The organism is Sphaerobacter sp., from assembly GCF_019683595.1.
Taxonomy (GTDB): Bacteria; Chloroflexota; Chloroflexia; order Thermomicrobiales; family Thermomicrobiaceae; genus Sphaerobacter.
This window is the reverse complement of sequence record NZ_JADGHZ010000006.1, coordinates 1-48,553: the sequence shown is the minus strand read 5'-3', so window position 1 is coordinate 48,553 and position 48,553 is coordinate 1. Positions and strand designations below refer to the sequence as shown.

Below are 48,553 nucleotides of genomic sequence, written 5' to 3'. Positions count from 1 at the left end.
GCTAGGTCCCTCTCCTCCTGAGCGGAGCCGGGGGCGGCGACCAGCCGCCCCCGGAGCGCCCGCACCTTCCGGCTGCACTCAGGATGGCGCGAAGGGAGGCGCGGGCGGCTGGCGGGTTTACCAGGCAGGTCCGCCCAACGCCATCCTCAGGGTGCGGCCGGTTACTTCACGATCTTGATGTACTTGAGCCAGGACCCTGCCGCTGCCGTCGGGAAATGGTAGACATCCTTCACGTACGGCTTGGTGACGAAGAAGCGCTGACCGTGGTAGATCGGCACGTGAGCTGCCTCTCGTATCAGGATCTCCTCCGCCTTGGCGTACTCCGCGGCCCGCGCATCCGGGTCGGTCATGGTCATCGCCTTGGCGACGATGCTGTCGAACTCGTCGTTCTTCCAGTGGGTCTTGTAGAAGTCCGCGTTCGACGCATAGAGCTGGTTGTGCCAGTTGCTCGGGTCGCTGTAGTCGGAGCCCCAGATCCCCATGTGCGCGTTGTATGGTTGGGTCTCCCGCGCGCTGCGCCACTCGACGTACGCACGCGGCTCCATCGGCTGGAGCTGGACGGTGATCCCAAGGTTCTGCTTCCACTCCTGCTGGAGGTACTGCGCGATGAGCGGCAGCGGCGACGTGTTGCGGTAGACCAGCGTGAAGTCCTCCGGCCAACCCTGTCCATTCGGGAAACCGGCCTCTGCCAGCAGGGACTTGGCCTTTTCGAGATCGCCTTCGAGCGCGGCGTCGGGGTTATGGCCGGGGATATCGTCGGGTAGGATCGTGGGCGCCGGCAGGTAGTAGTCCTTCAGGACGTCCTTGATCAGCGGTTCGCGCCGGAACCCGAGGGCCAGCGCCTGGCGCACCCGGATGTCGTTGGTCGGGGGATTCGAGCAGTCAAAGTGGATCTGCTCGGTGCTGGAGGTCGGGTACCCCTGCATCTCCTTGGAGAGGACCGGATCCTCACGCACCCGATCGTACTCGGAGCTCGGCACGAGCGCATGGTCGATCTCGTCGTTCTCGTAGGCCGGAAGGCCCTTCGCCGTCGCGTCGTCGTAGAGAATGAACTCTGCCCGGGTGAGCGTCGGCTTCTCTCCCCAGTAGTTGGGGTTCGGCTCGAAGACCATCAACTGGTCGTGCTTCCATTCAGTGAGGATGAATGGACCATTGACCACGATGTTCTCCGGCTCGAGCCACCGGTTGCCGACCTTTTCGATCACGTGCCGCGGAACGGGGTAGGCAGTCCAGGTTGCGGCGATGATTGGGAAGAACGGGGTGGGTTCCTTCAGGGTGACTTCAAAGGTGCTGTCATCGATCGCCTTGACGCCGAGCTCATCGGGAGGCAGCTCGCCCTTCGCGACCTCCTCGCCGTTCTGGATCGGATAGAAGATGGCCGCGTACTTCGAGGCGGTCTGCGGGTCCATCACACGCTTCCACGACCACTCGAAGTCCTTGGCTGTGATCGGGGTACCGTCGGACCAGACGACGCCCGGTCGCATGGTGAAGGTCCACTTCGAGCCGTCGCTGTTCGGCTCGTACTTCTCAGCCATGCTGGGGATGAATGATCCGTCTCGCGGGTCGATTACGACCAGCCCCTCAAACAGCTCGCTGAGACTCCAGGGGCTGCCCGTAATTCCCGGGTCGGCGTCCTCAGGCTCTTGCGAGGCATAGCGGAACACCTGCTCATCTGCGAGTTCGGCGTCGCCGCTGTCCCCCGATGCGGCAGGCGTGGTGCCCTGGCCGCCCGACCCTGCGCTCTCACCGCCGCCGGCTGATTGTGTCTCATCCGCTGATGGGGTCTCGTTCCCGCCTCCGCACGCGACCAGGAGCGCGGCCGCGCCCCCGACCACCGAGAGGGACAAGAGGCGGCGCCGTGAGATGACGCGTTCGCTGATGCGAGTCTCCTCACCCATCGACTGACTCCTCCTCTACGTGTGAACCGTCCTCAGCGGTTACCCGCCATTGCGGGACCTACTGCTTCATCCACGGGTCGAGTGCGTCGCGGAGGCCGTCGCCCACGAAGTTGAACGACAGGACCGTCAGCGACAAGGCGATAGCCGGTGACAACAGGATGTGCGGGTAGGACCGGAGTTGGCTTACGCCATCCGCGATCATCGATCCCCATGACGGGGTCGGGACGTTCACGCCCAATCCGAGGAAGCTGATACCGGCTTCACCCAGAATTGCTGCCGGGAGCCCGAGCGTCGTGGCTACGATGATGACCGCCAACGTGTTCGGGAGGAGGTGCCGCGTCATGATGCGCGCATCCGTCGCACCGATGGCCCGCGCTGCCTCCACAAACTCCTTGTTCCGGAGCGAGGTGATCTGACCACGGACCAGGCGAGACACCGTGAGCCAGGAGACAAGCCCGAGCCCGATGTAGACACCCAACAGGCCGCCGGTCGCGCGGTCGATCGACTTCAACGGCACCAGCAACCCGCTCGTCGCATGCTGAAACTGTGCCTTGAGGTAGGTCATGATGATGATGACGAACAGGAGGTTCGGAAAGGCGTAGAGCACATCGACGATGCGCATGAGCAGGGTGTCGATCTTACCGCCGAAGTAGCCAGCCACCAGGCCGACCGGCACGCCGATCGCCACGATCACCACCTGCACCACGACGCCCACCAGCAGCGACACGCGGGACCCGTAGATCAGGCGGCTCAGAATGTCGCGCCCCAACTGATCGGTTCCCAGCAAGTACGTGCTGTCTGGGCGCCTCGTGATCGCGGTCACATCCTGTACGTCGTAGGGATAGGGCGCGATTAGTGGCGCGGTGACGGCGACCACGACGAGCACGGCGATGTAGATCAGCCCCGCGAGTGCGACGCGATTGCGCCGGAAGCGGCGCCAGGCGTCGCGGTAGAGCGAGGCCGGCGGTGTCCGATCCAGCGCCGATACCAGCTTCACGCCGGCGTCTTCCGTTTCGCGTGCGCTCGGGCGCACGGCCATGATTCGCCACCCTTCCAGATCACTCCGTCAACCGCGTCAGTCGTACGAGATCCGCGGATCGAGCACGCCATAGAGGAGGTCGACCAGCAGGTTCATGACGCTGATCGCTACCGCGAATATCAGCGTGGTAGCCAGGATTACCGGATAGTCGCGGACGGCAATGCTGCGCACGAAGTAGCGACCGATGCCGGGGACGCCGCACACGGTTTCGACAAAGAACGAGCCGGTCGCCACGTTGGCAAACTGCAAACCCATGAGCGTGACCACGGGAATCAGGGCGTTACGGAGCCCGTGCCGGATGATCACCCGGCGCTCGTGCTGCCCCTTGGCTCGGGCGGTCCGAATGTAGTCGTGCCGCAAGACCTCAAGCAGGCTGGCCCGGGTGTACCGGGCGAGCGCCGCCGCGGGACCGAGGGCAAGCGCCAGCGCGGGGATGATGGCGTGCTTGCTGAACACCCCATCCCAGCCGCCGGTCGGCAGCCAATGCAGATACGAAGCAAAGACGAGGATCATGAGTGAGGCGATCACATAGGACGGCGACGAGACCCCCACGATCGCGCCGAAGGTGGCGAGGTAGTCCAGCGGCGTGTTCTGCTTTACGGCACCGATGGTGCCCGCGGTGATGCCGATCGCGGCTGCGATGAGCATTGCCACCACGCCCAGCTTGATCGAGACGGGCAGGAAGTCTTTGACGATGTCCGTCACATCCCGGCTTCGTTGTGAGTAGGATGGGCCGAAGTCCCCGCGGACTGCGTCAAGTAGGTAGTCCGTGTACTGACGCCACATCGGCTTGTCCAGCCCGTAGGCCCGGTTCAACGCGGCGATTGCCTCCTCGGATATGGGCTTGTCCCCGGTATCCCACGGCCCGCCCGGAGTGGCGTGGATGAGCAGGAACGTGATCGTGTAGACGCTGAGCAGGGTGGGAATCAGCAGGAGGAGCCGACGCACCACAAATCGTCCCACGAACGATCTCCCTCTCCCTTGCCGGAGGGCTGCGTGGCACACGCATGGCCGCAGCTACACCGAGCGATACCGCATGAGGAGACACCATCAGGGGAGCACGCGGTGCGCTCGCGAACGTGATGATCCGTTGGTCATGGGCATGGTAGCAGGATCGCTCATACCTGTAAAGGACCAGGATGAGGGGCGTGAAGATCAGACTGTAAGAACAGTGTTGGACACGTTTCATCGAGGACGCCTCTTGGGGTACGTCTGCGGGCGCCATTCCGCACAACGCTACGGTGCACCCCGCGACCTGATGCCGCACTGAATCCATCGCGAGCCCTGCTTCGCCTGTGGGCTCTGCTCGCGCAACGTAGGAGATGATCACAGTGTCTAGCGCGTCGCGCCGTTTCCCACCAGCAGGGAGACGGGGAGCGTCCGGAATGCGTGGGCGATGGGGATAGCCCAGCCTGCCGCGCTGGGCAGGGCGCGAAGTCGTTGCCCGGTCAGCGCATCACGCCACACGACTGGCGCGCCGGGCGGGAGCATGATGCACGTGTCTCCCCACGCTCTGCGGCCGATGGGTGGGGTCGCGCGCGGCCGAAGCGTCGCAACGAGTCGTGGCGCGATCGTGACGGCCCAGCGATCCTGGTGACGCCGCGCGAAGGCCACGAGGTGGGACGCCTGTTCCCCCTGGGGTTCGAGTGGCAGGTAGTCACGTGTCGCGAACAGGTCGGGGTCGGCGCGGCGGGTGGCCAGGGCACGTGCCAGCACCTTCAGCTTGATGCGCCCGTCAACCCCGTCGGCTAGACCGAGTGTTGACCGTCGTTCCGGTATTTCGCCGCGCCTTCCGCCGACCTCCTGCAGCATCTGGTTCAGGAGCCCGTAGTCAACGGGGCGTCGGTTGTCGGGGTCGGCCAGCGTCAGGTCCCAAACCTCGGTGCCGCGGTAGATGTCGGGAATTCCGGGCGCGGTCACGTGGAGCACGGCCTGGGCGAGCCCGGTGATGGCCCCGTAGGCCGCGATTCGGCGCGTGAAACGGACGAAGTCGGGGAGAAACCGGTTCTCCTCTCCGGGCGTGAGGATGGCGTCGACAAACCCCAGCACCGCTTCCTCGTGCTCGGGATTGGGCTGGAGCCAGCTCGTGGCGGCCTTCGCCTCTCGCATCGCCTTGCGCAGGTATGTGTCCAGCCGGTCGCGAAAGCTGGGAAGGTCGCCATCGGCGAGTGGCCAGGCGCCGACCAGCGTCTGATAGATAAACCACTCCTCGTTGGCATCGGGGACGGGACGGCCGCCGACGATCGGTTTCCACGGCTGGTTCCAGCGGCTCCAACGGCGTACCGCGCGTTCCCACTCGCGGGGCAACTCGGAGAGCGCGACGAGCCGGGCCCGCACCTCCGCGCCGCGCTTGGTGTCGTGCGTCGAGGTGGCGTTGAGACTGTGGGGCCACTCCGTGCGACGGTGGGCATTGAAGGCGTGGAAGGCGACAACTGGATCCCCGATTACGTCCGGGTTACCGCCGACCTCGTTGAGGGCGAGGAGCCGGTTGTAGACGTAAAAGGCGGTGTCCTCGACTCCTTTCGCTGTCACCGGTCCGGTCACCTGCTGCCAGTGGGCGACGAACTCGCGCCAGGCGTGGCGTTGCTCCTCGCTCAGTGTCGGCGGGTAGTCCAGCAGGAGCACCCGTCGGAGGAAGGCTAAGATCGGGGCGGGGATCGAGGGTTCGTCCCGTTCGGCGGCGGCGATCGCGGCGTCGACCCAGAGTGCGTGGTGTGGCGCCGTCCTGTCATGAGCGGAGTAGGTCCGGTAGACGGGCAGGCATGCCGTGACCGCGACCAGCGCCGCACGCAGTTCCTCGGGGCTCAGGTCTCGCGCGTGGCGGTCGTGCGCGGCGATCGATTCGAGTCGCCGCACGAGGCTCCGCATCTCCCCGGCGAAGAGGTCGTGGATGACACGGCGCTTCTCCCGCCGCGCGACATCATCGAACGACGCGTAGCCACCGGTGAACCGGCCGTAGCTGTTCCCGAGCTCGGCGAGCCCGTCGGGGTCAACGAAGACGGCCGTGAGGACATTGAGGAAGTCGTAGCCGGTCGTGCCCTCCACGGGCCAGTCCGGTGGCAGTTCTTCACCGGGTGCCAGGATCTTCTCAACGACGATATACGGCGAGGGAGCGCCGGCACGTTCGAGTCTCCGCCGCACGTAGCGCAGGTATCCGGCCGGGTCGCGGAGGCCGTCGACGTGGTCGACGCGCAACCCCTGGGCTTGTCCCTCCTGGATCAATCGGAAGATGAGCGTGTGGGTCGCCTCGACGACGGCCGGGTCTTCGGCCCGCACGGCGACAAGGTCGCTGATGTCGAAGAAACGCCGGTAGGTGGCTCGCTCGGCGGCGACCTTCCAGAAGGCAAGGCGGTACGGCTGCGCCTCGAGCAAGGCGTGGAGCCGATCGAACGACGCGGGATCACCCGGCGTGCCCTGTACCGTGGCGAGGCAGTCCTCGATCGTGGCGTGAGCGGTTCCTCCACCGGCGTAGAGGGACCAGAGGTTGTCGATGAGTGTCCGTGCCGCGGCCGTCCGCCGGGCATGGTCGGCGGCATCGAGCAAACCGATTGCCAGTGCGCGGGACGCGGTGGCGATCGCGGCGATCTGGTGGTATGCGTCGTCCGAGGCGGCCGAGCTGTCGAGATTAAGCACGAGGTGGTAGGTGCCAGGGTTCAGTGGGAAGCGGAGCCCATGGTAGTCGATGAAAAGACCGTCGGCATCCAGGCGGGGCTGCAAGGCGCCAGACTCAAGCGCCTGACCATACGGCTCACCGAGCATGGGCAGGAGGATCTTCTGCGGCTCGCCGGATGACGGATCCCGGCCGCGCCAGTCGATGGCAAAGTAGCCCGCGTACGGCGACGCTCGGCCCCATGTCAGCACGTCGGTCCACCACGGGTTCTCCGTGCTGGCGGCCATGTGGTTCGGCACGATGTCCAGGATCAGTCCCATCCCGCGGGCGTGTAGGGCGTCGACGAACGCCGCAAAGTCGGCTTCGGTTCCGAGTTCGGGGTTCAACCGGCTGGGGTCGACCACGTCGTACCCGTGGGTGCTGCCGCTCCGGGCGGCGAAGATGGGCGAGACGTAGACGTGGCTGATCCCGAGCCGGTCGAGGTAGGGGACCAGCGCGCGGGCCGCTGCAAAGCCGAAGTCACGGTTGAGTTGCAGCCGATAGGTCGCGGTCGGGACGGACGGCACCTCGCTCATGGCGCGTTCTCGGTGATCTCGCGCTGGTAGAGCACGGCAGCGCGCTGCGGTAGCGACACGGCCGTGGACTGGCCGGCGTCGACCATTTCGGGAGCAGGACTACCCGGCCCGCCCCACGTAGGTTCGGCGGTGTCGAGCCGCTTGTGCCAGGCGCCACCTGCAACCGGGAGCGGAACCGCTGCGGAGTGGTCGTCGAAGTTCAACGCCAGGATCGTCGCATCCGACCCGTGCCAGCGGTGCACGAAGAGCACCTGAGCCGGCCGGGCCACCGTCACCTCCATGGTGTCCCGGCTCAGGTGCGCCAGAGACGGCAGTTCACATCGAAGTGTGAGCAGTTCGCGGTAGAGCGACCTAAGCTGCCCGTGCGGTTCGCGCTCAGCCAGTTCACGGCGCAGGCGTGAGGTGACGAAGAGTGCGGGATCCTGGGGATCGGGCGCGTCGCGGTCCCAGTGCTCGGCGAACTCCCGCTGTCGTCCCTCCCGGACGGCAGCCACCAGGTCCGGGTCGGTGTGGCTGGTGAAGTAGTGGAACGGGGTCGTCTCCCCGTACTCCTCGCCCATGAAGAGCAGCGGCACGTAGGGCGACAGGATCGTCGCCGCGGCGGCGAGGCGGAGCCCGTCAAACGAGGTCAGGGTAGCCAACCGCTCGCCGTCCACGCGATTGCCGACCTGGTCGTGGTTCTGGACGAAGACCACCAGTTGCTGCGCCTCCACGCCCGTGAGCGGGGCGCCGAAGCGGCGCCGGCGGCGCTGCGAGTACTGGCCGGAGTAGACGAAGCCGTCACGGTAGGCGCGAGCCAGGTCATCGATGGTGCCGAAATCACGGCGATAGGGGCTCCGCGCACCGGTCAGGAGCGCGTCGACGGCATGGTGGAAGTCGTCGTTCCATTGGGCGCTCAAGCCGTATCCACCGAGTAACGGCGGCCGGACGAGCCTCGGATCGTTCAGGTCGCTCTCCGCGATCAGGTGGACGCGCCGGTTGCGTCGCTCGGCCAGTTCGTGCACCGTTTCCGCTAACTCCTGGAGGAACGGATGCGCCGAGCGGTCGAAGATCTCATGGACCGCGTCGAGCCGCAGCGCGTCGATGTGGAGGGAGTCAATCCAGTAGCACGCGCTCTCGATGAAGTAGCGGCGAACCTCGTCGCTGTGCGGGCCGTCGAAGTTCAGCGCCGCACCCCACGGTGTGTGGTAGCGTTCGGTGAAGTACGGGCCGAAGTCGCCGAGGTAGTTGCCCTCGGGACCGAGATGGTTGTTGACGACGTCGAGGACCACCGCGAGGCCGCGCTGGTGACAGGCGTCGACGAGCCGGACCAGCCCCTCCGCGCCGCCGTAGCTGTTCTGGGCGGCGAAGGGGTGGACGCCGTCGTAGCCCCAGTTGCGGTCCCCTGGGAACTGGGCAACCGGCATGATTTCGACGGCGGTGATCCCGAGGTCGCGCAGGCCGTCGAGGTAGGGGATGACGCCGTCGAATGTCCCCTCGTCGCTGAATGTGCCCACGTGGAGCTCGTAGATGACGTACTCGCGGAGCGACAGGCCGCACCAACCCTGGTCGGTCCAGGGGAACCGGGAGAGGTCGATCACCTCCGACGGCCGATGGACGCCCTCTGGTTGGGAACGGGAGGCCGGGTCGGGTCGCTCGACGGTGCCGTCGAGGACGAAGCTGTAGCGGGACCCGGGCCGGACATCGTCGACGGTGGCCGCGTGGTAACCGCGCGGCAGTGGCGAGAGGCGCACCTCACGTGGCGTCGGGCCGATCAGACGTACATCGACCGTGGTTGCGAACGGAGCCCAGACGAGGAAGTGGGTTCGGTTGTCGCCGAGATAGGTCGCTCCCAGCCCCGGCGCGGCGGGCCGGGTCATGACTGCGCCCCGTCGGGCGTGAAGAACACGGCGCCGAGCGGTGGGATGGTGATCGTGATCGATTGCGTGTAGCCGTGCGACGGGACCGGGTTGGCCGTGACGCCGCCGAGGTTCCCCTGGCCGCTGCCGCCGTACACAGTCGCGTCGCTGTTCAGGATCTCCCGCCAGCGGCCCAAGTGCGGCACGCCGATGATGTAGTTGTGGCGTGGCACGGGGGTGAAGTTGAAGGCGGCGACGATCTCGTTTCCCTCAGCCCGTCCCCTGCGGAGGAATGTCACCACGCTCTGCTCCGCGTCGTTGGCGTCGATCCAGGCAAAGCCCTCCGGGTCGAAGTCGCGCTCGTGCAAGGCCGGCAGCTCCCGGTACAGTCGGTTGAGATCCTCGACCAGCCGCTGGATGCCCTGGTGAGGTGCGTACTGGAGCAGATCCCACTGGACGCTGGCGTCGTGGTTCCACTCCTGCCACTGCCCGAACTCTCCACCCATGAAGAGGAGCTTCTTGCCCGGTTGGGCCCACATGTAGGCCAGGAGCAGGCGGAGGTTGGCGAACTTCTGCCAGTCGTCGCCCGGCATCTTCCCCAGCAGTGAGCCCTTCCCGTGGGTCACCTCGTCGTGCGACAGGGGGAGCACGAAGTTCTCGGTGAAGGCGTAGATCATCCGAAAGGTCAGCTCGTGGTGGTGGTAGCGCCGATGGATCGGGTCGCGGGCCATGTAGCTGAGGGTGTCGTGCATCCAGCCCATGTCCCACTTCATGCCGAAGCCGAGGCCGCCGACGTAGGTCGGGCGAGAAACCATGGGCCAGGCGGTTGACTCCTCGGCGATGGTCTGCACATCGGGATAGTGCCGGTAGACCTCTTCGTTCAGGCGACGCAGCAGGCTGATCGCCTCCAGGTTCTCCCGGCCGCCGTGCTCGTTGGGGATCCACTCGCCGGGTTTGCGGGAGTAGTCGAGGTAGAGCATGGAGGCGACGGCGTCCACGCGCAGGCCGTCGACGTGATAGCGATCGAGCCAGAACAGGGCGTTGCTCAGGAGAAAGCTGCGAACTTCGTTCCGACCGTAGTTGAAGATGTAGCTGTTCCAATCGGGGTGGAACCCCTTGCGCGGGTCCGCGTGCTCGTACAGGTGCGTGCCGTCGAAAAAGGCGAGCCCAAAATCGTCGGTGGGGAAGTGGGACGGCACCCAGTCGAGGATCACGCCGATGCCGTGCTGGTGCAAATAGTCCACCAGGAACATGAAGTCCTGGGGGGTGCCGTAGCGGCTCGACGGGGCGAAGTAGCCGGTGATCTGGTAGCCCCATGATCCGAAGAAGGGGTGCTCCATCACCGGCAGGAATTCGACGTGCGTGAAGCCCATGCGGGTCACGTAGTCGGCGAGCCGGGGTGCCAGCTCGCGGTAGCTCAGCGAGCGGTTTCCCTCCTCGGGGACGCGCATCCAGGAGCCGAGGTGGACCTCGTAGATCGCGATCGGCGCGTCTAAGGCATTGCGTGCGCCGCGCGTCGTCATCCACTCCTGATCGCCCCAGGTGTAGTCGAGATCCCAGACGATCGATGCCGTCTTGGGTGGGACCTCGGCGAAGAAGGCGAACGGATCGGCCTTATCGACCTCATAGCCGTGGTAGTGCGAGACGATGTGGTACTTGTAGAGGGCACCGTGCCCGACTCCGGGGATGAATCCCTCCCAGATTCCCGACTGCTCGCGCGGACGCAGGAGATGACGGGTGGGGTCCCAGTCGTTGAAATCGCCGATCACGGCGACGCGCTCGGCATTGGGCGCCCAGACCGCGAAGTACGTACCAGGTACGTCCCCCACGACCATTGGATGCGCGCCGAGGTGCTCGTACAGGCGCAGGTGGGAGCCCTCGTTGAAGAGGTAGAGGTCGTCGGCGCTCAGCAGCGATGGGCTGGCTGCCGGCGACGGCCCTGCCGCGGAGGGCAAGGACGTCGATCGCCGGTCGATCTCGTTTGGCACGGTGTCTCCCCTCCTGCACGCGGCGCCTTCGGGCCGGCCCCCACTCTGCCGCATGACCGAGAGGAGGCCGACTCCGTCGATCATCCATCCACCGTCCCGGCTGGCGCAGGCTCCGTGCCAGCTTTCTTGTCAGTGCTCCGGCACGGCCGATCTGCTCAGGATCGCCAGGATGCCCGCTAGCGGGATCCGTAGCCAATCGGGCCGGTTGTTCAACTCGTAACCGACCTCGTAGACAGCCTTCTCCAGCAAGAAGGCGTCGAGCAAGACTTCCAGGTGGTGGCGGTCGGATGGGACGAACTCGGCACCGTCGGCGGTGCTGAGGTAGCCCCGGAGGAAGGAGACCGCGACCCACTGGTACCAGAATTGGGCGGCCGGCTCCAGCGTGACGAGGTCCGCATCGCGCACGATCCCCTGGTCCTGGGCGCGGAGCAGCGCGGCGTGGGTGGCGTAGTGGAACGAGCGCAGCATCCCGGCGACGTCGGTGATCGCCGATCGCTTGCGGCGCCGCTCGCTGATCGGACGGGCCGGTTCGCCTTCGAAGTCGATCATCACGAAGTCGTTGCCGGTATAGAGCACCTGCCCGAGATGGAAGTCACCGTGGATGCGGATGCGGGCGCCGGAGAGGCGCTCGCTCCGCACCGCGTGGAAGCGCTGGAGGATCTCCTGCTCCGCGGCGAGGACCGCACGCGCCTCCTCCTGCAGCGGCTGCTCCAGGGCGTGCACGCGTCGGCGGAGGGTCTCGAAGACCTGCAAGGTGAGCGTCCGCATCGACTGATAGAGCGAGCGCTGATCGAACACGGTCATCGGCTCCGGCGTGAAGGCCGGGTCCTGGGAGTTGCTGGCGAGAGCAAGGTGCATCTCCGCCGTGCGCTGGCCGAGGCGATGCGCGTCTGCCAGATAGCCTTCCAGGAGCGCATGGGCCTCCTCCGGCGCCTCGGTGTCGGCCAGGTCCAAGAGGGTCTCGGCACGCACCGGCATGCTGGAAAGCTCGGTGGGTACGGTGAGCGCGCGCTCGAAAAATCGTCCAAGTGAATCCAGGGTGTAGGTCCAGGCATCGCCCTCGTTCGGCACGAAGCCCTGCAGCAGGGCAAGACTCATTGGCTCTCCACCCTTGCGCCGGTACTCGATAGACCCGGCGAAGGGCGGGGTGTTCGGGAACCGGCGTGCGGTCAGGTAACGGTTGATTTCGAGGTCCGGGTTCACTCCGGGATGGAGACGCCGGTACAGTTTGAGCACGAGGTGATCGCCGAAGACGATCGAGGTGTTGCTCTGCTCCGCGTTCATGACGCGCGGTTCGAGCGCGTCCCGCGAGACCTGGTACCGGCGCAAGTAGCTGGCGCGTTCGCCGACGATCTCCCCGGCCATTCCCTTGATGCGGCGACGGCCCGCGATCAGGTCGAGGAGGGTGTTGCCGATGCCGGGACGGACGAGAGCGTCGAACAGCAGCCATTCGGCACCGTTCCGGGCGCGAACACGGGCGGCGATGGCGTGCGGTGCTGTTTCCAGGATCTCCGAACTCTTCGACGAGTCCGCGGCCGACAACAGGAGCAGGTAGTGATCGGAGTCGCCTTCTCGGTAGTCGACCTGGGCGACGGCCGCATAGGTCGGCTCGTCTCCATTCTGCACCGGAATCACGTCGAGGATCACGGCTCCCTTGATCTTGCGCGCCTTCCCGCCGAACCAGCGCCGAGTCGGGAGGTAGGACGGCAGCACGTCTGCCAGCCGCTCCAGCCCGCGTCCCTCAAAGACTTCTCGCCAGTCGTGGGCGACAGTGATCGTTCGGCGTGTCTCCGGTTGCGTCGTGATCTCGATCCGGTCGCCCCCGACACGCTGCGGCTCCAGGATGAACCAGTAGAAGGAGTGGGGGCCGAGCGTGAGGAAGTAGGGTTGGTCGGTCACCGGTGGGAACTCGATGTGCCCGAACATCTCGACCGGCATGAACCCCTGGAACTCCGACAGATCGAGCTCCACCGCCTGGACGAAGCGGGACAGATTGGCGACGACCAGGATCTGCTCGTCCTCGTAGCGGCGGATGTAGGCGAGCACCTTCCGGTTTTCCGGGTACAAGAACTCGAGGCTGCCGCGCCCGAAGGCCCGGTACCGCTTGCGCAGGGCGATCAACCGCTTCATCCACCAGAGGAGCGAGTAGGGATTGTTCTGCTGAGCCTCGACGTTGACCGCTTCGTAGTGATACTCGGCGTCGACGATGACCGGGAGATAGAGCTGTTGCCGCTTGGCCTCGGAGAAACCGGCGTTGCGGTCGGCGGTCCACTGCATCGGCGTGCGGACGCCATCGCGATCGCCGAGGTAGATGTTGTCGCCCATCCCGATCTCGTCGCCGTAGTAGATCACCGGCGTCCCCGGGAGCGAGAAGAGCAGGCCGTTCATCAGCTCGATGCGGCGCCGGTTGTTCCCGAGGAGCGGTGCGAGGCGACGGCGGATGCCGAGGTTGATCCGCATCTGCGGGTCGTTGGCGTAGACGCGGTACATGTAGTCCCGCTCATCGTCGGTGACCATCTCCAGTGTCAACTCGTCGTGGTTGCGCAGGAACAGCGCCCACTGGCAGTTGTCGGGGATGGCGGGTGTCTGCGCCAGGATGTCGATGATGGGGAAGCGGTCCTCCATGCGCAGCGCCATGAACATCCGCGGCATGAGCGGGAAGTGGAAGGCCATGTGGCACTCATCGCCGTCGCCGAAATACTGGACGGCATCCTCGGGCCACTGGTTGGCCTCGGCCAGGAGCATGCGGTCGCTGAAGCGCTCGTCGATGTGCGCCCGCAACTCCTTCAGAAAGGCATGGGTCTCCGGTAGGTTCTCGCAGTTGGTACCCTCGCGCTCGTAGAGATAGGGGATGGCGTCGAGCCGGAGCCCGTCGATCCCCATGTCGAGCCAGAAGTCGAGAACGCGGAAGATCTCGCGGCGCACACGCGGGTTGTCGTAGTTGAGGTCCGGCTGGTGGCTGTAGAAGCGGTGCCAGTAGTAGGCCCCTGCCACCGGATCCCAGGTCCAGTTGGAGCGCTCAAAGTCCTTGAAGATGATGCGGGCGTCCCTGTACTTTTCCGGCGTGTCGCTCCAGACGTAGTAGTTCCGCCAGACACTGCCCGGCTTGGCGCGGCGTGCGCGCTGGAACCACGGGTGTTCGTCGGACGTGTGGTTGCAGACCAGCTCGGTTACGACATGGAGACCGCGCCGGTGCGCCTCACGCACGAAGCGACGGACATCGCGCAGCGTGCCGTAGTCGGGGTGAACGTTGGTGTAGTCGGCGATGTCGTAGCCGTCGTCGCGCAGCGGCGACGGGTAGAACGGCAGCAGCCAGATCGTGGTGACACCCAGATCCTGGATGTAGTCCAGCTTTTCGACCAGGCCCCGGAAGTCGCCGATGCCGTCCGCGTTGCTGTCGTAGAACGCGCGGACGTGCACCTCGTAGAAGATCGCATCCTTGTACCAGAGCGGCTCCCGCTCGAACAGCGGCTGATGCTCCCGTCGGCCGACCATGACCCGCGCAAACCCTCTCCGCTACGTGAAGTACTCGAAATCTCGCTCTGTCCGAAGTCGGCGCTTGACACGCAGGATGTGCGCGGGAACGCGGCTGGGATTCAACTCGACATAGTTCCAGGCACCCTGCCACAGATAGTATGCATCAGTCAGGAGATCGTGCACCTGATACGGCTGGTCCGGATCGAGGCCGAAGCGGTCGAGCGGTAGTTCGAGCCAGCCCGACTGGGTGTAGTGCGGATCCAGGTTCACGACCACCACGATGCTGTCCTCGCCCGGCGCGACCTTGGAGTACGCCAGGATCTGGTCGTTGTCGATGCGATGGAACTGAAGGCTCCGGTCCGATTGGAGTGCACGATGCTCGCGACGGATGCGGTTCACGCGCGCGATGAAGGGTCGGAGGCTGTCAGGCCGGTCGATATCCCAGTGGCGGATCTCGTACTTCTCGGAGTTGAGGTACTCCTCCTTGCCGGGCGCCACGGCCACGTGCTCCATCAACTCGAAGGCCGGGCCGTAGATCCCGTAACTGGCGCCGAGCGTGGCGGCCAGGACCAGCCGGCTCATGAAGGTGGGCCGTCCTCCGTGCTGCAACTGCTCAGTCAGGATGTCGGGCGTGTTCGGCCAGAGGTTCGGCCTGAAGTAGTCGCGCACGTCGGTCTGGGTCAACTCGGTGAAGTAGTCGATCAACTCCTGTTTGGTCGTCCGCCAGGCGAAGTAGGTATACGATTGCGAGAACCCGAGCTTGGCAAGCCGGTACATCACCTTGGGCCGGGTGAATGCCTCGGACAGGAAGATGACCTCCGGATAATCGCGCTTGATGCTGTCGATGAACCACTCCCAGAAGGCGAAGGGCTTGGTGTGCGGGTTGTCGACCCGGAAAATGCGGATGCCTTGCTCGATCCAGAAGCGTGCGACGCCGGCCAGCTCCTCCCACAGCTCGCGCCACGCCTCGCTCTCGAAGTCGAACGGGTAGATGTCCTCGTACTTCTTGGGCGGGTTCTCGGCGTACTGGATCGTGCCGTCCGGCCGCCAGCGGAACCACTCCGGGTGCTCGCGGACGTACGGGTGATCGGGTGATGCCTGGTAGGCGAGGTCGAGCGCGACCTCGATCCCGAAGTCCCGCGCACGCTCGATCAAACGGCGGAGGTCGTCGAGCGTCCCGAGCTCCGGGTGGATGGCTTTGTGGCCGCCCTCTTCCGCCCCGATCGCCCAGGGACTTCCTGGATCGCCCGGTTCGGCGACGACACTGTTGTTGCGCCCCTTACGCTTGGTGCGGCCTATGGGGTGGATCGGCGGCAGGTAGAGCACGTCGAAGCCCATCTCGGCGATGTACGGCAGCCGGGCCTCGACATCGCGCAACGTTCCCGGGCGGCCCGGCTCGGGTGACGCCGAACGGGGAAACATCTCGTACCAGGTGCTGAACCGCGCGCGCTCCGGCTCGACGACCACGGTCAGGCCCTTGTCATAGAGGGTGGCGAAGCGTGTGTCGGGGTAGCGGGTCGTGAGCGCTGCCAGCTCCGGGTCAAGTGCGGTCTGTGCGCGCTCCGCTAGGGGTTTTTCCGCGCGCAGTGCCGCGGCGGCGGCGCGGAGCCGGGCCGCATCGGCCTGCGGGGCACGGGCTGCTGCCGCGTCGATCAGGTCCGCCCCGATGAGGAGGTCGATCGAGACATCCTGGCCGGCTTCGAGCTTGCGCTGGAGCCCGTGGTGCCAGGTCTTGAAGTGATCGACCCACGCGCGTAGGGCGTAGTGGTAGCGTCCGAGTCGGGTGACGACGAACTCACCGCGCCAGCGGTCGTTGACCAGCGGCTCAAGCGGTGTCTCAGCCCACTCCTCGTCATCGGCATGCCGGTACAGGAGCACGGCGGAGATCAAATCGTGCCCGTCGGTGAAGATGTCGGCCTCCACCTCGACCGGCTCGCCCACCACGCGCTTGATCGGGAAGCGACCGCAATCGATCTCCGGATGAACGCCTTCGATCACGACGCGCTGGCGTCCGGTTGCGTCCAGCGTCCGAGCGTCGCCACGGTTGGGCCGTGCACGAGCGGTCATCGCGATGCGGCTCCTCTCTCATCGAGGTGCGCTCGGGAGCGAGCGGCTGGTGAGAGCGGGGAAAGGGAAGTTTGCGAGCCGCCCGTCCCCCTCCGGCCGCCGCGCGGGACTGCAAGTCGTGTACCGGTGCGGATGCCTCGGGCGCCGGCACGGCGCACCGAGCACCCCGACCGGATGTGGCGGGGGCGCATGGGAGTCGAACCCACCCGCGAGGCTCGTCACCCCGCGCACTGATTTTGAAGACCAGGCGGGCCACCGGGCCCGATCCGCCCCCAAAACGCTGCGTGAGCGGCTCGGCAGCCAAGTATAGCAGGCAGCCTCGCACCGGCGGGTCCGCGCGGTGCGGACACGGCCCGGGCCGCTACCGTCCTCGTGGTCGTCGCCGTGCGTAGGCGTTTTCCAGGAGATAGTCGATGTCTTCGTTGGTGAACAAGTACGTTTGCGGAACCCCGAAAGTCGTGTCGGACCGCGAGTCGACCGCCGCGTACGCCTTGATCAAGAAGCCCTCCGGCGTCTCGATCAGGGCGATACGCGTGAACCGGTTCTCATCCAGGTAGTGACCGATGGCGCGCAACGTGTCCTCGTAGCGGACACGCCGCGTTCCAGTGTGGTCGAGCATCCTCGTCCCCCTCCGTCGCTAACCCAAACCCCCATTCTGTGCCACAGGCGGTCACCGGAGCCGGTGGAACTCGTAGAAGCCCGGGTGGTGTTCCGTGGGATCAACCGCCACGTCGACGACCGCCGGCTGCCCCGCTCGGTTGGCATCACGAGCGGCCTGGAGTGCCGCGTCGAGATCCTCCGCGCGCTCGACGCGCACGGCCCAGCAGCCGGCTGCGCGGGCGACGGCGACAAAGTCGAACGTCGCCGTGAACTCGGTCGCGATGACCCGTCCACCGAGGGCCGTCTGTTGGGTCCAGCGGGGCCAACCCAGCGCTCCATCGTTGAACACGACCCACGTCACCGGCGCCTTCTCCTGCACCGCGGTGACGATCTCGTGCATCCCCATCTGGAAGGCGCCGTCGCCGGTCGTGCAGACGACCTGGCGATCGGGCCGCGCCAGCTTCGCGCCGATCGCTCCCACGACGCCGAGGCCCATGACCGTCTGCTCCGCAGGGGGCACGACGCAGCCGGCGTCCTTGACCTGATAGTAGGGCCAGTAATACGCCGCCAGATCCTGCGCGCCGTTTTCCAGCACGAGGATGGTGTTGTCGCCGAAGACCCGGTTCACGCTGTGGACGATGCGCTTCCCCTTCACCGGGCTGGAATCGTCTTGGGCGTCCTCGGCGGCCCGGGCTATGGCCTCGGCTCGGCGTGCGCGCAAATCCTCGACGCGAGCCATGTCGGCGCGAAGGCCGCGGCGGGTTGCGCCGCGCAATAGGGCGTCGAGCGCCAGCGCGGCGTCGCTTTGAATGGCGACGTCGGGCACCCAGTTGCGACCCAGTTCGAACGGGTCGATGTCAATCTGGATGAAGCGCGCACCCTCGGGGAAGTAGTGCCAGACGCCGGACTGGAACTCCTCCATGCGCGAGCCGACTGTGATCAGCAAGTCGGCCTCTTGGTACACCGCCTTGGGAAACTCGGTGCGGTAGAGTCCCACGCTGCCGCAGAAGAGCGGGTGATCCTCCGAGATGATCCCTCGCCCGGCCGGTGTCACGAGCACGGGAATCCCGAGGGCATCGGCAATGCCCTCAACCTCAGCCGTCGCTCGGGAGAGGACCGCACCCCCGCCGCAGACGAGCACCGGTCGCGCCGCCTGCTCGATCAGGTCGAGTGCCGCCTCGATACGCTCGGGATCGGGCGCGGGGCGAACACTGCGATCGGCAGGCTGGTACGGCGTGGGCTCTACCTCCTCCAATGCGATGTCGGCGGGGATCTCCACGTAGACGGGGCCGGGTTTCCCGGTGGTCGCAATGGAGATCGCGCGGCGGATCGTCCAGGCGACCCGGTCCGCCCGTTCGACAGTGACGGCCCACTTGGTGATGGGCGTCATCATGCCGACGTGGTCGGCTTCCTGGAAGGCACCCATCCCCTCGGTGCGCGTGCTGGCGCGCACGCCCAGGGCGAGCACGGGGATGCACCCCGAATAGGCCTCCAGGATACCAGGCACGAGGTTGGCGACGCCCGGGCCCGGGCACCCGAAGCAGCAGCCGACCTGCCCGGAGACGCGTGCGTACGCCATCGCCATGAAGGCTCCCGATGTCTCGTGGCGGACGAGGACCGGCCGGACGTGCTGCGCGTCGTAGAGCGCGTCGTAGAGGTGCTTGGCGCCGCCGGGGAGACCGAAAACGAACGGGATCCCCTCGGCTTCGAGCGCCGCGACCACCTGCTGCCACGCGTTGACCTTCACCAGCTCTCCCCTTTCGTCCCCTCCCGCGGCCGGGCAGGGCGCACTGCGAGGCCGGTCGGGTGTCCCACTGGGGTTGGTGCCGTGCGTGTCGGGTGCATGCCCGGCGCACCGGGTTTCAGCGAGTTGTGGCTATTGTGGTGGGCGGGCGAGTTCGGTGCAAGTACAATTGCTGAATCTGATTGCGTCCGCGGAGGGATGGTTTACGGGAAGCCTGTGCTACCTGCGCGTGTTGATGAGCTAGAACGGGTCCGACTCGAACTCGAGCTGCGCCGCCGAACGTTGGCACTCGAGCAACTCCGGGCACTGCTGACTGAGGAGGAAGCGGCCCAGGAGGAGCTGCGTCGCCGCATCGAGGATCGACTGGGGCCGCTGCGGCGGGAGATCGAGCGTCTCAAGGCAGAGCTCGAGCGGCTGGACCAGCGGCTCCAGCGGCTGCAGTTCGCGCGGCAGTCACTCAGCGACGAAGAATTGGATCGCGAGGAGGAGAACTTCCGGGCCGAGGAAGCGGCCTGGTGGGCCGAGTGGCGCCACCGGCGCGCCGAGCGTCAGACCCGGCGTGGCGAGGTGGTGAACCGGAACGGCCACGACGACATCACCCTGCGCCAGCTCTACCGCACGCTGGCGCGGCTCGTCCATCCCGACCTGGCCCGCGACCCGGCCGACCGCTCGCGGCGGGAAGCCGTGATGCGCCTCGCCAACTCAGCGCGCGAGGCGGGCGACCTGGACCAGTTGCGGCGCCTCCTCGCCATCTGGGCGCGGCCGGACGAGGGCGAATGGCCGCGTGATGTCGAGGTGCTCCGGGCGCGAGTCGGGCAGCGGCAGGTCGAGATCGGGGAGGTACGCCGCCAGCTCAACGATCTCCGGCGGCAGCCGATGGGCCGCCTGTTACGCCGGGGTGACCTCGAAGTCCACCGCTACCTGCGAGCCGAAGAGGTGCGGCTCAATCGGGAACTGGCCATGCTCCGGCTCCGCCGGCGACGGGCGTTGCGGCAACTTGAGGAGCGCCGTCGCGAACTCGGCGTCTCGGCAGCCGAGTAACGCCGCGCTCCCCGGTAAGTGTTCCGGCGCTCCACTGTGCGCCCAGTTTCGCGCTTCGCTGCTATGCTTGGGGCGTAGCGGCCGACGGGCGATCGATCCCGGGTGGCCGGCAGTGGAAGGAGCGAATGGCACCCGTGAGCCGACGTGCGGCGGCGAGCGGCCCTGGCGCCTGGCGTTGGCGCGGTAAGGGACCGTCCATGCGGGCGGTCGAGGGTAACGTCGTATCCGAAAAAGTTCCCGGCGGGTCACTTATCGCGGCGGTGCTCGACCGCGAGTTGATGGCATGGAGCGACCGCGGTGGCGCGAGCCGCTATCTGGGGGAACGCTGGTCCGAGCAATGCACCGTCGCGCTCGAAGAGGCTGTCGGATCTGAGGTGCCGGTACCGCGTGGCCGCCCGTTTACCCTTCACGCGGTAGTCCGGCTCGATGAGAACCCAGAGATTGCGATCCAGGCCGGTCGCCACAAGCTCGTCAACCCCGACTTCGTGCTCTACGGCAGCCGTGACGGGGAGGAGCACATCCTCCAATCCGCCGATGCCAAGTTCGCGGTCGACACCATCCGTTCCCCGCAGGTGAGCGCGGCGGCCCTCGAGGCCCTGCTGGCGGTCGAAGGGGGCCTGGTTGGTGCCGCCATCGAGGCCAAGCTGGGCGGCCCTATCGGCGACCCGTACCGGGTCGAGCAGGGCGTGTTCCTCAGCCCGATCAGCCCGCTTACCGATTATTTCCTGCCGCGCGTGACGTCCGGCCCGGGTGCGCCGGTCGATCCGCAGGAGGTCATCCTGCTGCCGGTGGACCCGGTGGCCATGTTCACCGGCCTGCCGATGACGCGGCTGATCGGTATCCTGGCCCGCATCGACCGGCTCCCGGTCAGTCCGCGGGAGAACATCCTGTCGGCGGTGTATTACTTCCGCCTCGCCTGTGCCTGCGCGTGGATGTGGGTCGAGGAGCACACGCCGCTGCTCAGCAATGACCCGCCGCCCGAGGTCGATCCCACGGGCCTGGCTGATGAGGCCAGTCGCCGCGTCCGGGGCGCACACACCGCGTATGAGGTTGTCGAGGGGTGGTACGAGACTGTCGAGCGGGTCTCGCGGTCCCGGCAGGAGGTCCGCTCAATGGCGGTGATGCCGGTGCGGATGCGCGAGCTCCGCGCCATGCTTGAAGCGGCAGGGCTCGGCGAGGATCGAGGCGCCGTGCGCCGAGTGCGTGGCGCGCTCGAGCGGCGGTACCGTACGCGATTGGTGGAGACCGTCGGGGAGATCCCGGCGCGGCCGAACCGGTCGTTGGCCGCCATTCTGGAGGACGTTGCCAACGCCAGCCGCGGGCTCTATCCGGAGCTGCGTCGCCTGGCTGCCGAGCTCGTCGAGCGCGAGGCTGCCGAGGCACGCGGCGATCAGTGACGTGAACCGGCCATCGCCGCGCGCCGGTCAGTCCAGGTGCATGACCTCGGTCGCGACGTCGGCCAGGTAGCCCGCTTGCAGGTTCCCTTCGATAAAGCGGATAACCGTCTGCATCGTGTCGTCGACGTGACGCGACGAGTTTGAGAGGCAGACGAAGGCGACGGTGGCAACCTGCCAGGCGTCCTGATCTGCCACCTCGGCGATCGACACGTTGAAACGCGCTCGCACTCGTTCGGTGAGTGAGCGCACGACGCGGCGCTTCTCCTTAAGCGAGTGCGCTTCCGGCATCTCGATCGTCAGGTGGCAGATCCCTAACACCACAGCGTTCTGCGCTCCACGGTCTAGATGACGTTGTGCTCCTGCGAGGGGCGTCCCTCGCGGAAGCGGCTCGGGGCGAACGCGGAGATGTCGACGGTCGTGGCACGGCCTTCGGTGATAAGCTCTGCCATGCACATGCCGACCGCCGGTCCCTGCATGAACCCGTGTCCGCTGAACCCCGCTGCCACCGCCAGGCCCTCGACCTCGTCGATCCAACCCAGGAGCGGGTTGTCGTCGGGCGTGATCTCGTAGAACCCGGCCCAGCCCCGCATGACACGCGCCTCCTCGAAGGCCGGTGCCCGAGCGCACAGCGCCTCGACGGTCCGCAGCATCCACTCGTCGTCCACCGTCTTGTTGAAGCCGGGCGGATCGTCCGGGTTGGCCATGCCGAAGAGGAAGCCGTGGCTCTCCGGGTGGAAATACAGGCCGGAGCGGAATTCGATGGTCATCGGGACGCTTGCCGGAACGGCGTCGAACGGCTCGGTGATGAAGCTCATCCGCCGGTAGGGCAGTATCGGAATGTCGACACCGGCGAGTTCACCCACTCCTCGGGAGTATGGACCGGCGCAGATGATGGCCAGCGGCGTCGAAATCACCTCATCGCCCGCGCGAACGCCGCGGACGCGGCCGCTGTCGATCACGAAGCCGGTCGCCGCGGTCTCCTCGCGGATCTCCACGCCGAGCTGGCGGGCGGCACGGGCGATGCCGGTCGTAGCCGAGTAGGGATCGGCCCAACCGTCACGCGGGCAGAACGTGGCTCCCAGCACGTCGTCCACGCGCACGGCCGGATTGAGCGCGCCGATCTCCGCCGGGTCTAGCCAGCGCACCGGCACACCCAGACTCTGCTGGAGCGCGGCATTGGCCCGGAAGGTCTGAACCTCGTCTTCCGTGGTCAGGAGGAACAGATACCCCTGCTGGCGCAGTCCAATCTCGGTGCCGAACAGCTCCGGGAAGTTTTCCCAGACATCCAGGCTGACCTGCGCCAGCCGGATATTGGTCTCGGTCGAGAATTGGAGCCGGATGCCCCCGGCCGCGTCGGCGGTCGCGCCCCGGGCAATCTGATCCTGCTCCAGGACGACGATGTCTTTCACGCCCCGGGACGCGAGGTAATAGGCGATGCTGCATCCCATGATCCCCGCGCCGATGATGACTGCTTCCGCCGTGCGCGCCATCCGGTTGTCCTCCCTCTCCGCAGCGCCCTTGGACCATCCGCCGCCGCAGTATAGCAGAGCAATACTGGCGACCTGGTCGGCACCCGCTGCGTGTAGAGCATGGTAGAGTGAGCCGGGATGAGCGCGATCGCGCTGCGGGTTGGGTGAAGGGGTGAGAGGAGCGACGAACAGCATGGTTGGGGAGCGCGAGCGGATCACGGTATTCATCACCTCGCCGCTGGAACCGGAGCACGTCGATCGGATGCGGGAGGTCGGCGGCGATCACGTTGAGATCATCTACGAGCCGGACCTGTTGCCGCCGACCCGCTACGTGGCGGACCACGACGGGCCGCCCGACTTCCGGCTCTCGGAGGAACAACAGGCGCGCTTCAACGCGCACCTGGCGCGGGCCCACGTGCTGTGGGACTTCCCGAAGCGCATTCCGGGCGACGGTGCCCTCCTCCGGATGGCGCCGCGGCTGAAGTGGGTGCAGACGACGAGCGCCGGGGTCGGGCAGCTCGTGGCGCGGCTCGGATTGGTCGACTCACATCTGATCGTGACGACCGCCAGTGGCGTCCATGCCGGGCCGCTGGCCGAGTTCGTCTTCATGGCCCTCCTGATGCACGTCAAGCAGTATCCGCGCCTGCGGGCGGACCAGCAGGCGCACCGCTGGGAGCGCTTCGCGTCCGATGAACTGGCGGGAAAGACGATCGCGATCGTCGGGCCGGGGCGCATCGGCCGCGAGGTTGCGCGGATCGCCCGCTGCTTCGGGATGCGCCCGATCGCAATGGGGCGCAACTCGTCGCCCGAGCGAGCGGCCACGCTCGGGGTCGAGCGGCTCTACCCACGCGAGCAGTTGGGGGAGATGCTGGGCCAGGCGGACGCCGTCGTGCTCTGCTGCCCGCACACCCCGGAGACAGAGAACATGATCGACCGCGATGCCTTCGCCGCCATGAAGGACGGCGTCGTCTTCGTGAACATCGCGCGTGGGAAGGTCGTCGACGAGGATGCGCTAATCGACGCGCTCCGCTCGGGCAAGATCGCATTCGCCGCCTTGGACGTGTTCCGGACCGAGCCGCTTCCACCGGACAGCCCGCTCTGGGATTTCCCCAACGTCCTGATCAATCCGCACTCGGCCAGCACGGCGTACAGCGAGAACCGGAAGATCACCGAGATCTTCTGCCACAACCTCCGATGCTTCATCGAGGGACGCGTGGACGAGATGCGCAACGTGCTGGATAAGGCGCGCATGTACTGATGCAGGGGTCGGACGTGACGCCGGAGCGAGGCGTCTACCGGTTCCTAGGCCTGCGGCACGGACCGGGCGCCGAGCAACTCGCCGTGACCGAGGCCATCCTCGCAGGTGTCGCGTCCGGCGCCTCACCGCCCACGCTGCGCCTCTACTCATGGTCCGAGCCGGTTGTGATCCTCGGCGTGAGCCAACCGGCGGCCGACCTCGACCTCGACGCCTGTCGCTCGCTCGGCTTCCGGGTGCTGCGGCGCCTCTCGGGTGGGACGGCGGTCTACCACGATGCCGATGCGGTCAGCCTTGATTTGATCGTGCCGCCCGGTTCCTGGTTCGCCCCGTCCGATATCACCCTGACCTACGCGCGGGTCAGTGAGGTGATCGGGCAGGCCCTCGCGCGCTTTGGAGCGCACGTCCGCGCGGTCGAGGCCGCCGATGCGCGGAAAGCCGTCACTCCGCCCGAGTTGCAGCCGGCGTGCTTCGGTGGCCTTGCTCCATTCGAGCTTGTGACCGGCACACGGAAGGTGGTCGGGCTTTCGCAGGTCCGGCGGCGCGGCGTGGTTGCCGTCCAGGCAGCCGTGTATACCCGGTTTCCCTACCAGGAGCTGGCCAGGGTGCTGCGGGTCGCGTCCGTGACCGGTACGGAGCGCTGGACTGCGCTGCTGCGCGAGCGTGCCGCCGGGCTCGACGACCTGCTGGGCGAGCCGGTCGACCCCCACGCCGTGGCCTCGGCACTGCATGCCGCGTTCGCCACGGCGATCCCCGGCGACCTGGAGACAGGTATGCTCCTCCCTGCGGAGGTTCAAGCCGCGGCGCAGCTCACTGTCGAACGCTACGGGTCGGAGGCCTGGACCCTCCGCCGGTGACTTCCTGTCGAAGCTGGCACGGAAATCGCGCTGCTGCCGTACCCGGATTCACACCGGTTGTGTGTGCTGCCGTCGGCGCCGCCGACGGCACGTCGTGAGGGAGCAGGCGCATGACCCAGACAACGATGGAAGTTACCGTCAAAGAGATCATGACGCCGAATGTGATCACCGTTTTTCCTCAAACGGGCGTCGACGAGGTAGCGAGACTCCTGTATGCCCACCGGATCAGCGGAATGCCCGTTGTCGACGAGAGTGGCGCCTTGCTCGGGATCGTCAGCGAGTTCGACGTGATCAGCAAGAAGGGGCGGACGGCCGCGGACATCATGAGCCGCGACGTCATCAGCGTCCTGGAGGATGCCCTGGCCGAGCAGGTGGCCGGGATCCTGACCGAGCGGAACGTGCGGCGGGTTCCGGTCGTGGCTGAGGGCCGGCTGGTCGGGATCGTCAGCAGGTCGGACCTGGTGAGGCTCTTCTCCATCACCAGGTGGGCGTGTCCCGATTGCGGCTACTTCGTGCGCGGTTTCCACCGGCCTGATGCGTGTGAGATGTGCGGCTCTACCGCCATCGAGCTGCAACGGGACCCGCCCGGCATGTAGGGCGCCCCATCCGTCAGGGGACAGCGGGTGTGGCCGGCTCGGCCTGAGCGGTGGCTTGCGCCGCCGCGTGCTGGCGGACACGCGAGAAATAGCCGGTGAAGACCGCGGTGCTGCCTGCCTGCGACAACGCAAAGATGATGAAGATGGCATTGTAGCCAGCGGCGACGATGAGTTGTCCCGCCAGCAGGCTGGCGGCGGCGTACCCCAGGTTCCAGACGCCGCTGCGCAGGCTGAAGGCGTTGGCGCGCGCCCGTGACGGAAGCAACTCGGAAATGAAGGTCGAGTTGATCGGCCAGGCGACGCTCACGGCGGTCATGCGCACGATGTGCGCGATCAGCGCGAGTCCCAAGCCGGGCACCAGCGGCAGTACCAGGAAGAACGGGACCGGCAGGAGGCGGAGCAGCGCCTCGGCGCCCAACGGGCCGAACCGGCGACCGATCGCCGGTGCCCCCAACCCCACGATCGCAGCCACGATCCCGGCCAACGCGTAGATGAGCCCGATCTGGCTCGGGCCGGCGCCGATGCTGGCCAGGTAGACGTTGTAGAACGGCACGACCGCGCCCGAGCCGATGCTCAGGATCAGCCCGGCGAGTACGAACATCGTGATATGGCGGCGCACGGTGCGGCGCTGGGGCGTTGCCTCGCTAACGATCAGCGCCTGGCCCGTCTCGCCAGCACGGTGGCCACGGGCGTGCTTCATCCGCCAGAGCGGGACGATCGCGAGCACGCCGAGCGCCACCCCGGCGATGAGGGTCAACCGGTAGGCCGTGACGCCCGTGGGTGAGACGCCGAGAAGCGTGCTGATGAGTCGCGGAGACCAGCCGCCGATCAGGCTGCCCAGCGTCGCAGACAGTGACTGGATCGAGAAGGTCACCGCGGCCGCGACCGACCGGGTCTCCGGTCGTGCCCATTCAACGAGGAACGGCATGACCGGGACGACGACGAAGGCCGAGGCGCCTCCGGCGATCACCGACGTCGCGAGGATTACCCAGGACTGATGCACGAGCGCCAGCACGAGCGATGCGATAAGGAAGACGGCTGTGCCGTAGATCAGGCACGCCCAGTTGCCAAAGCGGCCAATCAGCGGCCCCATGATGAGGGCGGCACCGGCCATGGCGAGCGTGTAGACCGCGTTGTAGCTCCCGATGAAGTCCTCGCGGTGCGACAGGCTCACGAGATAGAGGTTGTAGATGAGCGCGAACACGCCGATGGCGATGTTGGCGAAGAGGTTGAAGACAAGGAAGAGCCGAATCTCCCGACGAAAGCGCTTGATCTGATGGACGTACTCGACCACGGTCCCCCGGTCAATCCCTCCACTGTTCCCCCGCGCCCTGAGCGGCGCCAGGTGATTATATAAGGCCGAGGGGGTGGATGTCTGGGCTTCAGGTCATGAGATGTTCTGGATCGTTCGGTCAGGGTGCAAACGGAGAGGGGGCCAGGTGACGCAAAGCAACGACGTGGCTGAGCGGGCGGCTACCGTGCTCCTGCATCGCCCGGCGGGACTGCTGACCGACATCGACGGGACGATCAGCCGGGTGACGGCCCCGCCGGAGGCCGCGACGGTGGAACCCGCTGCTCGGGCGGCACTCGCTCGCCTGGCGACCGTTCTTGACGTCGTCGCAGTCGTCTCCGGTCGCTCTGCCGCCGATGCCCGGCGTCTGGTGGCCGTCCCCGAGCTCGTCTACATCGGCAACCATGGGTTGGAGCGCTGGCACGGCGGCCAGGTCACCGCGTCGCCCGAGGCCATGCGGTTCCGGGATCGCATGGCGCGCGTGGCGGCGCAGATGCGGGCGACGGTGACACTCGCGGGCGTGCGCGTCGAGGACAAGGACCTCACCCTCTCGATCCACTACCGCGAGACGACAGACCCGGCGAGCGCCGAGGAGTTGGTTCGCGCGGCGCTCGTTCCCGTGGCAACGGCCGAGGGGCTCGTCGTTCGGCCCGGGCGGATGGTCTTCGAGGTGCGGCCGCCGATCACCGTGAACAAAGGAACGGCTGCACGGGATCTGATCCAGGAGCGGGGCCTGCGATCGGTCGTTTTCGTGGGCGACGACGTCACCGACCTGGACGCGATGAGCGAGATACAGCGACTGGCGATCGAGCAGGGGCTGCACGCGCTCACGGTTGGCGTCGTGGGGCCGGAGACTCCCTCCGAAATCGCCCAACAGGCAGACGTGACGGTGGATGGCGTCGATGGGGTGATCGCCTTCCTCACCGCACTGGCAGACCGGCTGGCGTGACGCCTCGCTTCCCGGCGTGACCGTCCCGGTCGCCGGCGGCGACGGGAGCCAGACTGCTCGCGGAGGGGCTAACCAGGTGGCTACAGTGGGTCGAGCGGCGCGATCGGCCGGCGAAGTCGCTGGTACGGGAAGAAGGCGAAGTCAGGGACTGTCACCCCGGGCGTCGCGACGGCGACCATCTTTGAAGCGACCGCGCCGAAACCGACGCGGTACCGCAGGCTCGACTTAACGGCCAGGATGCGCATCGTCGCCGGATCGATTCCGTGGGCGCGGAAGATGGCCGGGTCGTCAAGCTCGACGCGGCGCTCCGCGAGGATGATCGCGACATCCCCCTCGTGGCGGCCACGCGCCTCCACGACCACCGATCGGCCCATGTCAATCTCCAGGCCGGAGTCGAGCGGCCCCTCGCGCACGATCTTCCCGGGCCCGATGGATGCGACGCGGCCGTGGACATCGATCGGATAGCCGTGGAGCCGGTCTCGCCGCGCTCCGACTGAGAGCGTCACCTCGGCGCCGACTCCAGCGGCGATGGCAGCGTCGACCGCTTCGGGGTCGGTGATCACGCCGATGGCCGCCCCTCGCGCGCCGAGATCGAGCAGGCCCCAGAGGAGGCCGGTCCCGTCTCCCGGTCCGCCGGCTCCCGGGTCGTCTCCCGTGTCAGCCAGCACGAATGGGTGTTCCCGTGCCGCCATCGCGTCGTGGATGGCGGCCTCGATGTTGGCGGGGTTCACCGTCCACTGCCCATTGCGCTCGGCAAAGGCGGCTTCCACCGTCGCAGCCAGGTCGGCAGCGCGGGTCGAATCTCCGTGGGTCGCGACGACAACGGCCGCACCGGCGTGGGGTACGTCGGCATACGGGAAGCCGCCGGTCACCATGGCGCAGAGCACGCCCGGCTCCCGTTCGCACTGGCGCGCCAGCTCCGCGATCTCTGCCATAGCACCGGCTCCGGTGTCCTGGGCAGGGAGTGGCACGAGGAGCGGCACTTGCCGCAGCGCGACGGCGGGCTTTACCTCACCGGACGCCACGAGCGCGAGGAGCGCCACCGCCCGCTCCCCGCGGGCGGCCGGGTCAGCGTCCGGTACGGCGCTCGGTCCGACTAACAGCGTCGCAGCATCGACGAGGCGAGGGGAAAGGTTCGCGTGTGGACCGACCGCCGCGACGATCGGGACCGCCCCTCCCACGACTTCCCGTACCGAGGTGAGGAGTGTCGCCTCGGCGTCCGGGTCACTCGTTGTGATCAACCCTCCGCTGAGGTCGAGCAGGACGCCGTCGATCGCGTCGCGCGCTTCGCGGAGCCGGGAGCACAGCTCGCTGGTCAGGCGCTCGAAGTCCGCATCGGAGAGCGGACCGCCACTCGGGGCGCGGGCCTCAATCAAGGGGAGCACATCGTGGCTGAGGTGCGCCGCAGTGCGGATGGCTCCGGCGAGGGCGGTATGCCCAGCGCTCGCGGTGTCGATCAGAGCGTCGCCCTGGACATAACGGTATGCCGCAAAGTCTTCTAGGGTGGTCGGTACCGGTGAGAAGCTGTTGGTCTGGTGCCAGATCGCCCCGATGGCAAACCGCACCGCAAGCGCTCCCTTCTACCGCGCGCCCGCTCCGCCACTGCGGATGCATGGTAGCAGACTCGGCAGCCTGGTGCCCTGGGGTCTGATATGATCGTGGCAACGAGGACACGACAGAAGAACGCGCGGTCGGAGGCGACGATGGGACTCAGCCGGGAAGCCAGACCCGAGGAGAGTCGTCAGGAGCGGATGGACGCCGCGAAGCAATGCCCGAAGTGCAGCGCCGACCTCACCGCAGATGTCACGTATGCGCGCTACGGTGTCTGTGGCGCGTGCGGACATCACATGACGATCCCGGCGCTGCAGCGGATCGAGTTGCTCGTCGACCCGGGTTCGTTTGAGGAGTTCAATCGGCAACTTGTCTCTGTCGACCCGCTCGTCTTCTCAGACCGCTTGCCGTACCGGCGCCGGGTGCTGGAGGCGCGCGAGCAGACCGGCTTGACGGAGGCGGTCGTCACCGGAACGGCACGCATCATGGGCCACCCGGTCGTCGTGGCGGTGCTCGACTTTCGCTTCCTCGGCGGCAGCATGGGCTCGGTGGTGGGCGAGAAGGTCACCCTCGCCTTCGAGCGGGCGGCCGAGAAGCGTATCCCGATCATCACGGTCGCCGCATCGGGCGGCGCCCGGATGCAGGAGGGGATGCTCAGCCTGGTCCAGATGGCCAAGACGGCCGCAGCGGCCAAGCGCGCGCACGACTCGCACGTGCCGTACATCTCCATCCTTACCAACCCAACGACCGGTGGCATCTACGCGAGCTTCGCCAACCAGGGAGACATCATCCTGGCCGAGCCGAAGGCGCTGATCGGCTTCGCCGGCCCGCGGGTCATCGAGCAGACTGCCGGCCGTGACGACGTGCGTTCCCACTCGGCCGAGTTCCTTTACGCCCACGGCTTCATCGACCAAGTGGTCGCGCGCCCGCGCCTCCGCGACACGGTCGCGACGATCCTCCGCATCGTCAGCCAGCGAGGGGTCATCAAGCGCGATGAGCGACCGGCGATGCCCAAACCTGGCGCCAGTGCCGAGCGGGCCTGGGATATCGTCCAGATCGCGCGGCACCCGGAGCGTCCCACGACGCTCGACTACATCCGGCGCATCAGCCCACAGTTCGTCGAGTTGCATGGCGACCGGCTGTACGGCGACGATCCGGCGATTGTGGGCGGGTTGGGCGAGATCGCCAACCGCGGCGTGGTGATCATCGGCCACGAGCGCGGCCACGGAGACCCTGCGCGGCGGGGTGGGCAGGCATTGCCGGAGGGCTACCGGAAGGCGATGCGGCTGATGGACCTCGCGGCGCGCCTGCGCCTGCCGGTGATCACCCTCGTGGACACGCCGGGCGCGTACCTCGGCGAGGGGGCCGAAGAGCGCGGGATCGCGATGGCGCTAAGCGACTCGCTCGCGCGGATGAGCGTGCTGCCGGTGCCGACCGTCACCGTCATCATCGGTGAGGGTGGCAGCGGAGGAGCGCTCGCGCTCGGCGTTGCCGACCGGGTGCTGATGCTGGAGCGCGCGGTGTACAGCGTGATCGCCCCCGAGGGCGCCGCGGCGATCTTGTTCCGCGACGCGTCCCGCGCTCCGGAGGTCGCGGAGTCACTGAAGATCACCGCAGCCGACTGCTTCCGGCTCGGCGTTGTCGACGGGGTCGTGCCCGAGCCGGAGGGAGGCGCCCACACCGATCCGGACTACGCCGCGGCACTTCTACTCCACGCGCTGACCGACGCACTGGGTGAGCTGGTGGACGCCTCCCCGGAGAAACTCGTCCGCGAGCGCTACCGCAAGTTCCGGCGCATGGGTCAACATAACACATACCTGCGTGAAATGATCGCGCAGGAGGTGACGGAGTGGAGCGGGCGTGTCTCCCGCACGCTGGAGTCGATCCGGGATCTGCTCCCGTTCGGAGATGGGGAGCAAGAGGAACGCGCTGACGAGCCTGGTAAGGTGCCACCGCAAGAGGAAGTGGCCTCCTGAACGCCACACCGGTCATCGGCCGCTGACCGCCCAAACCGTGGTGAGGCGGTCGGGGGACGCACGCGATCACCGTTTCTCAGAGGCGAGCGGTGCGTGGTGCCCATGGGCGGGCGCTGCGTTGCCCAACACCCGCCCACGGAAACGTTCACTTTGCCGCCGTCGTGGTTCCGGCCTATTGGCTCGGCGGGATCGGCGGGCGGAGCCCGTTCTCTTCGGCGAAGGCGATTGCCTCGGGATAGCCCGCGTCTACGTGGCGCATGACCCCGATGCCCGGATCGTTCGTCAGAACCCGCTCCAGCCGGAGGGCTGCCTCTGGGGTGCCGTCCGCCACCACGACCATGCCGGCATGGATCGAGAGCCCGATCCCGACGCCGCCCCCATGGTGGACCGAGACCCACGATGCACCGGAGGCCGTATTGAGCAGCGCGTTGAGAATCGGCCAGTCGGCGATCGCGTCCGAACCGTCGCGCATTCCCTCCGTTTCCCGATACGGGGAGGCAACGGATCCGGTGTCCAGGTGATCCCGGCCGATGACGATCGGCGCCTTCAGTTCGCCGGAGCGGACCATCTCGTTCAGTCGCAGGCCGAAGCGGGCCCGCTCGCCGTAGCCAAGCCAGCAGATGCGGGCCGGGAGGCCCTGGAAGGGCACCTTCTCCTCCGCCATCGTGAGCCACCGGCGCAGTGCCTCGTTCTCGGGGAAGAGCTCCATCGCGGCCTGGTCGGTCTTGCGGATGTCCTCCGGGTCACCCGAGAGCGCGACCCAGCGGAACGGCCCCTTCCCCTGGCAGAAGAGCGGCCGGATGTACGCGGGGACGAAACCGGGGTAGGCGAAGGCGTCTTCGACGCCGGCAACCAGCGCCTGCCCGCGGAGGTTGTTGCCATAGTCGAACACCACCGCGCCCCGGCGCTGGAACTCGAGCATCGCCTGGACGTGTTGGGCCATGCTCCGCATGGCGCGGTCGGTGTAGATTTCCGGCGACTTCTGACGCAGGAGCAGCGCGTCTTCCAGGCTGATCTCGGCGGGGATATAGCCGCCGACCGGGTCGTGTGCCGACGTCTGGTCGGTGACCACGTCGGGCATGAAGTTGCGCTTCAACAGTTCGGGCAAGACCTCTGCTGCGTTACCGAGCAAGGCAATTGAGAAGGGGCGGCGCTCCCGGCGCGCGGCCTCGACCTGGCGCAGCGCGTCGTCGAGGTCGGCCGTCCATGCGTCGCAGTAGCCGATGCGCACGCGACGTTGGATCCGCTCGGGATCGACCTCAATGATGAGGGCTACCCCGCCGTTCATGGTGACGGCGAGCGGCTGTGCGCCGCCCATCCCGCCGAGGCCGGCGGTCAGCACAACCCGGCCGGCCAGCGAGCCGTCGAAGTGCTGGCGGGCCACCTCCGCGAAGGTCTCGTAGGTCCCCTGCAGAATGCCCTGGGTGCCGATGTAGATCCAGCTCCCGGCCGTCATCTGGCCGTACATGGTCAGGCCGAGCGCTTCCAACCGCCGGAACTCGTCCCAGGTGGCCCACTGGGGGACCAGCATCGCGTTGCTGATCAAGACCCGTGGGGCCATCTCATGGGTGCGGAAGACCGCGACCGGTTTACCGGACTGGACGAGCAGCGTCTCGTCGTCCCCGAGCTGGCGGAGTTCCCGGACGATCGCGTCGAAGCACGCCCAGTTGCGTGCCGCCTTGCCGGTCCCGCCGTAGACGATCAACTCCTGCGGCTCCTCGGCGACCTCCGGGTCCAGGTTGTTCATCAACATCCGCATCGCGGCCTCTTGTTGCCAGCCGCGACACGACAGATCCGTGCCCCTGGGGGCACGTACCTCCCGCGGTTGTCCCTCCATCATCCGACGCCTCCCTCCTCGATCTGCTGCGCCGTGTCTCGGCCGGCTGACGCGACCAGCGCGGCGTCGACCGCCTCCTGGAGAGTCCCTGAGCGGATCAGGTCGCGCGCAGTTTCGATGAGCTGGTGGAGCGGCGGCCCGTCGCGCTCCAGGAAGGGGATGTGCGCGCGGACGGCACGGTACGCCGCCTGGGTTCCAATTCCCCACGGTTCGCGCTCGGTGAGGTCGAGGGCCTGCGCGGCGCACAACACTTCGATCGCCACGATCGTCTGGGTGTTGGCGACGACCCGCGCCAAGTGCCGCGCGGCAGTCGTGCCCATGCTATTGAAGTCCTCGATGTCGGCCGACGTCGGGATCGAGTCGACGCTGGCCGGATGCGCCAACGTCTTGTTCTCGCTCGCCAGCGATGCCGCCGCGTACTGAGCGATCATGAACCCCGAGTTGATCCCCGGCGCGGGGACGAGAAAAGCCGGCAGGCGGCTGGATCGGGGGTCGACGAGGCTGGCGATGCGGCGCTCGGTGAAGGTGCCCAGCGACGCGACCGCGACTTTGAGGTAGTCGGCCGGGAGCGCGACCGGGTGGCCGTGGAAATTGCCGCCGGAGACGACGCCGGTGTCGTCGGGAAAGCAGAGTGGGTTGTCGGTCACGGCGTTGATCTCGATTTCCACCACCTGTCGCGCGTGCTCGAGCGCGTTCCGGATCGGGCCGAGCACCTGCGGGATACAGCGGAGGGTGTAGGCGTCCTGGACGGCGCCGCGTCGGGGGCGTGGGAGCGTTCCGTCCCGCTGGAGCAGGCGCCGCATTCTCGCCGCGGTCGCCACCTGGCCGGGATGCGGTCGGACCTGGTGGACCGGCGCGGCCAGCGCCGCGGGGTCGCCACCGAGTGCCTCAAAACTCATGGCGGCCGCGATCTCGGCAGCGCGCAGCAGTTGCTCAGTGTCCGCCACCGCCAAGGCCATGAGCGCGGTGATAATCTGGGTCCCGTTGATGAGTGCCAGCGCCTCCTTCGCCTCCAGGGTAATCGGGGCAATCCCGGCCTGGGCCAGCGCCGTCTCAGCGGGGAGCAGCTCGTCGCGCCAGCGCACCTGGCCCTCGCCGATCAGAGGGAGCGCGAGGTGGGCCAACGGGGCCAGGTCGCCGCTCGCTCCGACCGAGCCTTGCTCGGGCACCACGGGGTGGATCCGCGCATTGAGTAGATCGACCAGGCGCTCGACGACGATCGGGCGCACCCCGGAGTAACCCCGAGCGAGCGCCTGGGCACGTAGCAGGAGCGCAGCACGCACCACGTCATCCGGGAGCGGTTGGCCGACGCCTGCCGCATGGGAGCGGAGCAGGTTCACCTGCAGCGTGGTCCGGTCTTCGGGCGAGATGGCCACATCAGCCAGCGCTCCGAAGCCAGTCGAGACGCCATAAACTGGTCGACCCTCAGCGATGGCCGCCTGGACCGCGGCGCGGCTCCGCTCCATCGCCGCCCGGGCGCCGTCCGCAAGCGAAACGGTCGCTCCCCCGCGGGCGACGGCGACAACGTCCGCGATTCCCAGCGGGCCGTCGCTGAGGGTCACATGATGGTCGCTGTCGTTTCCCGACACTGATTGTCCCTCCTCGTGGCGCTCGGCGTGTGCCGCGAGGCCGTGATACGGCACCGGTGTGAGCCAGTGTAACCGGTTCCATCGCCGAACGCACTTGAGGGACCGCCGCGATGCGTTCGGCTATCATTGGCGCGAAATCTGCAATTTGGCGGGGGCACTGGGGCAGCCCGGCTGTGCGCGCGGCGTGAGGAGCGGCGGCGTGGTTGGAGAGCAGAAACCGTGAGCGACGAGGTCTTGGCGGCGCATTGGAAGCGTTGGCTCCTGGTCGCAGTGGCGCTGCTCGTTGTGTTCTGGGTGCTATGGCAGACGCGCGGCGCGCTCCTGCCCTTCCTGGTCGGCGCGATCATCGCGTACCTGCTCGCCCCTGCCGTCGACTTCCTACAACGGATCCTACCGCAGCAAGGACGCCTGGCCCGGGTCGCGCGCCCGATTGCCATTATCCTGGCGTACATCGTTGCCCTCGCGATCTTGACTGTCGCAGGCTTCTACCTTGTTCCGCCGCTCATCGATCAGACCGTCGAGTTCGTGCGGGCCCTGCCGAGCTACTGGGACGATGTACAGCGCGAGAGCAACGCGCTGATGCGGCTATATGAAGATAGTGTCCCCGAGAACATTCGCCGGCAGATCGAGGCGAATCTGGGGGCGCTCGGGCAGCAGGTCGGAACGGCTGCGCGCACCGCGATGATGATCACCTTCGGCGCGGTGACGACGGTCATTGGCTTCGCGGCCGGACTGGCGCTGCTGCCGCTGTGGCTCTTCTACGTGCTCAAGGACCAAGAGCGGGGGCTTGAGTGGTTTTATGGGCTGTGGCCTGAGTCATGGCGACCGGACGTTCGCGCCATCGTCGGGATGGTCGATGACGTGATGTCGGCCTATGTCCGGGGGCAGCTCTTTCTCGGGGTCGTGATCGGCGTGGTCACCGGCATCGCGATGTGGCTCATCGGCATCCCGCAGTCGCTCGTGCTCGGGGTGCTCGCCGGCTTTTTCGAATTGATCCCAGTGCTGGGGCCGTGGATCGCCTTCGTGGTCGCGGCACTGGTCACGCTGGCGACGGAGCCTGGCCGTATCCTCTTCGTGGGGATCGCCTTCCTGGCTATCCAACAGCTTGAGAACACGTTCCTGGTGCCGAAGATCCAGGGGGATGCTGTGCGGGTTCACCCGGCGATGATCATGATCTTGCTCGTGGTGGGCGGGTCGCTCTGGGGCGTGCTGGGGATGATCTTCATCGTGCCCCTCACGGCCGTGCTCCGCGACATCTTCGTGTATCTCTACCACCGAACGGGCAAGGTGTGATCCCGAAATCCGAGGATGCGATCCGGGATCCGTCGGCCCGGACAGATCAGCCGGGCCCGGCGCTGTTCAAGACGTCATAAGGTCATTGGCCTGTCCAGACGTGGATCGAGTAGACAGAGAGGAAAGGGAGGGCGAGTGCCCTCCCTACGCGTCGTCGCCCGTTGGGGTGTCCGGGGTAGGCAGGCCGGCGAGGATCGGCGTCGGCTTGGACCGCAGGTGCGGGAAGAGGATCACCTCGCGGATGTTCTGCTGGTCGGTCAACAGCATGATCAGCCGGTCGATCCCCAGCCCGAAGCCACCGGTAGGCGGCATGCCGTACATCAGCGCGTTGATGTAGTCATCGTCAATCGGCATCGCCTCCAGGTCACCGGCCGCCCGGTCGCGGGCCTGCGCCAGGAAGCGGTCGAGCTGATCCATCGGATCGTTCAACTCGGTGAAGGCGTTCCCAACTTCCATCCCTGCGATGAAGGGCTGGAAGCGTTCGGCGATGTTGGGATCGTTCGGGCTGCGCTTGGCCAGCGGCGAGAGCTCCACCGGATAGTCGACGAGGAACGTCGGCTGGATCAGGTTGGGGCGGACGAACGTCTTCATCAGCTCGTCGATGATGCGCGGCCACACCGTGGTCGGCTCGACGTCGGCGCCGAGAGCCTTGGCGCGCTCATAGAGCTCGCGCTGATCGGTCACCTCGCGATAGTCGATCCCGGTGGCGTCAAGGAGCGCCTGGCGCAGCGACACGCGGGGCCACGGCGGCGTCAGATCGATCTCGTGGCCGGCGTAGGTGAGCTTTGTCGTCCCGAGCGCCTGCTCCGCGACATAGACGAGCATCTCCTCGACCAGCTCCATAACGTCGTGGTAGTCGGCGTAGGCCATGTAGAACTCGAGCATGGTGAACTCGGGCGAGTGCCGCGCGTCGATGCCCTCGTTGCGGAAGTCCTTCGAAATCTCGTACACCCGCTCGTAGCCACCCACGAGGAGCCGCTTGAGGTACAGCTCGTCGGCGATGCGAAGGTAGAAGGTCTGGTCGAGCGCGTGGTAGTGGGTGGTGAACGGCCGGGCCGCCGCGCCGCCGTAGAGCGGTTGCAGCACCGGGGTCTCCACCTCCAGGAAGCCGCGCTCGTCGAGAAAGCGCCGGATGGCACGAATCGCGTTCGCGCGGATGACGAAGATGCGGCGCGTCACCTCGTTGGCCATGAGGTCGGCATAGCGCTGCCGGTAGCGGGTCTCGACGTCTTGGAGCCCGTGCCACTTCTCGGGCGGCGGGTTGATGGCCTTGGCCAGGAGCCGGAAAGCCTTGACCTCGACCGTGACCTCGCCGGTGCGGGTACGGAAGAGGTTCCCGTCCGCTTCGATGAAGTCGCCCAGGTCGATGAACCGCTTGAAGTGGGCCAGTGCGTCCTCGCCGACGACGTTTCGGCGCAGGTAGATCTGGATCGCGCCGCTGCCGTCGCGGATATGGGCGAATACGGACTTGCCCATATCGCGTATTGCCGTCACACGGCCCGCAACGGTGATCGTCTCGGGGTCGTGCTCGGTCTCCAGCGTCGATTCGATCTCGGTGAAGCGAGCCAGGGCTTCCTCAGCCGTGTGCGTACGATGGCTGTGCGGTGGGTAGGGATCGATGCCCTGCTCACGAAGTGCTTGAGCCTTGTCCAGCCGCTGGCGTTGCTGCTCGTTCAACTCGATCAACAGTGGAAGCTCCCTCCACGTCGGCGGCGATGATGCCGACGTATCGCGACGCAAATCAAAAGCCGCGGCGCTTATACAGCGTCCGCGGCTCTCCCGTCCAGTGTGATCTGCTCACTCGACCTTTTCGATGGTGAATGAGGTTTCACCCCCGGGCGCGCGGACGACGACCGAATCGCCCACGCGTTTGTCGAGGAGGGCGGCACCCACGGGCGACTCCGTGGAGATCTTGCCCTGGAGGGTGTTGGCCTCCTCCGGGCTGACCAAGATCCACGTCTCGGACTGCCCTGTCTCGTCGACGATGGTGACGCGCGAGCCGAGCTTGACGACGCCGTCGCTCTTTCCGGGCGCGATGACTTGCACGCGGCGCAACAGGTTCTCGATCTCGCGGATCCGCGCCTCGAGCTGAATAAGTTCTTCCTTAGTGTCCTCGTACTCGCTGTTGTCGGACACGTCGCCGTCCATACTCAGTTCCTGAACGCGCGCCGTGACGTCGGGAAGCTTGACAGTCCGTAGGTGATGGAGCTCGCGCTCGAGGTCGGCCTTGCCCTCCGCCGTAAGCGTGACAGGACGCTCGCTGGCCATGTCTACCCTTCTTCCACGAGCACGTCGAGCCGCACCCCCACAGGCCGAAAGGTCCGCCGACGCGGCGACGACGGGACGCCGGATCGGATGTAACGTAGGGCAACCACTGCGTGTGCGTAGTCGCCGCCGGGGCGTGCGGCCACGATGCGGACGTGCGAATAGCCTGATAGCCGAGGACACGTGCACCCTCGGCCGTCCACGCTGTGCTTCTAGTATAGCCAGATTGGCGGGGCTTGCAACGTTTCGGGGGTGGTCTCCGGCGCAAGCGAGCCGTGACCGGCCCGCCGGCTGCCCCGGCCGTCTGGTGGGTGAGAAGGGACTTGAACCCCTGACCTCGCGGATGTGAACCGCGCGCTCTGACCAGCTGAGCTACTCACCCGCGCGCCGGCGCAAGTATAGCACCCCCCGGTCCGGCTCGGCAATGCTTATCACGCACCGGAACGGCCAGGAGCCTGTGCTATCATGCTAGCCATCAGGCTCGCGTGGCGCGGCGTCACCCGTTTCTGTGGAACCGCCGCGCTGCGGCGTAGCACGTGGACAGGAGAGCCGCCACGGAGGCGGCCACGACAAGGGGCAGGCGGGAGGAGTGCGCATGCGCCCGAAGGTCACGGTCGTCGGGGCAGGAGCGGTCGGCGCGACGACCGCGCAGTATATCGCCCAGCGCAATATCGCGGACGTGGTTCTGGTCGACATCGTGGAGAACCTACCGCAGGGGAAGGCGCTCGACCTGGTGGAGGCGGGGCCCGTCCTCGGGTTCGACGCCGCGGTCACTGGTGCCAACGACTACACGGCAACCGCGGGCTCGGACGTGATCGTGATTACTTCCGGCTCGCCCCGCAAGCCCGGGATGAGCCGGGACGACCTGCTCCGCGTCAACATGAATATCGTGCGGAGTGTCACCGAGCAGGCAGTGGCGCACTCGCCCAATGCGGTCATCATCGTCGTGACCAACCCGCTGGACGCGATGTGCCACGTGGCGCTGGAAGCATCCGGGTTCCCGAAGGAGCGGGTACTGGGGCAGGCCGGTGTGCTCGACTCGGCCCGTGCCCGCGCATTCATCGCGATGGAGCTGGGTGTCTCGCCGCGCGATGTCTACATCGCGGTGCTCGGCGGGCACGGTGACACGATGGTGCCGCTACCGCGCTACGCCACCGTCGCCGGCATCCCGGTCACCGAGTTGCTACCACCCGAGAAGATCGAGGCGATCGTGCAGCGGACCCGCGATGGCGGCGGTGAGATCGTCAAGCTGCTGGGCACCAGCGCATTCTATGCTCCGGCGGCCTCGGTGGCCGAGATGGTCGAGGCGGTGCTGCTCGACCAGAACCGCATTCTCCCGGCAAGCGCCTACCTTACCGGCCAGTACGGGATCAACGACCTGTACGTGGGCGTCCCGGTGAAGCTTGGGGCCGGCGGCGTCAAGCAGATCATCGAGCTCAAGCTCACGAGTGAGGAGCAGGCGGCGCTCGAGCACTCGGCGAACAGCGTCCGCACGCTCGTGGAGGCGATGAAGAACCTCTAGCGTTGGGATTTGCCATGGCGGGCGACACGGCTCGGCGGGCTCCCGGGCCCTGGACGCGGACGTGGGAGGATCCCGAGGCGATGCTCGGGGTCGACGCCGCACGGGACCAGGTGCTGGCTGCCGTGCGCCCGCTACCTCCTGTTGAACTCCCCCTGCTCGACGCGGCCGGCTTGGTGCTGGCCGAAGATGTGGTTGCCGACGCTGACATCCCCCCGTTCCGCAATTCCGCCATGGATGGCTATGCCCTGCGTGCGAGCGACGTCGCCGGGGCGACCGCCGAACGGCCGGTCCGCTTGACGGTCGTGGGCGAGGCCGCAGCCGGCACGGGCGTTCCGCCGGCCATCGGCCCTGGACAGGCCCTACGGATCATGACCGGCGCGCCGATGCCGGAGGGAGCGGATGCCGTCGTCCGGTTCGAGGAGACCGATGAGTTCGACGCCGGGCCGCGGCGCACCGAGGTGGCGGTGCGGCGTGCCGTCCGGGCCGGCGAGAACGTGCGGGAGGCCGGCGAGGACGTTCGTGCGGGCGCGGTGGTGCTCCCACGCGGTACCGTCCTGCGTCCGGCCGCGATCGGCGTGCTGGCTTCCCTGAACCGCGCGACCGTTCGAGTTCACCGCCGGCCGCGGGTGGGCATCCTCTCGACCGGCGACGAGGTTGTCGATCTCGGCTCGCCGTTGCGGCCCGGTCAGATCCGGAACAGCAACAGTTACACGCTGGCCGCGCTGGTCCGGGAATCCGGCGGCGAGCCGGTACTGCTCGGCGTAGCACGGGATCGGACCGAGGAAATCCGCGCCAAGCTGCGACAGGCGAACGACGTTGACCTGCTGGTCACCTCCGGCGGCGTCTCCATCGGCGACTTTGACCTCGTCAAGCAGGTGCTGCAGGCGGAGGGCGAGGTCGCGCTCTGGCAGGTCCGCATCAAGCCGGGCAAGCCGATGGCGTTCGGCCGCATTGGGTCGGTGCCGCTGCTGGGCCTGCCGGGCAACCCCGTGGCGGCGTTCGTCGCCTTTGTGCAGTTCGGGCGTCCGGCACTGCGCAAGATGCTCGGCTTCCACGACGCGGGCATCCCGACGGTACGCGCCCGACTGCTCAGCGGGCACGAGAACCGAGGCCGCCGTCGGCACTTTGTCCGCGGCATCGTCGAACGCCGGGGGAACGAGTGGGTCGCCCGGCCCTGCGGCCTCCAGGGCTCGGGCGTGCTGACGTCCGTCACCGAGGCCAACTGCCTCATCGTCTTGCCGGAAACCTGGGACTCGGCCGAGCCTGGAGATGAGGTCGAAGTCCAGCTCCTCGACGGCGTCATTCCCGGCGGCGCGGCCTGAGCCCCGGCGCGCCGTTCGACACCGGTTCTCGCGAACAAGTAAGCTTTCGGCATCATCCGCCGGCCGTTGTGGGCCGGCGAGACGAGCAAGCGCCGAGCGCGCGAAAGGTGACATGACGCCATGGGGATTCGAGACCTTGTCAGCGTCGTACGGGAACTCAGCTTCGACCAACTGCGCGCCGAGGCGTTGCTGGCGCCTCGGATCCTGGTGATGGCCGGCACTCACGAGCAGGCCGTGGCCTGCCGCGATCTGCTGTTCGGGGCCGCCTCCGAGGCGTACGTCGACCTGCACCACACGGGTGAGACCGCACCGGACCCGCTGGAATACGACGTGGTCGTGTCCGTCGGGCCGCTGGATACCGCGACCGGGCGCACCTGGCGCGATCTGTTCCGGCGGGTGGACGAGCCGATCCGGGTCGTCGAGGTGGACCCACGCCTGCTCCAGGGTAGCGGTAATGTCGACGACGTGCGGAAGCGCATCGCCGACGTGGCCGACGAGCGTTCGCTCGCGATCGGCCGCTACATCGACGCCATGCGCCACGCCTGCGCCGAGCAAACCGTCGAATCGACCTCGGCGGTGAACGCGCAGTTCGCGTTCCTCTCGAACCTGCCCACAGTGCTGCCGGTGGTGGGCAATCTGGTCGCCGTGGGGGCCGACTTCCTGGTCCTCACCAAGAACCAGTTGATGATGATCTACAAGCTGGCAGCCATCTACCAGCGCGACCTGGATGACCGCTGGCGGATCTACGGTGAGATGGCCCCCGTCGTTGGGACCGGCCTGGTCTGGCGCACGATCGCACGGGAGGTCGCGGGGTTGATGCCGCTCGTCGTGGGGACCGTCCCGAAGGTGGCGATCGCCTACGCCGGCACGTACGCCACCGGCCGCGCGGCCCTGCTCTACTACCAGAAGGGGGCGCGGATCGATCCCAGCCAAATGCGGATCCTGTACGAAGAGGCGCTCACCACGCTGCGCCGGAACCCGCTACCCTTCGCGCGGAACGGCGCAAAGTACTCGGACGAGGCGATGAGCGATCGGGCGGATCAGCAGTCGGCATCGCAGGACCAGCAGCCCGACGCGTGATCGCACCCACGCCGATGCGGGGTGGAGCTACCAGACTCAATCCGTTTCGCCGTGTGAACGCGCGGCGGTAACACGGATTTGGACATACAAACGGGGTTGGCGAGTTGTCTTACTCGCCAACCCCGTTGTACGTTCTCGCGATGTCTAGAACGGCGCCATTGAGGTCACTTCGCCGGGGATGCCGTAGTCGATCAGCTTCTGCTGGAACTCACTCATGTCGAGCCCGAGGAGCGAGGCGGCCGCGACGCGGTCGCCTTCGACCTGCTTCAGGGCCTCGATCAGCATGAGCTTCTCGACCTCTTGCTGCACCTCGGTGATCGTCGCGCCGCGGCGCACGCGGGCCGCGATATCGACGAAGTTCCGCTGGTCGGCAGAGGAGAAGGTGATGTGATCCTCGGTGATCACCGACCCCTGTGCCAGCACGACGGCGCGCTCGATCAGGTTCTCCAGCTCACGGACGTTGCCCGGCCAGTCGTATTCCTGCAGCATCCGCATCGCCCCCGGTGTGATCTTGGCTGGACCCGACCCCGCGGTGTAGCGATGCTTGTGGAGGAAGTGCTCGACCAGCATCGGGATGTCGTCCAGGCGCTCTCGGAGCGGTGGCAGGTAGATCGTGATCACGTTGAGGCGGTAGTAGAGATCCTCGCGGAAGCGGTTCTCACGGACCTCCTGCGCCAGGTTCTTGTTCGTCGCCGCGATCACGCGGGTATCGACCTTTACTGAGACGGTGCCGCCCACCCGCTCGAACTCTCGCTCCTGCAAGACACGCAGCAGCTTCTTCTGCGTGGACAGGCTCATCTCCCCGATCTCGTCGAGGAAGATGGTCCCCTTGTGGGCCATCTCGAAGCGGCCCTTGCGCTGGTTCAGCGCGCCGGTGAAGGCGCCCTTCTCATGGCCGAACAGCTCGCTCTCCAGGAGCGTCTCGGGCAGCGCAGCGCAGTTGACCTTGACGAGCGGGCCACCCGCATAGCTGGAGTTCCGGTGCAGAACCGTCGCCACCAGTTCCTTCCCGGTCCCCGTCTCGCCGGTGATCAGCACCGTCGCATCTGAACGCGCCACGCGGCCGATGGTCTTGTAGACCTCCTGCATCGGCGCGCTGTTACCGATGATGTAGTCGTTAGGATCCGTGTCACGGAACTGGGTGCGAAGTCCCTGCACCTGCTGCTTGAGCGTCTGGTGCTCGAAGTAGCGGCGGATCGTCAGCAGCACGTCGTCCAGGTCGAACGGTTTGGTGATGTAGTCGTACGCCCCGAGCTGCATCGCGTCGATGGCAATCGACGAGCTGCCGTAGGCGGTCATGATGATGAACGGCAGTTGGTTGCCGTAGGTCTCCGACAGGTCACGGAGGACGTCGATCCCGCTCTTGTCGGGCATCCGAACGTCCATCAGGACCAGCGCTGGAGCGGTCCCGTCACCGCTCAGCGCAGACAGAACTTCGGCGCTGGTTTCCGCCTCCGTGACGTCGTACCCCTCATCTTCGAGGAAGTCCCGCAACAACTCGCGGATCCCGGCGTCGTCATCGGCGATTAGGATGCGCTCCATCGAATCCTGTTCCCTCACTCCGCACGCACGTGACGGCCCGGCTTCTCCCCGCCTCTTGTGCAGTGTGCCCTCGCAGTATAACAAATCGCTCGGGATGTCGGGAGCATCCTGATGGACGGCACCCGGCGCGGGGGTTAGAATCGCGCCGGCCCCGAGTGCCGGTGACGCTTTGAGAGCGATAAGGCGGCGTGATGATCCTGGAGCGGGTATACCTGATCGGTCTGAGCGGCAGCGGGAAGACGACGTTGGCCCCCCTGCTGGCCGAGCGCCTCGGGTTCGAGGCGGTTGACATCGACGCCGAGGTCGAGCGCCGCTTCGGCCGCTCCATTCCCGACATCTTCACTGCTTTCGGCGAGCCCGTGTTCCGGGCCGCAGAGCGAGATGCGCTGGCGCAGGCGAGCCGTCGCACGCGGGTCGTGGTGGCGACCGGCGGCGGAGCCGTACTCGACCCCGCCAACTGGGATGCCATGCGACCGCGTAGTGTGATCGTGCACCTGACCGCATCTCCCGCGGTGCTCATCGAGCGACTCGAAGCGGCGGTGCGTGACACGCCGATGGCCGAACGCCCCCTCCTCCGAGGGGACGATCCGCTGGCGCGATTGGAGTCCCTCTGGCAAGCACGGCGGCACCTCTACGAGCAGGCCGACCTCACCATCGACACGACCAGCACGTCGCTGGATACGCTCGCGGCCCACATCGCCGACCAGATCACGGCCCTCGACCGCGCCGGTGCCATCCCGGTCGACAGCCTGGGCACGCCGAGCGGACGGTCGGACCTCTACGCCGCACCTGGCTTGCTCGCGGAGGTGGGGACGCTGGCCAGGCGGCGGTGGCCGAAGGGGCGGCGGGCGTGGGTCGTCGCCGACGAGCACGTCCTGCCGCTATGGGGCTCGTCGGTCGAAGAGTCCTTCACTCAGGCGGGCCTCGATGTGGCGATGCGCGCGGTCCCCGCCGGAGAGGGCAGCAAAGCGCTTGCGCAGGTCAGCGACCTCCTGGACTGGCTGCTCGGCGGCGGGATCGAGCGCGGCGACATGGTGGTGGCACTGGGAGGCGGCGTGGTCGGCGACCTCGCCGGGTTCGTTGCAGCCATCGTGCTCCGCGGCGTCGGGCTCGTGCAGCTCCCGACGAGCCTCTTGGCGATGGTCGACAGCAGCGTTGGGGGCAAGACCGGCGTGAACCATGCGCTGGGCAAGAACCTGATCGGTGCCTTCTACCAGCCCCCGCTCGTGGTGGCCGATCCGCACGTCCTCCGCACGCTGCCGCCTCGTGACCTGCGCAACGGCTGGGCGGAAATCGTCAAGCACGCCATGATCGAGTGCACCGCCACCGGTGCGTCGGAGCCGATCCTGCTCCCGTGGCTTGAGCGCCGCAATCCCGTTGGGGGCCTTGGAGAACCGGATGAGCTGGCGGAGCTGATCGCCCACAACATCCGCCTCAAGGCTGCCGTGGTGCGGGCCGACGAGCGTGAGTCGGGATTGCGCCGTATCCTCAACTACGGTCACACGCTGGGACACGCGTTTGAGGCGGCCGGGTACCGCTACCTGCATGGCGAGGCGGTGGCGTTGGGGATGCGCGCCGCGGCGCGGCTCGCCCACCGGCTCGGTCTCTGCGACGCGGACCTCGTGGCGCGCCAGGATGCGCTGCTCGATCGCCTTGACCTGCCACGCACCTTCGACGGGGAGTGGGAGACGGTACGCACGCATCTGCTGCACGATAAGAAGGTCGTGCAGGGCACGCTGACCTGGATCCTGCCGGAAGGGCCGGGGCGCGTGGTGGTCCGCCGGGATGTGCCCCTGGAAGCCGTTGAGGCCGTTGCCCGGGAGATCGGCGCCCGCTGATGCGGTGTCCGGAGAACCCGGAGCCGTGGGAATCCGCCTTCAGTTGCCCGATCCCAGCAATAGCAGTATCCTAAATGCCGAATTCGTACAGTCAGATGACGGTGCTGAGCTCGAGGAGGAGTAGGAGAATGCTCGGACGTCAGCTCACGCGTCGTGCCGCCTTGCAGACAATCGGCGGTGGCGTGCTTGGAAGCTTGTTGCTCAGTGCGTGTGGCGGCTCGTCCTCGGAAACCACCGAGACCGCTGAGAGCACCCCGACGCCTACCACGGCTGCCGCATCCGGCGGGTCGTCGAGCACCCCAACGGCGGCGGCCAGTCCCACTCCTTCCACCCAGGGAACGACCGGGGGAACGCCGGCGACCGGCGATCCGGTGCGCGTCGGTGTGATCGCGACGCTCTCCGGCGTGTACACGTCGCTCGGGGAAAACATGATCGGTGGGATCCAGGTCGCTCTCGACGAGGTGGGCGGCGTCGCCGGGGGCCGGCCGATTGAACTCGTCATCGAGGACTCGGCCGGGAGCCCGGACCAGGCGCTTGCCAAGGCACGCCAGCTTATCGAGCGCGACAAGGTGCATCTCCTGGCGGGCGTGATCCTGAGTAACGAGGCGGCGGCGCTGCGCGACTTCGTCGTGGAGCAGCAGATCCCGTGGATCATCGGGAACGCCGGACTCCCGGGTCTCACGCGTGATCCCAACATGCGCAGCCCGTACATCTTCCGCGTCTCCTGCGCCAACGGGCAGTATGAGGCACCGTTTGGGCAGTACGCCTACGAGAAGCTGGGATACCGGCGCATCGTCCTGACCGCGCTGGATTACTCGGCCGGGCACGACAAGGCCGGTGCGTTCGGGAAGCGGTTCCAAGAGGCCGGCGGCGAGATCGTGGGCGAGGTCTACGCGCCGATTGACACCCAGGACTACGGGCCGTACTTGCAGCGTATCCAGCAGATGGATGCCGACGCCGTCTTCGCCTTCTACTCGGGTGGCGACGCCGCACGCTTCGTCCCGCAGTATGTGGACTTCGGTCTCGCCGACATGTTCCCGCTGATCGGCTCGGGTGACACGGTGGACGAGAACATCCTGGCCGAGCAGGGCGAAGCGGCTCTCGGCGTGGTGAGCGTCCTCCACTATTCGCCGCTCTACGACTCGCCTGAGAACCAGAAGTTCGTAGAGGAGTTCAATGCGCGTTACAACGCGCCCACTGGTCAGTTCTCGTACCAGGGCTACCTGAACGGGCGGGTGATCGTTGAAGCGCTCAACGCCACCGACGGCAACGTGGAGGACACGGAATCGTTCTTGCAAGCCCTCCGCGAGGTTCAGTTCGTCGGTCCGGCTGGGGAATTCCGCTTCCACCCCGAATCGCAAGGGCCCGTCATCCCGGTGTTCGTTCGGCGCGTCGAAGAGCTGCCCGATGGGACGCTGGGCAACGTCGTGATCGACGAGCTCGGTGCGGTCGACGACCTGTCCTACTAAGCACGCAAGGTGTTCGTAGGAAACCATACCGGACAGGGAGGAGCATCCTATGACCGCAGAGAAGCCCCGCTCTTTGCAGGACATCGTCAGCAGTGTGCCGAACGTGGTGGACTTCCTTCGGAACAACATCTCGGGGGCGCGTATCTACCCGGTCGTGCCCCCGGAGTTCACCAACTGGCGGGACGAGCAGCATTCCTGGCAGGAGACGGTCTGCCTCTTCGACCTCTCCTACCACATGACCGACCTCTATGTGAGTGGTCCCGATGCGTTCCGGCTGCTGGAGCGGCTGGCGATCAATAGCTTCAAGGGCTTCGAGCCGGGCGGCGCCAAGCAGTTCGTCTGCTGTACGCCCGACGGCTATGTGATCGGCGACGGGGTCCTGTTCTACCTCGAGCCGGAGCACTTCAACCTCGTCGGCCGCCCCTCGATGCACAACTGGGTGCAGTACCACGCCGAGACGGGCGGCTACGATGTGCAGCTCGAACGCGACGAGTGGGCGGTCGGCGACCCGAACCGGCGCCGGAAGGTGTACCGGTTCCAGCTCCAGGGGCCGAACGCGCCGGCCCTGCTCGAAAAGCTCAACGGTGGCCCGTTGCCGCCGATCAAGTTCTTCCACACCGGCTGGATCACGATTGCCGGGCACAAGGTGCGCCTTCTCCACCACGGGATGATCGGCGTCGCCGGCGGCGAGCTGATCGGGCCGTTCGAGGAAGGGCCGGAGGTCAAGGCGGCGATCGTCGAGGCCGGGAAGGAGTTCGGCCTGCGGCAGGTCGGCTCCCGCGCCTACTCGAGCAATACGCTGGAGTCGGGCTGGATCCCGTCGCCCCTGCCGGCCGTGTACACAGGCGACGAGCTCCGGGCGTACCGCGAGTGGCTGCCGGATACCTCCTTCGAGGCGGTCGGCTCGCTCGGCGGCAGCTTCGTCACCCCGAACATCGAGGACTACTACCTCAACCCGTGGGAACTGGGTTACGGGCGGATCCTGAAGTTCGACCATGACTTTGTCGGGCGCGAGGCGCTCGAAGAGATGGCCAAGCAGCCGCACCGCAAGAAGGTGACGCTGGCCTGGAACGGCGAGGACGTCGCGAAGGTCTTCGCCGCGCTCTTCACCAAGCCCAAGGGGCAGCGCCCGAAGTACATCGACCTCCCGGGCACCCAGTACGCCACCTGGATGTACGACGCGGTCCGGAACAAGCAGGGCGACATCGTCGGCATCTCGACGTTCTGCGGTTACAGCTCGAACGAAGCCTCGATGCTCTCACTCGCGATGCTTGACGAGGCGTATGCGGAGCCGGGGACGGAGGTGATCCTGGTCTGGGGCGAGCCGGATGGCGGTACCCGGAAGCCGTCGGTCGAGCGTCACGTGCAAGTGGAGCTGCGCGCTACCGTCGGCCCCGTGCCGTATGCCGAGCCGTCCCGCCGGTACCGGGAGACGGTCGCCGGACGCTAGCCTGGTCGGCGCCCCGGCACGCCTAGTGCCGGGGCGCGTTCTCACCTGAAAGTAGTCCGGCAGCGGGGAACGCCTCGCTCCATGTGCCCGACCTCAGCGCTCGTGGGCGCACGCGGGCGGGGCGGGAG

General features: G+C 67.1%; 34 protein-coding genes and 2 tRNA genes. 14 read left to right on the top strand and 22 right to left on the bottom strand.

The features are described from left to right. Positions 1-161 precede the first annotated feature (161 nt). The 11 genes from IRZ30_RS01490 to IRZ30_RS01440 form a co-directional block, all read right to left on the bottom strand. Positions 162-1,898 (bottom strand): peptide ABC transporter substrate-binding protein, encoded by a 1,737-nt coding sequence (locus IRZ30_RS01490; RefSeq protein ID WP_294082154.1) that lies wholly within the window; start codon positions 1,896-1,898, stop codon positions 162-164. Between the two features lie 58 nt (positions 1,899-1,956). Then, complete coding sequence (locus IRZ30_RS01485) at positions 1,957-2,937, bottom strand: ABC transporter permease (RefSeq protein ID WP_294082153.1); 981 nt, start codon at positions 2,935-2,937, stop codon at positions 1,957-1,959. A gap of 36 nt (positions 2,938-2,973) precedes the next feature. Beyond that, complete coding sequence (locus tag IRZ30_RS01480; RefSeq protein ID WP_294082152.1) at positions 2,974-3,900, bottom strand: ABC transporter permease; 927 nt, start codon at positions 3,898-3,900, stop codon at positions 2,974-2,976. Positions 3,901-4,272: 372 nt separating this feature from the next. Next, entirely contained in the window at positions 4,273-7,122 is a 2,850-nt protein-coding gene (gene treY, locus IRZ30_RS01475) for a malto-oligosyltrehalose synthase (RefSeq protein ID WP_294082151.1), read from the bottom strand. After that, positions 7,119-8,981, bottom strand: a complete 1,863-nt coding sequence (gene treZ / locus IRZ30_RS01470) for a malto-oligosyltrehalose trehalohydrolase (protein ID WP_294082150.1) — start codon at positions 8,979-8,981, stop codon at positions 7,119-7,121. Before treZ ends, treY begins: the two co-directional genes overlap by 4 nt. Continuing rightward, positions 8,978-10,936, bottom strand: a complete 1,959-nt coding sequence (gene glgB, locus IRZ30_RS01465) for a 1,4-alpha-glucan branching protein GlgB (RefSeq protein ID WP_366945305.1) — start codon at positions 10,934-10,936, stop codon at positions 8,978-8,980. The genes treZ and glgB overlap by 4 nt, the downstream gene beginning before the upstream one ends. 141 nt (positions 10,937-11,077) lie before the next feature. Then, positions 11,078-14,443, bottom strand: a complete 3,366-nt coding sequence (gene treS, locus IRZ30_RS01460) for a maltose alpha-D-glucosyltransferase (RefSeq protein WP_294082148.1) — start codon at positions 14,441-14,443, stop codon at positions 11,078-11,080. A gap of 21 nt (positions 14,444-14,464) precedes the next feature. Further along, positions 14,465-16,492, bottom strand: a complete 2,028-nt coding sequence (locus tag IRZ30_RS01455; RefSeq protein ID WP_294082147.1) for an alpha-1,4-glucan--maltose-1-phosphate maltosyltransferase — start codon at positions 16,490-16,492, stop codon at positions 14,465-14,467. A 177-nt stretch (positions 16,493-16,669) separates the two neighbouring features. Continuing rightward, a tRNA-Sec gene (locus tag IRZ30_RS01450) sits at positions 16,670-16,766 on the bottom strand. An 87-nt stretch (positions 16,767-16,853) separates the two neighbouring features. Then, positions 16,854-17,111 (bottom strand): hypothetical protein, encoded by a 258-nt coding sequence (locus IRZ30_RS01445; protein WP_294082146.1) that lies wholly within the window; start codon positions 17,109-17,111, stop codon positions 16,854-16,856. A 51-nt stretch (positions 17,112-17,162) separates the two neighbouring features. Further along, complete coding sequence (locus IRZ30_RS01440; protein WP_294082145.1) at positions 17,163-18,839, bottom strand: thiamine pyrophosphate-binding protein; 1,677 nt, start codon at positions 18,837-18,839, stop codon at positions 17,163-17,165. Between the two features lie 279 nt (positions 18,840-19,118). Here IRZ30_RS01440 and IRZ30_RS01435 point away from each other — a divergent pair, with 279 nt between their 5' ends. After that, complete coding sequence (locus IRZ30_RS01435; RefSeq protein ID WP_294082144.1) at positions 19,119-19,877, top strand: molecular chaperone DnaJ; 759 nt, start codon at positions 19,119-19,121, stop codon at positions 19,875-19,877. A 134-nt stretch (positions 19,878-20,011) separates the two neighbouring features. Then, positions 20,012-21,274, top strand: a complete 1,263-nt coding sequence (locus IRZ30_RS01430) for a hypothetical protein (RefSeq protein WP_294082143.1) — start codon at positions 20,012-20,014, stop codon at positions 21,272-21,274. A gap of 27 nt (positions 21,275-21,301) precedes the next feature. Here the strand turns inward: IRZ30_RS01430 and IRZ30_RS01425 are convergent, their stop codons facing one another. Beyond that, a complete protein-coding gene (locus IRZ30_RS01425) occupies positions 21,302-21,592 on the bottom strand; it encodes a DUF503 domain-containing protein (protein ID WP_294082142.1) in 291 nt (96 codons plus the stop codon). 23 nt (positions 21,593-21,615) lie between these two features. Further along, a complete protein-coding gene (locus IRZ30_RS01420) occupies positions 21,616-22,764 on the bottom strand; it encodes an FAD-binding oxidoreductase (RefSeq protein WP_294082140.1) in 1,149 nt (382 codons plus the stop codon). 172 nt (positions 22,765-22,936) lie between these two features. On the opposite strand from IRZ30_RS01420, the gene IRZ30_RS01415 reads away from it, so the two are divergent. The 3 genes from IRZ30_RS01415 (at position 22,937) to IRZ30_RS01405 (ending at position 25,451) form a co-directional block, all read left to right on the top strand. Continuing rightward, complete coding sequence (locus IRZ30_RS01415) at positions 22,937-24,001, top strand: D-2-hydroxyacid dehydrogenase (RefSeq protein WP_294082139.1); 1,065 nt, start codon at positions 22,937-22,939, stop codon at positions 23,999-24,001. After that, complete coding sequence (locus tag IRZ30_RS01410; protein ID WP_294082138.1) at positions 24,001-24,855, top strand: hypothetical protein; 855 nt, start codon at positions 24,001-24,003, stop codon at positions 24,853-24,855. Before IRZ30_RS01415 ends, IRZ30_RS01410 begins: the two co-directional genes overlap by 1 nt. A gap of 110 nt (positions 24,856-24,965) precedes the next feature. After that, entirely contained in the window at positions 24,966-25,451 is a 486-nt protein-coding gene (locus IRZ30_RS01405) for a CBS domain-containing protein (RefSeq protein ID WP_294082136.1), read from the top strand. 13 nt (positions 25,452-25,464) lie between these two features. Here the strand turns inward: IRZ30_RS01405 and IRZ30_RS01400 are convergent, their stop codons facing one another. After that, positions 25,465-26,745 carry an MFS transporter gene (locus IRZ30_RS01400; protein ID WP_294082134.1) on the bottom strand — a complete coding sequence of 427 codons (1,281 nt, stop codon included), beginning with the start codon at positions 26,743-26,745 and terminating at the stop codon, positions 25,465-25,467. A 145-nt stretch (positions 26,746-26,890) separates the two neighbouring features. On the opposite strand from IRZ30_RS01400, the gene otsB reads away from it, so the two are divergent. Next, entirely contained in the window at positions 26,891-27,691 is an 801-nt protein-coding gene (otsB, locus tag IRZ30_RS01395) for a trehalose-phosphatase (protein ID WP_294082132.1), read from the top strand. 80 nt (positions 27,692-27,771) lie between these two features. Here the strand turns inward: otsB and IRZ30_RS01390 are convergent, their stop codons facing one another. Beyond that, on the bottom strand, positions 27,772-29,256 hold the full coding sequence (locus tag IRZ30_RS01390) for a M81 family metallopeptidase (protein ID WP_294082130.1): 1,485 nt from the start codon (positions 29,254-29,256) through the stop codon (positions 27,772-27,774). 87 nt (positions 29,257-29,343) lie between these two features. On the opposite strand from IRZ30_RS01390, the gene accA reads away from it, so the two are divergent. Beyond that, on the top strand, positions 29,344-31,218 hold the full coding sequence (accA, locus tag IRZ30_RS01385; protein ID WP_366945303.1) for an acetyl-CoA carboxylase carboxyl transferase subunit alpha: 1,875 nt from the start codon (positions 29,344-29,346) through the stop codon (positions 31,216-31,218). A 172-nt stretch (positions 31,219-31,390) separates the two neighbouring features. Here accA and hutU read toward each other — a convergent pair whose 3' ends face one another. Continuing rightward, positions 31,391-33,058 carry a urocanate hydratase gene (gene hutU, locus IRZ30_RS01380; RefSeq protein WP_366945302.1) on the bottom strand — a complete coding sequence of 556 codons (1,668 nt, stop codon included), beginning with the start codon at positions 33,056-33,058 and terminating at the stop codon, positions 31,391-31,393. Then, positions 33,055-34,644 (bottom strand): histidine ammonia-lyase, encoded by a 1,590-nt coding sequence (hutH, locus tag IRZ30_RS01375; RefSeq protein WP_294082126.1) that lies wholly within the window; start codon positions 34,642-34,644, stop codon positions 33,055-33,057. The genes hutU and hutH overlap by 4 nt, the downstream gene beginning before the upstream one ends. 219 nt (positions 34,645-34,863) lie before the next feature. Between hutH and IRZ30_RS01370 the strand changes: the two genes are divergently transcribed. Then, positions 34,864-35,937, top strand: a complete 1,074-nt coding sequence (locus IRZ30_RS01370; RefSeq protein ID WP_294082124.1) for an AI-2E family transporter — start codon at positions 34,864-34,866, stop codon at positions 35,935-35,937. Between the two features lie 144 nt (positions 35,938-36,081). Here IRZ30_RS01370 and lysS read toward each other — a convergent pair whose 3' ends face one another. The 3 genes from lysS to IRZ30_RS01355 all read right to left on the bottom strand — a co-directional run bounded on the left by lysS (position 36,082) and on the right by IRZ30_RS01355 (position 38,584). Continuing rightward, positions 36,082-37,620, bottom strand: coding sequence for a lysine--tRNA ligase (gene lysS, locus IRZ30_RS01365; RefSeq protein ID WP_366945304.1), 1,539 nt, complete (start codon positions 37,618-37,620; stop codon positions 36,082-36,084). Positions 37,621-37,734: 114 nt separating this feature from the next. Beyond that, the gene (gene greA / locus IRZ30_RS01360; protein ID WP_294082121.1) at positions 37,735-38,205 is read right to left on the bottom strand and encodes a transcription elongation factor GreA; all 471 of its coding nucleotides are present in this window, start codon (positions 38,203-38,205) and stop codon (positions 37,735-37,737) included. 302 nt (positions 38,206-38,507) lie between these two features. Beyond that, a tRNA-Val gene (locus tag IRZ30_RS01355) sits at positions 38,508-38,584 on the bottom strand. A gap of 213 nt (positions 38,585-38,797) precedes the next feature. Between IRZ30_RS01355 and mdh the strand changes: the two genes are divergently transcribed. From mdh to IRZ30_RS01340, 3 genes are all read left to right on the top strand, one after another. Beyond that, the gene (gene mdh / locus IRZ30_RS01350) at positions 38,798-39,724 is read left to right on the top strand and encodes a malate dehydrogenase (RefSeq protein ID WP_294082119.1); all 927 of its coding nucleotides are present in this window, start codon (positions 38,798-38,800) and stop codon (positions 39,722-39,724) included. 80 nt (positions 39,725-39,804) lie between these two features. Then, positions 39,805-41,046 carry a gephyrin-like molybdotransferase Glp gene (gene glp, locus IRZ30_RS01345; protein ID WP_294082117.1) on the top strand — a complete coding sequence of 414 codons (1,242 nt, stop codon included), beginning with the start codon at positions 39,805-39,807 and terminating at the stop codon, positions 41,044-41,046. A 120-nt stretch (positions 41,047-41,166) separates the two neighbouring features. Beyond that, entirely contained in the window at positions 41,167-42,126 is a 960-nt protein-coding gene (locus tag IRZ30_RS01340) for a hypothetical protein (RefSeq protein ID WP_294082115.1), read from the top strand. A 144-nt stretch (positions 42,127-42,270) separates the two neighbouring features. On the opposite strand, the gene IRZ30_RS01335 is transcribed toward IRZ30_RS01340, so the two are convergent. Further along, positions 42,271-43,668, bottom strand: a complete 1,398-nt coding sequence (locus IRZ30_RS01335) for a sigma-54 dependent transcriptional regulator (RefSeq protein WP_294082113.1) — start codon at positions 43,666-43,668, stop codon at positions 42,271-42,273. A 191-nt stretch (positions 43,669-43,859) separates the two neighbouring features. Here IRZ30_RS01335 and aroB point away from each other — a divergent pair, with 191 nt between their 5' ends. Then, positions 43,860-45,506, top strand: a complete 1,647-nt coding sequence (gene aroB, locus IRZ30_RS01330; RefSeq protein WP_294082111.1) for a 3-dehydroquinate synthase — start codon at positions 43,860-43,862, stop codon at positions 45,504-45,506. Positions 45,507-45,645: 139 nt separating this feature from the next. Here the strand turns inward: aroB and IRZ30_RS01325 are convergent, their stop codons facing one another. Beyond that, complete coding sequence (locus IRZ30_RS01325) at positions 45,646-45,936, bottom strand: hypothetical protein (protein WP_294082109.1); 291 nt, start codon at positions 45,934-45,936, stop codon at positions 45,646-45,648. Here IRZ30_RS01325 and IRZ30_RS01320 point away from each other — a divergent pair. Next, on the top strand, positions 45,935-46,975 hold the full coding sequence (locus IRZ30_RS01320; protein ID WP_294082107.1) for an ABC transporter substrate-binding protein: 1,041 nt from the start codon (positions 45,935-45,937) through the stop codon (positions 46,973-46,975). The two genes, IRZ30_RS01325 and IRZ30_RS01320, sit on opposite strands and share 2 nt — an antisense overlap. Positions 46,976-47,024: 49 nt before the next feature. Continuing rightward, positions 47,025-48,425, top strand: coding sequence for an aminomethyl transferase family protein (locus tag IRZ30_RS01315; RefSeq protein WP_294082105.1), 1,401 nt, complete (start codon positions 47,025-47,027; stop codon positions 48,423-48,425). The last annotated feature ends 128 nt before the right edge of the window (positions 48,426-48,553 follow it).

What these genes read in the sequence shown, in the direction of transcription:
- IRZ30_RS01445 (WP_294082146.1), bottom strand. Translation starts at nt 17,111, where the DNA reads ATGCTCGACCACACTGGAACGCGGCGTGTCCGCTACGAGGACACGTTG.
- greA (WP_294082121.1), bottom strand. Translation starts at nt 38,205, where the DNA reads ATGGCCAGCGAGCGTCCTGTCACGCTTACGGCGGAGGGCAAGGCCGAC.
- IRZ30_RS01405 (WP_294082136.1), top strand. Translation starts at nt 24,966, where the DNA reads ATGACCCAGACAACGATGGAAGTTACCGTCAAAGAGATCATGACGCCG.
- mdh (WP_294082119.1), top strand. Translation starts at nt 38,798, where the DNA reads ATGCGCCCGAAGGTCACGGTCGTCGGGGCAGGAGCGGTCGGCGCGACG.
- IRZ30_RS01340 (WP_294082115.1), top strand. Translation starts at nt 41,167, where the DNA reads ATGGGGATTCGAGACCTTGTCAGCGTCGTACGGGAACTCAGCTTCGAC.
- IRZ30_RS01335 (WP_294082113.1), bottom strand. Translation starts at nt 43,668, where the DNA reads ATGGAGCGCATCCTAATCGCCGATGACGACGCCGGGATCCGCGAGTTG.
- IRZ30_RS01455 (WP_294082147.1), bottom strand. Translation starts at nt 16,492, where the DNA reads ATGACCGCTCGTGCACGGCCCAACCGTGGCGACGCTCGGACGCTGGAC.
- aroB (WP_294082111.1), top strand. Translation starts at nt 43,860, where the DNA reads ATGATCCTGGAGCGGGTATACCTGATCGGTCTGAGCGGCAGCGGGAAG.
- treZ (WP_294082150.1), bottom strand. Translation starts at nt 8,981, where the DNA reads ATGACCCGGCCCGCCGCGCCGGGGCTGGGAGCGACCTATCTCGGCGAC.
- treS (WP_294082148.1), bottom strand. Translation starts at nt 14,443, where the DNA reads ATGGTCGGCCGACGGGAGCATCAGCCGCTGTTCGAGCGGGAGCCGCTC.
- IRZ30_RS01415 (WP_294082139.1), top strand. Translation starts at nt 22,937, where the DNA reads ATGGTTGGGGAGCGCGAGCGGATCACGGTATTCATCACCTCGCCGCTG.
- IRZ30_RS01485 (WP_294082153.1), bottom strand. Translation starts at nt 2,937, where the DNA reads ATGGCCGTGCGCCCGAGCGCACGCGAAACGGAAGACGCCGGCGTGAAG.
- IRZ30_RS01420 (WP_294082140.1), bottom strand. Translation starts at nt 22,764, where the DNA reads ATGGCGCGCACGGCGGAAGCAGTCATCATCGGCGCGGGGATCATGGGA.
- hutU (WP_366945302.1), bottom strand. Translation starts at nt 33,058, where the DNA reads ATGATGGAGGGACAACCGCGGGAGGTACGTGCCCCCAGGGGCACGGAT.
- glp (WP_294082117.1), top strand. Translation starts at nt 39,805, where the DNA reads ATGCTCGGGGTCGACGCCGCACGGGACCAGGTGCTGGCTGCCGTGCGC.
- IRZ30_RS01320 (WP_294082107.1), top strand. Translation starts at nt 45,935, where the DNA reads ATGATCGGTGGGATCCAGGTCGCTCTCGACGAGGTGGGCGGCGTCGCC.
- accA (WP_366945303.1), top strand. Translation starts at nt 29,344, where the DNA reads ATGATCGTGGCAACGAGGACACGACAGAAGAACGCGCGGTCGGAGGCG.
- IRZ30_RS01410 (WP_294082138.1), top strand. Translation starts at nt 24,001, where the DNA reads ATGCAGGGGTCGGACGTGACGCCGGAGCGAGGCGTCTACCGGTTCCTA.
- treY (WP_294082151.1), bottom strand. Translation starts at nt 7,122, where the DNA reads ATGAGCGAGGTGCCGTCCGTCCCGACCGCGACCTATCGGCTGCAACTC.
- IRZ30_RS01315 (WP_294082105.1), top strand. Translation starts at nt 47,025, where the DNA reads ATGACCGCAGAGAAGCCCCGCTCTTTGCAGGACATCGTCAGCAGTGTG.
- IRZ30_RS01490 (WP_294082154.1), bottom strand. Translation starts at nt 1,898, where the DNA reads ATGGGTGAGGAGACTCGCATCAGCGAACGCGTCATCTCACGGCGCCGC.
- IRZ30_RS01325 (WP_294082109.1), bottom strand. Translation starts at nt 45,936, where the DNA reads ATGTTTTCCCCGAGCGACGTGTACACGCCGGAGAGCGTCGCGATCACA.